Raw genomic sequence first — 56,082 nt, forward strand, 5'->3', positions numbered from 1 at the left:
AGGCTTGGCCTTGGCCTTCATGATGTTGGGCAGCGACGCATAGCGCGGTTCGTTCAAGCGCAGGTCGGTGGTGATGATCGCCGGGGTGTTCAGCTTCACCGTTTCCAGTCCGCCATCGACTTCGCGGGTCACGTTGACGCTGCCATCGACAACCTCGACCTTCGACGCGAACGTACCCTGCGGCAGGTTCAGCAGCGCAGCCAGCATCTGGCCGGTCTGGTTGCTATCGTCGTCGATCGCCTGCTTGCCCAGGATGATGAGGCCAGCGCCTTCCTCTTCCTGCACCTTGGCGAGCAGCTTGGCCACGCCCAGCGGCTCGACCTCGTCATCCGTCTGGATCAGGATCGCCCGATCCGCGCCCATGGCGAGCGCCGTGCGCAGCGTATCCTGCGCCTTGGCGACGCCGATCGACACCGCCACGACCTCGGTCGCCACGCCCTTTTCCTTCAGGCGGATGGCTTCCTCGACCGCGATCTCGTCGAAAGGGTTCATGCTCATCTTCACGTTCGCCAGATCGACGCCCGTACCGTCCGCCTTAACCCGCGGCTTCACATTATAATCGATAACCCGCTTCACGGGCACAAGGATCTTCATCTCAACATCCTCCTTTATCAACGCCAATACGGGCACGGGCGGACCGTTTCCGGTCCCCCCGCACCCTTTGGCGTATCGTTCAGGCGGGAAAGCGGATCAGGCCGCCTTCCTCACTTCCGCCACGATCTTCTTGGCCGCGTCGCCCAGATCGTCCGCCGGGACGATCGGAAGACCCGAATTGGCCAAAATGTCCTTGCCCTGCTGGACGTTGGTGCCTTCCAGACGGACGACCAGCGGAACCGACAGGTTCACTTCCTTGGCGGCAGCGACGATGCCGTTGGCAATGATGTCGCACTTCATGATGCCGCCGAAGATGTTGACCAGGATGCCCTTCACCGCCGGATCCTTCAGGATGATCTTGAAGGCCGCCGTCACCTTTTCGGTGGTGGCGCCGCCACCTACGTCCAGGAAGTTGGCGGGGAATTCGCCGTTCAGCTTGATGATGTCCATGGTCGCCATGGCCAGGCCAGCGCCGTTGACCATGCAACCGATGTTGCCGTCCAGCTTGATGTAGGCCAGGTCGTACTTCGATGCTTCGACTTCGGCCGCATCTTCTTCGGTCAGGTCGCGCAGTTCGGCGATGTCCTTGTGACGGAACATGGCGTTACCGTCAAAACCGACCTTGGCGTCCAGAACCAGCAGGTTGCCCTGCTCGGTCAGCGCCAACGGGTTGACTTCGATCTGCTCGGCATCGGTGTCGAGGAACGCGGCATAGAGCGACGAAGCAACCTTCGACGCCTGCTTGGCGAGGTCACCGGTCAGGCCAAGGGCGTTGGCGATGGCACGGCCATGGTGCGGCTGGAAGCCAGCAGCCGGATCGACCGAGAAGCTGTGGATCTTTTCCGGGGTCGAATGGGCGACCTCTTCAATGTCCATGCCGCCTTCGGTCGACACAACGAAAGCGATGCGGCTGGTGGCGCGATCGACCAACAGCGCCAGGTAGAATTCCTTGGCGATGTCGGCACCGTCGGTGATGTACAGACGGTTGACCTGCTTGCCGGCGTCGCCGGTCTGGATGGTGACCAGCGTGTTGCCCAGCATGTCGGCCGAATGGGCCTTCACTTCGTCCAGATTGAAGGCAAGGCGCACGCCGCCCTTGGCTTCGGGGGCCAGCTCCTTGAACTTGCCCTTGCCGCGGCCACCAGCGTGGATCTGCGACTTCACGACATAAAGCGGCCCAGGCAGCTTCTTGGCAGCTTCGACGGCTTCTTCGACCGTGAAGGCGGCATAGCCTGCGGCGATCGGCGCGCCATACTTCGCCAGCAGTTCCTTGGCCTGATATTCGTGAATGTTCATGGGGCGTGCCCTTTCGCTGAAATCTGATGGTCAGCGGCTAAGCACAGGCAAAAGCACGGCGCCAGAAAATTTCGCAAAACCACTTTGCAAAATTGTAAAGTCTGCAAAGCCGATCGGTCCGCTTCAATACTCCATCGGCGGATCGGATCAAAAAGCGCAGGCCAGGGCGGACCGACTGGTAACGGCAAAAATCTCGGGATCTTCTAAGGCCCGGACTTTATGAAGCACATCCTCGACGCTCATCTTGCCACTGTGAGATTTGCGGAGCGAGGCAAGCGACTGGAGCTTCCGCAACTGCGTCAGGCTCAGACGATCCGCCATCCTTTCCGCCATGCAACCGGCCATGCGCGGCGACAGCCCGGCCTCCTCAAGCCCCGCGCGAAGCCGCGATTCGGGCGACAGAGAGGTGCAGGCGGCAAGGGCGAAAAGGGCGGCAGCCAATATGGCGCGGAAAGGAAAGGGTCGCATCGCGCTTTCCATGGCCTTTTCCGGCTGAACAAGGGATAAATGACGCGATTTCGCAAAGGACAATAGCATCATGGATCGGATTTTTGCGGCCCTGTCGCACCGCGTCGCCAATTGGGCGGGTCAGCCCAGCGCCTTCGCCCTGGCTCTTGTCACCGTCATCCTGTGGCTGGTGACCGGGCCGCTCTTCCATTATTCCGACACATGGCAACTGGTCATCAATACCGGCACCACCATCGTCACGTTCCTGATGGTGTTCCTGATCCAGAATGCGCAAAATCGCGACGGCTCGGCCATTCAGGCAAAGCTGGACGAACTGATCCGCGCCGTCGATACCGCCCGCAACGATTTCATCGGCATCGAACATCTGACCGAAGCGGAACTGCAACGGATCAAGAGCGCCCTGGAACGCGAATGTGGCGATGACGAAACCCATCGCCTGGCGATCGACAGGTTGATCCAGCGCCGCTGACGCACCCGATCACAGGCCTATCGTCAATGCGCTCGAATAATCAGTTGCTCATTTTCCCGACGATGCGCGTCGATCCGGTCGGTATAGCTTTGGGCCAGATTTTCATAAGCATTGCGCCCCTTCTGGGACCGCGAGCTTTGCGCCCGCATCAACGACATCTGCTGGCGGTGCAGCAGATAATTTACATCCATCTCCATGGTCGCCCTCCTCCCGTACATGACAGTGTAGAGATTGGTCGATCGGCCGAAAGCGCTCACGACTCGCAACATCAGCGGACTTAGAATAGCACTGTCCCTACCTGTTGACGAACCCGCTTATCGCGTCGTGGAGGCGGCCGGACGTGCGATCCAGCGCAATATTACATAACCCGACAGGGCCGACATCAGCGACCCGAGCAATATTCCGCCCTTCGCTTCCTCCACCAACAGGGCATTGTCGGGGAAGGCAAGCGCGCCGATGAACAGGCTCATCGTAAAGCCGATGCCGCACAGCATAGCCATGCCATAGACCTGCCCCCAACTCGCGCCGGCCGGACGCTCGGCGACGCCCAACCGCACCGCAGCCCAGACCGCCCCGAAAATGCCGGCCTGCTTGCCCAGGAACAGCCCCAGCGCCACGCCCAGCGATAAAGGCGCGAACAGCGCCGCCAGCGCATCGCTGCCAAGGTTCAGCCCAGCATTGGCAAAACCGAACAGCGGCACGATCAGATAGGCGCTCCAGGGATGGATGGCATGCTCCAGTCTATGCAGCGGACTGTCCACCGCATCGGGTGCGCCCGGCGAGCGGCGCAACGGCACGGTCATCGCCGCCAGCACGCCCGCAACGGTCGCATGCACACCGGACAGCAAGACGAGGAACCACAACAGCAAGAATCCCAGAAGATAGGGCCACAACATCTTCACCCCCGCCCGGTTGCAGGCGACCATCAGGGCCAAAACGCCCGCCGCTCCGGCCAGCGCCGCCAGATCGAGGCCATGGCTGTAGAACAAGGCGATGATCGCGACCGCGCCCATGTCATCCACGATGGCGACGGCGGTCAGGAACAGTTTGAGCGACGCCGGCGCCCGACTGCCCAGCAGCGCCAGAACGCCGATCGCAAAGGCAATGTCGGTCGCGGCGGGAATGGCCCAGCCATTGCCCAGCGCCGGGCGCCCCGCCGTGACCAGCATATAGACGAGTGCCGGCACAGCCATACCTGCCGCAGCCGCCACTATGGGCAGTCGCCGCTTGCTCCAACTGGACAGGCCTCCATCCAGAAACTCGCGTTTGATCTCCAACCCCACCAGCAGGAAGAAGATCGCCATCAACCCGTCATTGATCCACAAATGCAGAGTCATCGGCCCGATGCGCGGCGACAGGATCGGCCCCAACGGCGCATGCAGCACGGCGTGATAGAGATGCCCCGCTACCCCCGGCAGATTGGCCAGCAGGATCGCCGCCGCAGCCGCCATCATCAACAACATCGCACCGCCCATCTCGCCGGTTAGGAAAGTCCGCGGTGCAGATGGGGCTGGTCGGCTCATATTATCTCCGTTCACCATGCTCATTTAAAGGATGCGCCGTCACCAATTCTTACAATGAATGATAATTATTCGAAAAATACGTAAAACACTTGAAACATAGTGACGCAAATGCCATCCTCTTTCGCATCGGGGTATGGGGGTCAAGTCTTTGGGGGACATGTTGACCGCAGGCCTGATGGGCCTGCATCGCGAAATATTGCTCTTCGCCATCGTCGGCCTGGCTATTGGCGGACTGAACGATTTGCTGGTCGACCTCCTCTTCCTGCTGCGTCGCGGCTGGCGCGACATGACCGTCTACAGGCGCCACCCGCGCATGACCACCGCTACCCTGCCGCCTTCTCCATCGCCCGGCCGTATCGCCATCTTCATCCCGGCCTGGCGCGAAGCCGACGTCATCGGCGCCATGCTGCGGCACGCCCTTGCCTGCTGGCCGAATGACGACTTTCAAATTTTCCTGGGCGTCTACCCCAACGATCCGGATACGCTGGACGTCATATTCCCTGTCGCAACCGACGAACCGCGCATCCTGGTCGCCATCAATCCCCGTCCCGGTCCCACGACCAAAGCCGATTGCCTCAACGTCCTGTGGCGCGCGATGCTGGATGCGGAGGCCCGCAGCGGTCAATTGTTCAAGGCCGTCCTGCTGCACGATGCAGAAGACGTCGTCCATCCCGATGAAATTCGGCTGTTCGATTTCATGATCGACCGTTTCGACCTGGTCCAGTTGCCGGTTCTGCCGTTGCCAGGCCGCGGCAACTGGTTCGCCCGCGCCATCAGCAATCATTATGGCGACGAATTTGCGGAGAACCATGGAAAGGCCCTGACGGTGCGGGAGGCGCTGGGTGCATCCATGCCGTCCGCTGGCGTCGCCTGTGCGTTTGAACGACATATGCTCGGACAGTTGGTCAGGCCAGATTATGGCGGACCGTTCGATCCGTCCTCCCTGACCGAGGATTATGAAGCCGGTTTGCAGATCGCGCACCGGGGCGGCCGCGGCGTGTTCGTCCGCATGCGCGACCGGAACGGCACGCTCGTGGCCACCTGCGAATATTTCCCCAACAGGATAGATGCCGCCGTCAAGCAGAAGGCCCGTTGGATGGTGGGCATTTCATTGGCAGGGTGGGATCGGATGGGCTGGCATGGCGGCCCGGCGGAATGGTGGATGCGCATCCGCGACCGCCGAGCGACATTGGCGGCGCTGGTTTTGTTCGCCGCCTACATCACCTTCTTCCTCACATCCCTGATCGCCCTCGTCGCCTTCCTGACACCTTTGCGCCTGCTGCCATTCTCGCCGATCGTCACCTCTCTGATCTGGTTCAACAGCGCCCTTCTGGTCTGGCGTATCACGATGCGTGCGCTGTTCGTCGGACGCGCCTATGGCTGGCGTCACGGCCTGACATCCATCCCCCGCACCTTGCTGGCCAATTTCATCACCATAATGGCAGCGCAGCGCGCGCTTATCCTCTACGCCGGATCCTTGCTCGGCAAACCGCTCGTCTGGGACAAGACCCAGCACAGCTTCCCCGATCTGAAGACCGAGCCATGACCCGCAGCGCAAGCGGTCGCCCCTTGCGCTTCTTCGCCATGATGCTGGCAGTGTGGATCGCCATCCGCCTGCTCGGCCCGGACATCACGGTCCCACCACCCCTGCCCGGCCCTCATCATCCGTCTTCCTCGCTCGTGCTGACACCGATCACTCTCCTGGATGCCAGCGCCATGACCGCCATGCGCCCGATCCGCACGATCACCATGGCCGTGCGCGATCCTGACAGGCTGCCGCCAACGCACTTTGTGAAAGCCACCGCCATCCCCAGATCCGGCCACAACGATGGCATGCCGATCCAATTGATGGATTTCGTGGCCTCCGCGACGGACTTCACCCATGCGCCTCAGGATCATGCCCGCAATGACGGCGGCATCCACGCCCCAACGCCCAGCCCGCCGCCTTTGCCGGCCCGCCCACCCCATACCGACCGATGGCGCGCCGGCGCATGGCTGTTGTGGCGGCCCGACAGCGGCACCGCGAATGGCGCTTTTCCGGCAAGCCAACTGGGCGGATCGCAGGCCGGGGTGCGACTGGACTATGACATTTCTCCTCATGCCGCGAGCAGGGTCACGGCCTATGGCCGGCTGACCCGCGCGCTCCAGCGCCCGGCCGCGCCCGAAGCCGCATTGGGTCTGTCCATGCAGCCCGCCCGCACCATCCCCATCACCCTGGCGGCGGAGCGCCGCGTTGCCCTGGGCACTGGTGGCCGCGACGCCAATGCCGTGATGGCGGTGGGCGGCTTCGGCCCGAAGACGATCGCCCCCGCGATCCTGGGGGAGGCCTATGTTCAGACAGGCATCGTCGGCTTTCGACGACGGGATGCCTTCATCGACGGCAAATTTTCTCTGACGACACCGCTCGACGCCGTCCCCATCCGCCTTGGCGCGGCCTTGTCCGGCGGCGCGCAGCCCGGCGCCAGCCGCCTCGACATCGGCCCGGAAATGCAGATCCGCCTCCCGCTGCCGCAGGCCAACGCAAGGCTATCGGTCGAATGGCGGCAACGGATCGCCGGCGATGCACGACCGGGATCGGGCCTTGCCATCACCCTGGCTGCGGATTTTTGATTCAAACATCCTATCGCGACTTTATATCGTCGTCGGTTGGCGGTAACCCCGACCGGCATGGATCTTTACCTGCCTATAGCCAATCTGTCGGTCAACGCGCTTGTCATCATCGGTCTTGGCGGCGTGGTCGGCCTGCTGTCCGGCATGTTCGGCGTGGGCGGCGGCTTTCTCACGACGCCGCTGCTGATCTTCTACGGCATCCCCCCGACCGTCGCCGCCGCCTCCGCCGCGTCGCAGGTCACCGGCGCGAGCGTCTCGGGCGTGTTCACCCACATGTCGCGCGGCACGGTGGATTTCCGCATGGGCGGCGTTCTGATCGCCGGCGGCGTGATGGGTGCCGGCATGGGCGTCTTCATCTTCCGCCTGCTGCAATATCTGGGTCAGATCGATACCGTCATCGGCATCCTCTATGTGCTGATGCTGGGCGGCATCGGCGGCCTGATGGCCAAGGAATCGATTCAGGCCCTCATCGCGATCAAGACCGGAAAGCGCCCCTCGGCACGCAAGCGGCGGCACCATCCGCTGGTCGCAGCCCTGCCGATGCGCTGGCGCTTCTACCGTTCGGGCCTCTATATCTCGCCGCTCGCGCCGCTGCTGCTGGGCATGGCCACCGGCATCCTGACTATGTTGCTGGGCGTGGGCGGCGGCTTCATCCTGGTGCCGGCGATGCTGTATCTGCTGGGGATGGCGACCCAGGCAGTGGTCGGCACGTCCCTGTTCCAGATATTGTTCGTCACCATGGCAACGACGATGATGCACGCCATGACGACCAAGGCGGTCGATCTGGTACTCGCCCTGCTGCTGCTGATCGGCAGCGTCGTCGGCGCGCAGGTCGGCACCCGTATCTCCATGTCGATCCGCCCGGAATATCTGCGCATCCTGCTCGCCGCGATCGTGCTGCTGGTTGCGGCGCGCATGGCGCTCGGCCTTGGTTGGCGGCCGGACGAAATCTACACGATCGAGGTCGGCTGATGCGTCGCCTCGCCGCCCTGATCGCCCTGCCCGCAGCCCTGTTGCTGATCGGCGCGGACGAACCGCAACTGGTGCCCGATGTGTCGCAGCGCGACGTGGAAATCCAGTACAGCTTCACGGGCGCGGACCTGCTGCTATTCGGCGCGATCGTCTATCCCGACGGCCGCCGCCCCGAAAAGCCGGCTGATATCGTCGTGGTGCTGAAGGGGCCGGAACAGTCGATCACCATGCGCGAGAAGCAGAAGGTCGCGGGCATCTGGGTCAATGCCGATGAAGCCCAATTCCGCTCCGCGCCCAGCTTCTACGCCATGGCCTCATCCCGCCCGATCGACCGGATCGTCGATGAACGCACCGCCGCCATCTACGAACTGGGCGTCGACAAGCTTCAACTTTCGCCCTCGTCGTTGAACGAAAGTGGCGAACTGTCCCGCTTCCAGGCGGGGCTGGTCGATCTGCGCGCCCGGTCCGGCCTGTTCGTGGAACGGCCCGGAACGGTAGAGATTACCGACGGCGTCCTCTACCGCGCCCGACTGCCCCTGTCGGCGCGCGTTATCGTGGGCGATTACACCGCCGAAACCTTCCTGGTGCAGGACGGCCGCGTCGTCGCCGCCGCTGTCCGCGACATCACCGTGCGCAAGTCCGGCTTCGAACAGTTCATAGCCAGCGCCGCGGAACATTGGTCCTTCGTCTATGGTCTGGTGGCGATCGCCATGGCGGTCGGCATGGGCTGGGCCGCCGGCGCCATCGCCCGCCGCATCTGACATCTCATTCTTTGGATCAGTCCAATTGCGGCAAGCGCAACATGCCCATTAGCCTGAGAGCCAGCGGATTTGAGGGAACGACCATATATGAACGCCAGCACGGGCACAAGTGACGGCGCCTTTCCAGATCTGACGCAGCGCAGCCATCCCCTGCGCGCTTCGCTCTCGCGCGAGATGCACATTCGCAAGATGCCCCGCATGGACACGCCGGCTCGCGCCGTTCAGTTCATGATGATCGTCGATGAACGGCAGGCCCGCGACAGCATCGCCGCATTGCGCGACCTTTTGCCAACGGACGCCCCCTCCCCCGATGGCGACGATCGCTTCTTCGCCTGCCGTGTCGGCGCACTCGGCTTTTCCTGGGAACGGCATAGCGAATTCATCACCTACAGTTTCATCGCCGATGGCTATGGCGATCCGTTCGACCTGTCCCCCTTCGCCTCGATATTCCACTGGATCGACCATCTTCCCGGCCGGATCATCCGATCGACCCAGATCGCGCTGACCCAGCAGGAACCCACCAAGGCGACGGTCGCGGCCTATTTCATGCCGGACGACCTGACCATTTCCGATGTGGCGCAGGGCCGCGCCCGCGTCTGGGCCGACTTTCGCCTGCATGACAATGGCTTTGGCCGGCTGCTCGTCCATGACCGCGGACTGGAGGGTGCGGAAGCCTCCTTGTTGGTCCAGCGGCTTCAGGAACTGGGCAATTATCGCAAGATCGCCCTGCTGGGCCTGCCCGAAGCGCAGCAGGCGACGTCCATATTGGCCAGGCTGGAACAGCAACTGACCGACGTGACGAGCCGGGTTGCGGAACCGCAGGCCGACGCGGACGCCGTGCTGGAAACCCTGTCCTCGCTCAGCGCCGAACTGGCCCAGATCGTCGCCCGCACGCGCTATCGCATGAGCGCCACCCACGCCTATGCCGAACTCTGCTTCGACCGCATCCGCCGACTGGAGGTGGCGCAGGTCCGAGGCTATCGCTCGCTCGACGATTTTACCGAACGCCGCCTTCTGCCCGCCATGCGCACCTGCGACGCGTTCGGCCGGCGGCTGGAGGATTTGTCGCAACGCATCGCCTGGACCAGCGCCATGCTTCGCACGCGGGTCGACACGGCGCTGGCCCGCCGCAATCGCGACCTGCTGGCATCGATGGACCGCCGGACCGGCTTGCAACTTCGCCTGCAACATACGGTGGAGGGCCTGTCGGTCGTCGCGATCAGCTATTATGCGCTGGGCCTATGGCATCATATCAAGGAAGCGATCGAGCATCAGGGTGCACATCTGCCCGGCTGGATCGACCTGGCCCTGATCCCCGCCATCATCGCCGCCGTGTTTCTGGGCCTGCGCCAGATCAAAAAGGTCAAGCGCCTGCCGCCCTTGCGAAACGGCGAGACGCCCGACCATTGAGATCTATTCGGCGAACAGCTGCACCGGCCCGATCAGGCCGGAATGACGCAACGGCGCATCGGCCTTGTAGGTCGGCGCGGCGGTGAAGGTGATCTTCTCCGCACCGGGCTGCTGATCGCCGATCAGGCGATTGACCCACAGGTTGGCGACCTTGATCTCCAGTTCGTTGTTACCCGCCTTCACCAGCTTGCCGATGTCGAGCCGATAGGGTGCGAACCATGTGGTGCCGGCGGACTGCCCGTTGACCCGCACCTCTGCCAAGTCGCCAATCTTGCCCAGATCGATCCACAGCGGCGCGCCAGCCTTGATTCCCTTGGGCAGGGCAAATCGGCTGCTGTAGGTCGCCGTGCCGGAGAAATAGCGCACGCCCTTGTCGGCATTGCTCTCCAGCGGCGTGAGCCTCGGCATCGCAATCTTCGCCGGCGCACCACGTCCCGACTGGAAGCTGACGGTCCAGGGACTGCTGAGCGTAGCGACCTGCCGCGTCGGCTTGGCCGCAATCGTGGCCGATGCGACCTTGGCCGGATTGCGGAACAGGATGAAGAAAGCATCCTCCGCGCCGACATCGATCGGGATCACCGTTTCACCGCCTTCGGTGCGATAGGATATGGGAGTCGCAGTCCCATCGATCGCGCGCCAGAGTTCGGGCTGCTTGCCAACCACGCGGAAGCGCCCCTCGATCCGACCCGCCTTGTCGGTGCGGTTGTTGACGAAATAGAGGTCTCCATCATCCAGCTTGCGGTGGATGAAGCGATAGTCCGCATCCGTCGCACCGCTGGAAATCCGGAAATCCGGGCTTATGCCAGAACTGTTTAGTGCGGCTTCGGCGTCCTGACTGGCGATGACTTGCCCCTTGCCGACAGCGGCTCCACGCCAGAGACGATCGGCCAGCGCCCTGAAGGCTGCGGCGTCATCCTGAAGGCCTGGCGCCCGTTCCGGCGCATTGCCGATGACGGTCGCGCCCGCCTCTACCAAAGCGGCGATGCGCTGCAGCGTTGCCAGCGTCATCACCCGGCTGGACCCGCCAAGGTACAAGGCGCGATAGCGGGCCTTGCCGGCCACCAGTTCGCCCTTGTCCACGCTCATGCGGTTAGCGAGGATATCGGCATTGACGAAGTCATAGGCATAGCGGGTCGGCAAATCGGCCGGCACGCCATGCTCGAATAGCGACGTGATCGGCGCATCCTCGCCATAGAAATAGGCGAGGTCAGCATGATCGCGGCCTTGCTGGAGCAGATAGCCGGTACGCGACATATAATCGACCCATGGCTTGGCCATGTCCGCCCAGCTTTCATGCCGGTTGAAATATTGGCCGAAGATCATGAGGCTGAGGCCCGGCAGCTTGTCGTCCACCGGCTGATGCACCGACGTGTGGACGATCGGCCGGTTGACCCCCGACACGAATTCCAGGTCGATGACGCGCTTCAGGTCCGACGGCGCAAAGGCCCAGGGCGCGAAGGCCGATGTCATGCTTTCCGCCGAAACGACATTCTGCCCATAGATATGGGCGACCGAGGCCGCACCCTTCATGTCGCCGATCAGCGTCGGACGCGGCGCAGCGCCCCGGTTGAAAGTCCACATCGCCGCCATCGGCACATCGGCATGGGACCGCATGGTCAGATCGTCGCCCAGCACCGGGCGCCCATTTTCCAGCGCTTCTCCATACACGGTCAGCCCATTTTCATGCGCGACCTTCGCCACCGTGCCATAATGGGCGTCGGCCAACAGATCGGCCAGCGTCTGGCGATAATCATGCAGGAAGGCATCGCTGCGCGCGAGCGACCCCACCACCGCGCCGGTCAGCGCGGGCAGGAAAGGCACCGGGTCATAGCCACGCCGCGCCTTGAACTCTTCGACCATGCGCGGGGTCCAGTTGGACGCGCCGACCTCGATACTGTCGGTCAGCAGGGCGCGGATACCCTTCTTCCCGATCCAGTCGGCGCCCACCGTGTCACGATACATGCCCAGATAGGTTTCGAGATAGCGGCGGACGGCGGCGGCGTCATACTTGTCGACTTCCAGGCCGGTCGCTTCGGGGGTAGCGGGATGGTTGGTCTTGCCGGTCAGCGAATAGCCCAGGCGCACGATACGCCAGTCGCCACCCCTGGGCGCGGTCCAGTCCAGCATACCGTCGGGCCGCAAACGGTCCGTCAGGTCGACGATTGTCGCTGGATCGATCGCAGGCACATCGGGAGCGCCCCCATCGCTCAGCGCATTATAGTCCGGGACAATCCCGAAGCCGGCCTTCACCTCATATTGGTCGATCTTCGCGTCGGCCGACAGGCGCAGGTTGCCGATGCCCAAATTCGGGCTATCGGGACGCGCAAATACGTCCATCATCACCGCGCCGGGCGCGCCATCGCCCAATCCGGGCGACTTGGGCGCATCATTGGGCGAAAGCACAAGCCGGAAACGCCGCGCCGTGACAGGCGCGAAACCGATCGTGGCGGATACTTCGGTCAGGGTGAAGCGACCGACCGGCCGCCAGCCCTGCGCCGTTTCCGCCTCCAATGTGGGGCGATAGGCCGGATCGCCGAAAGGTGGGCGGGCATGGGGTACGAACAGGCTGGCCGAACGAATGGTGACAGTCTTGCCATAGTCCAGGATCAGAGCGCCGGGACGGGCGGCGTCGCCCTTCATCACTTGGGCCACGGTTTCCAGATCGTCGTCCAGCAAGGGCGTGGCGCCGATCGCGCTGCCATCGGCTTGCGTCACTTTGGGTAGCGGCAGCAGCGTCGTGACGACCGGATAGGCCAGCACGCGGGCATCGGCATAATGACTGGGCAGCGATCCGCTCTCGGCTCCGCCAGACAGCGGATCGCTGAACTTCGCGCTCTGGAACGGCCCCGTGACGGCGGGCGGTGCGGGCAAGGCGCCCTTCAGCCGCTGGCCGCCACGCAGGTCGGTTTCGCTCCAGACCAGCTTCTTCATCGCATCCTGCGGCTTGACCCAGGGGCCGCCCGTCTCGCTCCAGCCCGGCGATGCGGCGATGGCGAATTCCAGCCCCTTTGCGTCAGCGGTCTGGACGGCGTGACGGAAGGCATCCTTCCAGCCGTCGGTCATATAGGGCAGTCGTTCCTTGACGATCTGCGGCGTCATCAGGCTGGCGTCGAAATTCTGTACCCCGCCAATGCCCATGCGGGCCATCCAGTCGAGATCCTTGTCGATCCCTTCCTTGGTCACATTGCCGTTCATCCAGTGCCACCAGACGCGGGGCCGCGCCGACTGGGGCGGATTGCGGAAGCCATCGGCCAGTTCGTCCGCCAGCACAGGCGTTGCAAGGACGGTGCAAGCCAGCAGAGCGGCAAGGCGAAGGGTACGGGACGTCATCGGGGCAATCCTCTTTTATCAGGCGGTGCGGACAGCCGGCACAAATCGCCGCAGCGCCAGCGTGGCGACCAGCGCGCCGAGCACGCCGCCATAAGCAATTTTAATCGCTAGGGCGGCGCCCCAGCCGATGGCCGACAATCCAGCCGCACCGATCGACAAAGCCAGCAATCCGCCCAAACCGCCGCCGGCCAAGGCGAACAGTGCAGCGCGGATCAGGATCGGCCGCAACGCCGGTCCATTCCCCAGCCGTTTTCGGGCGATCAGCGCAGGCACCAGCGCGCTCATCAGCGCGACCGCGATGCTTTGCGGCACGAAATCGATCGCCAGATTGTCCGGCGCCATCCAGCCGAGCGGACGCGACACGGTTCCGAATACGCCCAGGAAGAAAGCCAGGCTCAGCAAGCCATTGATGACGACGCTGATGCCTGCCTCCCGGCGGATCGACACGGTCGGCGTCGTCACTGTCCGGCCTTCGCGTTCAGCAGGCCGCGCATCTCCATCCAGGACAGGAATTGGGGCAGCAGACCCATGGTCGTGGTGCCGGGCTTGCCCATACCGAAACCATGATCGCCACGCTCATAGGCGTGAAGCTCCACCGGCACATGCGCGCGTCGCCAGCTTTCGAGCAGGGCGTAGGACGGATTGGGAAACAGGCTGTCGTCATTGGCGATGGCCGCGAACATGGGCGGCGCATCGGTCGGCACATCGCGCGCCAGCATCGGACCATAGACATAAGCGATGAAGGACGGGCGATCGCTCCCCTTCCCTTCCAGCGTCGCGTTCAGCGTGGTCATCGCACCGGCAGAAAAACCGATCATGCCGACCCGCTTGGGATCGACGCCCCATTTGCTCGCATCCCCTCGTACCATTTTCAAAGCCGCCAGCGCATCGAGCGTAGCGCGCGGTTCGGTGATACCTGGCGCGGCGGTCGGGTCGCGCAGCGAGTCCGCCATGCGCTTGCCCATATAGGCGGACGCCTCAGCGGTATCCGCCGGGGTCTGGTTCAACCGATATTTCAGGACGAAGGCGGCAATGCCATGATCGGCCAGCCAGCGCGCCACGCTCCAGCCCTCATGCTCCATCGACAACAGCATGAAGGCGCCGCCCGGCGCCACGATGACCGCTGCGCCGGTCGCCTTGGCGGGATCGGGCAGAACCGGGGTGATGGTCGGCACGGTAACGTTGCGAACGGCCAGATCCTCGCCGAAGCGCACCCAATTCTCGGTCGATCCCTTGGGTGCCTTCATCTGCGGATAGAGCGCGATAGCATTCGGTTCGGCCGGCGCCTGCGCGGGGACCGGGACAGGCATTTGCGCAATCGCCGGCGCAGCCATCAGCAGCGCGGCGATAAGAGCGAAACGCGTCATGGCATCCCTCCCTTACAGCGCGTTGCGGCGAGCGATGGCGCCATAGACGCCGGCGCTGGGCTTGGGCGTCCGGGCAAACGTCACCGGATCGACGCTATGCAGCCCGAATTTGGGCTTATAGCCAAAAATCCATTCGAAATTGTCGAGCAACGACCAGTGACAATAGCCCTGCACCGCAATCCCATCATCCATTGCAGCCTTGAGGCCCCCTAGCGCTTCGGGAATGAATTTGGCGCGGATCGCATCGTCCTCCGTCCCGACGCCATGTTCGGACACCAGGATCGGCACGCCGGTCGCTTCATGGGCGTAGCGGACCGCGCCAGCCAGTGACCCCGCCCAGACTTCGGTGCCCGACCAGTTGACGGTCGATCCCTTGGGTGCTGGCAACCGGCCCTTGTCGCCCCACAGTGCGCGTTCGTAATTCTGCACGCCGATGAAATCGTCGCCCTTCGCGACGTTCAGCCATTCGCCATATAGTTCGCCGCGCATGCGGTCGCGCACCGACGCCTTGCCCACCGCCTGATCGTCCATCATGGCCAGCGAAATGCCGACCGGCAGGTCAGGCCGTACCGCCTTGATCGCCGCCTTGCCCGCCTGATGCGCGGCCAGCAGCCCCTTCTGCAACGCCGGCAGGTCTTCGACATCGGCGACATTGGCACTGACGAATTTAGGCACACCCAGCCGCTTGGCAGCGGTTTCCAGAGTCAGCTTTTGAATGGCCCACACCTGCGGCGGCAACATGGGCTTGAGCAGCAACAGGATATTGGGTTCGTTGAAGGTGATGACGCTGTGGATGCCCTGCCCCAGGGCGCGGGTCGCCTTGTCGCAATAGCGCGCGAACAGCGATGCGCTTTCCGGATTGGTCCAGCCGCCCTGCGCACTGAACCAGCGCGGCGCGGTGAAATGGCTATAGGTCACGACCGGCGCCAGACCGCGCGCGCGGCAGCCTTCGATCACCGCCTTATAATGGTTGAGCATCGCCTGGCTGAACAGGCCTTTCTCTGGCTCGATCCGCGCCCATTCGATGCCAAAGCGATAGCAGTTGAGGCCCATCGCTTTGGCAAGGTCGAGATCGGTTTCCCACAGCGCGAAGCTGTTGCAGGCGTCGCCCGATGGCTGGCTGAATACGGTAGGCTGCTGGTTTTCCAGAAACCACAGATCGCTGGCGATATTATTGCCCTCGATCTGGTGCGGCGCGGTGGCCGTGCCCCACAGAAAATCCTTGGGGAAAGCCGGGTCGGCACTTTTGCGCGCGGCAAAGGCGGGGGCGGCCATGGCGGCTGCGCCGGTGGCCAGAAGGGTTCTGCGGTCCAGCATGATATCCGTCTCTCCGATTATATGATTGTCAGGCAGTGGTTTCGCGCACGAAGGCGCAGATTTCGTCGGACAGCCGCCGGTCGGCGGTGCCCAGATGCATGGCCATGCTGTAATGATTATGGCCGGACTGAATGATGGCGCGCGGCATCGCGCCATGACGGTCGAGCCGATCCTGCATCAGCCCCAGAAATTCGGCCTGAAAGCGCGGCGGGTCGAACTCGGCACAGGCAAGCAGCAGCGGCAAACTGGTCGACGCGACGGCCTCCAGCGGCATGCGATCAGCATACAGCGCCGGGTCGCCATAATAGAGCATGTCCCGCTGATCGAGCGACGTATAGCCGTAAAGCCCCGAAAGCAGGATGGCGGCGCGAATGTCGCGATCCCCCGCCAGCTTCAGATAGCCCGCGACATGCACGGCGCCCGCCGACGTACCCATCAGCACGATGCGATCGGGATCGCCGCCATGCTGCGCAGCATGGCCTTTGAGCCAGGCGACGACCGACGCGACATCCTCCGCCCCGGCTGGCCAGACATGATCGGGCGCGAGCCGATAGTTGATGACGACGCCCAGAAAACCCGCCTGCGCGGCCATGCGCCCGACATTGGCATTGGGCCAGGCATCCGCCCCACCCTTGTCGCCTTTCAGGAAACCGCCGCCATGCACGAAGATGATGATCGGCGCCGAGTCGCTACCCAGGGGCCTGTAGATATCGAGGCGATGCCGTTCGTGCGGCCCATAGGAGACATCCGCCACGGACACCGGCACCTGCGCGAGCAGCGCCATCTGCTCATCGTCGAACAACACCCGGCACTGGTCGAGAACATCCGGGCCAAGGTCGGTACCCAGCGCCGCGATGGCCTGTCTGATCTGGTTCATCCGTCCTCTTTCCCATGCCACACGCCAAACAGGCATGGCGAAGCCTATCGCCCCGCCATGCCTCTGTCAGATCAGAACTTCGCGTCGAAGCTGATGCCCACCTGACGGAAGGACTGCGGGCCATAGATGGCACCGATATTCTGCTCGCGCTGATCGGTCGTATAGGGGAAATCGCTCTGCATCAGCGACGGTTCATGCACGTTGAACAGGTTGCGACCAAACACCGCGACGCTGTAGCGATTATCATCGGTGCGAAGGCCAATCCGGCCACCCACCAACCAGTGCGAGCGGAAGGTCGTCAGGCTGTTCGAATTGGCTTCATAGCGCACCCGCGACTTCCACACCGTATCGGCGGCCACAAAGCCATTGAGGCGACCGGTCACCGGCGCTTCATATTCGCCCGACAGCGTAAACTTATATTTGGGGGCATAGGCCAGCTGCGAGCCGCCGATATTGGTGCCATCCGTGCCGATGAAATTGGTCGGGTAGGTCGCCTTGGCGTAGATGAAGCCGGTATTGAGCGACAGACCTTCGAAAACCTTGCCGAAGAAGTTGATTTCCGCGCCGCGCGATTTTACGCCATTGATGTTGGTTTGAACGCAGGAAATAACGGCGGTGCTGTCCACGGTGCACTGCTGCGCCTGGAAATTCTTGATCTTCTGATAGAAGACGCTGAGATCCGCGACCCAGCCACCGAACAAGGTTGTCTTGAGGCCCGCTTCATAAGCCATCGGGATTTCGGGCAACACGACGAAAGGCTTGGCCGGGGCCGACGGGATGGCGATCTGGCCACCCTTGAACCCGCGCGATGCGGTGGCGTAGATCATCATGTCGCGAGCCAGATCATATTGCGCGCCCAGCCGCCAGGAGAATTTCTGGACGTCCAATATGGTGCGGCTGAACGGATCGGCGGGCGTGAAATAATCATAACGATCCATCGACAGTCGATCGGTCGTGTACCGGCCACCGGCAATCAGGCGCAGGCTGGGCGACAGATGGAAGGTGCCCTGACCAAAGACGGCAAGCGATTCATCCTGAATGTCGAGATCGGCGCCGGGGTTGCGCACGATCGGGATGGTGAGGCCGGGGAACGGCACTACCGACACCGACAGGCTTTCCGGATCTCGTGTCTGCTTCTGGTTCGAATAGAAGACGCCGGCAGTATATTCCAGGAACTGGTCGGCAGGCGAACTGACCCGCAATTCCTGCGTGAACAGGCTCAGCTTGCGGTTCACCGCACCGTTGCCGACCTGCAATTCCAGCGGATCGCCACGAAATACGTTGGTCGCCGCGCCAAAGCCCGTCTCGCTCGACTTGCGGTAGGCAGTGACGGACGTCAGCGTGAACGGATCGGCCTCATAATCGAGCTGGAGCGAGCCGCCATAATTTTCCGTGCGGCCGACATAGGAAGAGCCGGAGCAATATTTCTGATTGCCCTCACCCGGCGTCACACCGCAGCTTGCGAGCCGGGCCGTGATGCCGACGCTGTCCCGCAGCAGACCGCCCAATGCCGTGCCCGGACCGCTGGTCTGAACGAAGGTGAAGAAGTCGCCACCATTTTCGGCGCGGCTCTTGGTATAGTCGCCGATCAGGTTGACGGTCAGCCGCTCGGTCGGCTCCCAGAGCAGACGCCCACGCACGCCATAACGATCATTATCGTTGTAATCGCCGGTCAGCGCATTCTTGTTCACGCCCTGGCGCAAATTTGTGACGCCCGATACGCGGACGGCTGCATTGGATGCCAGCGGGATGTTCACGACGCCCTGAATGACCTGATTGCCGAACTTCGACCCGGCGGTGCCGGCATTGGACAATTCGGTGCGCACCCGCGCGGAAAATCCGCTGGGGTCGGGCGCGTTGGTCGTGATGTTGATCACGCCGGCCGACGTCGTCAGGCCGAACAAGGTGCCCTGCGGACCTTTCAGCACTTCAATCCGACTGACGTCGAACAGGTCGGAAATATTGGCATTGCCCTGGCTGACCTGATCGACGACCACGCCGACCGATGCGACGGCGCCGGCCGAGAAGGTCTGGGTACCGATACCGCGAATGGCGCCGCCACCGCCGGTATTCTGGCCCGGCGCCTGCTGGATTTCCAGCGAGGGCGCGACGCGGCTGAGGTCGTTGACCGTGTTGACCTGCTGCCGCTCCAGCTGTGCCTGATTGGCGACGGTGATGGAGATGGGCACCTCCGTCACCTTTTCAGCCTTGCGCTGGGCGGTGACGATGATGTCCGAATTGGCGTCCGCCGCGTCTGCTGCCTGCTGCGGCGTGGCGTCCTGCGCAAAGGCGGGCACGGCCAGGGCGATGACGCTCGCACCAGCGAGCGCCGTGATGGTCAGGTTGAACTTACGCATGATGTCCCTCTCCCTTTCTTATGATTGGGTGATTGTTGATTATTGTTCGTCGATGATGCGGTTGGTGAGCGTGCCGATGGTGCCGATGCTGATTTCGACCTTGTCGCCGGCCTTCATGTACAGCGGCGGGGTGCGCTTATCGCCGACGCCGCCGGGCGTGCCGGTGGCGATGACATCGCCGGGACTGAGCGGGGTGAAGGCCGACACATATTCGATCACGGTCGGGATATCCCAAATCATGTCGCCGACCGGCTGGTCCTGAAGCAGTTCACCGTTGAGGCGCGTCTGGACGCGCAGGGCGTTCAGGTCTTCAATCTCGTCCGCCGTCACCAGCGCCGGGCCGAAGCCGCCGGTGCCGGGAAAGGTCTTGCCCGGCGTGAACTGGATATTGTGCCGCTGCCAGTCGCGCGCGCTGCCGTCGTTGAAGGCGGCATAGCCTGCGACATAGTTCCAGGCATCGGCCGCCGCGACCTTGTGCGCGGGTTTGCCGATGACGATCGCCAGCTCGCCTTCATAGTCGAAGCGTTCGGTCACGTTCGGCTTCACCATAGGCTGGCCGTCGGCGACCAGGCTATCAGCATAGCGCACGAAGATCGCCGGATGGGCTTTCTGTTCGCGACCGGTTTCCTTGACATGCTCGGCGTAATTCAGGCCGACGCACAGGATCTTGGCTGGGTCGGGAATGACCGGCAGCAGCACGATGTCGGCCGCGACAAAGGTCACCCCATCGGTCAGCGCCGAAAGGCTACCCTCGGCCAGTGCCGCCTTCAGGCTGGGCGTCGCGTCGGTCGCCAGTTCAACGATCGTCTCACCATCCAGGCGGCCGAAACTGGCAGTGCCGTCGGGGCGGCGGAAGCTGACATAACGCATTAGTGATTTTCCTCTGTCAGGACGTCCAGCGGCTGGACCTGCCAGTCGCGGCGATGGCGAAACTTCTCCTCGGCGGCGCGCAGGCCGTCGAAATCCTTGTCAGACATGCCCCATTGGTCGATCCGCTTGGCGGGCCAGGTCCAATCTTCCGGCGCGCCGGCCTGATAATCGTCAGGCACCTTGTTCACGGCGGTCGAAAATTCGATCACGGGGCCAAAGGGGGCGATGAAATAGGCAAAGACATTGGCGCCCGGCCCATGGCGTCCCGGTCCCCAGGCCGGCGCCATGTCCTGATCGCGCAGGCGGCCGATGCCGCGCATCACCGCGTCCAGATCCTCCATCTCGAAGGCGATATGGTTGAGGCTGGCGAACCCGGCGCGGGCGAAGGCGGTCGAATGGTGGGAGTCGTTGCAGCGCACGAACACCATGCCCTTGGTCCGGTCCGACACGCGGAAGCCCAGCGCATCTTCGACCAGATGGCCGGTCGCTTCGGCGTCCGCGCTGTTGAACACGACATGGGTGAGCTTGACCGGCAGGTCGGCGCCCTCGATCGGTGCGACTTCGGCCGCGTCGACCAGAAAGCGGAGCAGTTCACCCTCCGCCAGTTCTACGATGATGCCATGGCCGCCGCCCAGGTCGCTGGAGGAGACGGGCGCGGCAGGCAGGCCTGCTTCGGTGACGCTGCGCTTCAGCTGCTCCAGCCGGTCGGCGGTGCAGACGAAGGTGGTCGAGCGGACATAGGGCTGCGCCGACTCTTCCAGCGCGACCAGATAGGGATAGCTGCCCGATCCGCGCAGATAATGGATATCGCCGACGACATCCGCCGGGGCCATGCCCCATATGTCGGTCAGGAAGGCCGCCGCCTCCGCCGCACCGGGCAGCGCCAGTTCGATACTGCGCAACTTCATTTCACGTCTCCCTGGGAAAGGCCGGCGGCAAGAATGCCCGCGATGGCGCAGGCCTCGTCGCAGTCGCCGGTGTCGCCACTGATCCCGACGGCGCCGATCACCGCACCTTCCACATCACGGATCAGGACGCCGCCGGGGGACAGAGCGAGCCGACCGCCGGTGGCGGCGACGACGCTCTGAAAGAAGACAGGGTTGGAAGCGGCACGCGCGGCCATTATCCGCGTATCCGCCCCCATCCCCAGCGCACCTGCGGCCTTTGCCTTCGCGATGTCGAAACGGAACAGGCTGGCGCCATCCTCGCGCATAGTGGCGACGGGATGCGCGCCGGCATCCAGCACCACCACGGCCAGCGGCTGCGCGCCATCGGCGCGGCCCTTGGCCAAGGCAGCGTCGATGATGGTCCGCGCCTGATGCAGGGTTAGGCTCATGCGGCGATCTCCTGATGGGCGGCGCCGGCGATCAGCGCGTTGCGCCGGGCGATCAGATCGCTCGCCTTGCCGGTGCCGAAAACATAATGGTCGGGCCGGACCAGCACGGACTCGGCGTTGCGGGCCGCCAGCCAGGCGGCGATCGCGCCGCCGTCGTCCAGTTGCGTCAGTTCGATGACGGTCACATCGCCATCCTCGATCGCGGTGCGGGTGAAGAGGCGCCAGCCGCACCCCGTTACATCATCGAGCAGCCGGTCGCCGACACGCGGCTGGATGAAGCGTTCGCCCGCGCCCGCCGTGCCGGCTGCGACAATGCCGGTGGCGATGGCGGGGATCAGGTCGGCGGCGGTACCCTGCTGCGCGCTTTTGGCGGCTTCGCGCATTTTCGCGTCCCGCTCGGCGGCCGCTGCCGGATCGAGCATGCAGATATAGCGGCCCGCGCCCACGGCAGCCGAAATGACGGCGCGGACATGGGGGTCGCGCTCGGGCTGATAGGTATCGAGCAGCGCGTCGGGCGCCCGCCCCTTCAGCACAAGGTCGAGCTTCCAAGCCAGATTGGCGACGTCGCGCAGACCGTGGCACATGCCCTGCCCGAAAAAGGGCGGCGTCTGGTGCGCGGCATCGCCGGCCAGAAACACGCCGCCCTGCCGCCACCGCTCGGCGATCAAACCATGAAAGCGATAGGTGGCCGCGCGCACCACCTTGTGCGGCACCCCGGAAAGATAGGGTTCGACCAAAGCGGCGACTGCCGCCGGTTCCATCATCGCCTGGTCGTCTTCGCCCGGCAGCAACATGAATTCCCAGCGGCGATGATTGCCGCGACCCGGCACGATCGTCGCCGGCCGCTTGGGGTCGCACATCATCACCGACAGCTTCTGCAGGTCGGCGGCTTCGGGCACGCCCCACAGGTCGGGGAAGCGGACCGGGCCATCGACCTCGGCATCGACCACCAGCCAGGGTTCCTCGAAATCCAGATCATCCAGCCTGATGTCCAACGCCTTGCGCACGGCGCTGCGCGCACCGTCGCAGGCGATGACAAAGCGGGCCTGTTCGCTGCGACCGCCAGACAGGCGGAGCGTCACGCCGTCCGCATTCTGCTCCAACCCTTCGAATGCGACACCGAGTTGGACAGTTATATTGGGGTGTTCATTCAGCGCGTCGCGGAGGTGATCCTCCAGTTCGGGCTGGTAGAAGAAATAGTCGTTCGACCAGCTGAATGGCCGCGCCCGGCCGACCGTACCCATGTAGCGGATGACGCCATGGTCCGCGCCGACATGCAGATGCCCTTCGGTATCGCGCATGTCGCCTGCGACCCGATCAATGACCCCGGCCGACTGGAACAGGCGCATCATTTCATGGTCCAGATGCACCGCGCGGGGCAGCGGATAGGCGCGCGCCTCCTGCTCGATCACCAGGACCGAGGCACCGGATTTGCCAAGTAAATTGGCCGCAAAGGCCCCCACCGGCCCGCAGCCGATGATCGCAACGTCGAACATGAAAGCGTCTTTCCGGTCAGGCGGTCACGGGCTGTACAGCGAGCGCTTTGTGCAGCTTCCCACCGAGCATTATCATATTGATTTTATTGGCATCCTGCATGACGCGAACGTCCTTTGTCGGATCGCCGTCGATCAGCAGCAGGTCGGCCAGATAGCCCGGCTTCACCTGTCCAACTTGCTGTCCCATAAGCTGTCCGCCGAGCATGGTGGCGGCGCTCAGGGCTTCGGCCGGGGTAAAGCCGTAATAGGTGACGAAATGCTCCAGGTCGCGGGCGTTGCGGCCATGGGGGTTGAAGGGGAAACCATAGTCGCCACCCGGCAGGACGCGCACGCCCCGCGCCTTCAATTTGGGCACCAGCGCCTTTTCCAGCTCCAGACGCTCGGCCGCGCTCGCCTTCATCGACGCCATATTGATATGCGGCGGGGGCGACGCTTCCAGCGCGGCGACGGAAACGCCGGGGCCGGGCGCGTAAAAGATCGCATCCTTCTTCGCCACCATCGCGTCGATCGCGGCATCGTCGGCAAAGGAGCAATGATAGAGGATGCGCGCGCCCGCTTCGAGCGCCAGAGTGATGGCGCGCGGCGAATAGGCATGGGTCGCGATCCACAGACCCGCATCCTTCGCCGCCTCGCCAGCCGCCAGCATCTCCTCGTCCGTATAGAGGATATCACCCGACGAACCGGGCTTGAGCGCATCTTCGCCGGAAATGACCAGCTTGAGCGACTTGACCCCTTCCGCCGCGCAATAGGCGACGAAGTCGCGCATCGCTTGCGGACCGCGACCGTTGAACACGTCGCCCGTCTCGACGCCCTCTTCCCCTTCCGGGCTGCGCTCCAGCGTCGAGGGGACGAGGCGCGGGCCGGGCGTTTCGCCGGCTTCGATCGCGCGGGCCAGTTCGGGTTCGATCTGGTCGCCCAATGCGCCCGCCGAATAGAGGCTGGTATAGCCATGGTCGAGCAGCACGCGGGCATTGCGCCATGCGGCGACCTTCAGCTCTTCGGGCGGCAGGATGAACTGGTGATAGATTTTCTCGACTGAGCTGCCCCAGGTGAGATGGGTATGCGCATCGACCATGCCGGGCATCAGTGTGCCGCCCTGGCCATCGATCACGGTGTCAGCCGTTGCATCGGTGTCGGCAGGCAGGATGGCGGCGATGCTGTCGCCTTCGATCAGGACGGCACCGGGGACAGGATCGCTACCCGTTCCATCGAATATCCGGACATTGCGGATAAGCTGTCGCACCTGAAGTCTCTCCCGTTGTCGTTGTGGAGACGTTATGGACCGCGACGACCAGAAAGAAAAATAATGATTTTTCGATGCGTCATAGTTTGGAGCTATGGATCAACGTGTCGAGCAGTTCGCCCCCCAGACGCGACAGACGGCCACCCGCCAGCTTGCGCACGCCGATGCTGCGGGCGAAATGCGCTTCTTCGATCGTGATCGCCCGCAGCACGCCGATCGACAATTCCGCCCAGGCGACCTGCATCGGCAATATGGTGACGCGCTGGCTGCCGCGCACCATCGCCTTTGTGGTGAGCAGGGAGTCGCAGCGGATGATATCCTGCGGAACGGGAATATCGGCGGCCATGAACAGCGCATCGACCTGACGACGGAAGGCGCCGCGCGCTTCGGGCAGTACCCAGCGCATATGCGCCGTGTCGCGCAAGGAGAGACGCGCAGGCATATGGTCGTTCTGCTTGCCCACGATCAGGGCGAAAGGATCGCGCGAGAAGGTCTGCTCCTCTATGCCTTCAGGCGGCTGTTCGATGCCGGTGGTGACGAAGGCCAGCTCGATCTCGCCCCGATGCAGCATGGCGGCGAGGTCATGGTCGGGCCGTTCCACCACATGCAGCGCGAAACGGCCGATCCGCGCCTCCATGCGGCGCACCGCATCGGGCAGCAGGCTGACCAGCGCACCGGGCGTGCCGCCTATGCGCAACGGCCCGGCGACACCGGCGCTGGCCAGCGTCACCTCCGTCTGCACATCGGCCATCAGGCTGTCGATCGCCTCCGCCCGCCGCAGCAACGCTTCGCCTTCGGGCGTCAACTGGATGCCGCTGCGCGAGCGTTCGAACAGCGACACGCCGCCCAGCGACTGTTCCAGCTGCGCGATCGCATTGGATACGGATGGCTGGGAGATGTTGAGCGCGCGCGCGCCGCCGCTGATGCTGTTGGCGCGGCACACCGCCAGGAAGGTGCGGATGGCGCGCGGGTCGATCATTGGACGTCTGCTCCTTGTTGCGCTGATGGCATTGCGCCGACGGCTCTAACCGCGCTCTGCCGCAAGGAGAAGCGCCAACCCGCGCTAATCGTCAGCGGCGCGCAACCGGTAGCCGATGCCCAGTTCGTTGCCGATGATCCGCGGCTGCTGCGGATCATCTTCCAGCTTGTGCCGCAAGGTGCGGATCAACACGCGCAGATATTCGACATGATGGACATGTTCGCGCGGCCAGACATGGTTCATGATCTGGCTATGGGTGATGACCCGGCCGGGAAAGCGCGCAAGCTGCGCCAGCACGGCGAATTCCTTGGGCGTCAGATGGACCTCCGCCCCGCCCTTGCGCACGATATTGGCGATGAGGTCGATTTCGACATCCCCCGCCCGAACAGCCACCGCGCCGCCATGGCGGGTCATGCGGTTGCGCAGCGCCACCCGCACCCGCGCCAGCAGTTCGTCCGTATCGAAGGGCTTGGTCAGATAATCGTCCGCGCCAAGATCGAGCGCCGCGACCTTCTCGTCCGTCGCGTCGCGCGCCGATATGATGATGAGCGTGGTGTCGCCCTGCTGCTTGAACAGCGGCACAAGCTCCAGCCCGTCCCGATCGGGCAGACCCAGATCGAGCAGGCTGACGTCCGGCTTTGCGATGCGCAACTGCTCCAATGCCTCGCGCGCATTGCCGGCCTCCACCGTCACATAGCCGGCACGGGTCAGCGCCGCCTGGATCAGCCGGCGGATCGGCGGTTCGTCGTCGATGATGAGGACGGTGTGGCGGATCGTCATGGCAGGCTCTCGTCAGGCAGGTCGATAATGATGCGCGTGTCGGGGATATGCAAAGTGAAGCAGGCGCCGCGCGGGTCCGCTTCATTGTCGGCGCTGACGGTGAGGCCCATCGCCTCGGCAAAGCCCTTGACTATGGCAAGGCCAAGGCCGGTGCCGTGCTTGGCCCGGTCAGACCCTTCCAACCGGGTGAAGGTGTCGAACAAGCGGCCCATGTCGCCGGGCGGCAGGCCGGGGCCTTCGTCCACCACCGACAGGGTTATGCCGTCATGGGTGCGCGCGCCCCGGATCGTGACCGGCGTGTCCGGCGCGCCATAGCGGCCGGCATTGTCGAGCAGGTTGATGAGGATATGGTGCAGCAGCACCGGATCCAGCCTGACCAGCGGAATGTCGGGCGGGATCGCGACCTGCACGCCGCGGCCGGCCAGCGATTGGCGGACATCGTCCACCGCGCTGGCGACGGCATCGAACAGGTCGATCGCCTCCACCTTCATGGGTAGCGCCCCGGCCTCGATCCGGGCCATGTCGAGCAGATTGGCGACGAAGCGGTTGAGCCGCTGCGCCTCCCCATCCACCGTGTCGAGCAGCGCCGAAGGCTGATGCTGCTTCAGTTCATGAATGGCCGATATGATGGTGGTGAGCGGCGTGCGCAGATCATGGCTGACCGACGAGAGCAAGGCGGAGCGCAGCCGGTCGCGTTCATAGACCTGCCGCGCGCCTTGCATCTCCTCCTCCAGCGCCATGCGGTCGAGTGCGATGGACGCCTGATCGAGCAGGCTGGTCAGCAGTGCCGCCTGATCGGAGCGCAGGGGTTCGCCCGCATCGTCGCGCGCCAGCCCCAGCACCCCCAGCACGCCGCGCTGGGTGCCGAGCGGATGAAACAGCCAGTCGGAGGCCGTCAACGTCGAGGATCCGCGTCCCGCCGGCTGGCCATTGTCCATCGCCCATTGGGCGGCGGCGCGCTCGATCTGCTCCAGCCGGTCTTCGGGCGGATAGGCGGCGCGCAGGTCCGGTCCGTCGCGCGAGGGGAGAAGGAGGACCGTGCGCAGGTCGAGCAGTCGGGCGATCTCCGCACAGATCGCCTGCATCAACTCATTCCCGCTGGCAGCCGATGTGAGGCTGCGGGAAAAGCCTGCCAGCGCCGCATTGGCGCGCGCGCTCGATTGGGCGAGGTCCGCCTGTCCCCGCACCCGCGCGGCAAACTGGCTGGTCACGATCGCCACGCCCAGCAATACGAGGATGGAGATGATATTTTCCGGATTGCTGACCGTCAGTGTCCCGGTCGGCGGCAGGAAGAAGAAATTATAGGCGAGGCTGGACGCGATGCCCGCAAACAGCCCGGCGCGAAGGCCATAGGTTGCGGCAGCAAACATGACCGGCACCAGATAGAGCAGCGCGATATTGCCAAGGTCGATGACCGCCAGCAGCAGGCGGCCGAGCGCCGTCATCGCCACGATCAGGCCGGCCGACCAGAGATAGTCCGCCGGCCTGCCCCAAGGCATGCGCAGCGGTTTTCGAGGCGGCGCCACCTGATCCTCGTCGGCGGGCAGGACATGGACCGCCACCTGCCCCATATCGCGCACCAGCCGATCGACCACCGATCCATGGCGCAGTTCGAACAGCCGCGATCGCGCCGATTTGCCGATGACGATCTGAGTAGCGCGGGCGTCGATCGCGTAGGCGCGAAGGCCATCCAGCACGCTCTGCGCCGGCACGCTGGCGGTGGCCGCGCCCAGACGCGAGGCCAGCGCCAGCGTATCCGCCACCGCCTTGCGCTCCACATCGGTAAAGCCCTGCACGCGGCGCGTTTCGATATGCACGGCGGTCCAGGGGGCCTTCAGCGCATCGGCCAGGCGCTTGGCCGCCCGCACCAGCCCCGGTCCGCTCGGCTGTTCGCTGACCGCGACGACCACCCGTTCGCCCACGGCAAAACTGCCTGCCAGCGCATGACTGCGCGCATAGTCGAGCATCTGCGCGTCGATCGCCTGCGCCGCCCGGCGCAATGCCAGTTCGCGCAGCGCCGTCAGGTTCGATTTTGAAAAGAAATGGTTGAGCGCCCGGCTTGCTTCGGCCGGGATATAGACTTTCCCCTCCTTCAGGCGCTCGATCAGTTCGTCGGGCGGAATGTCGACGACCTCGATCTCCGCACCGTCCAGCATGGCGTCCGGCACCGTTTCGCGCACGCGCACGCGGGTGAAGGACGCAACGACGTCGTTCAGGCTTTCGATATGCTGGATGTTGATCGTGGAATAGACGTCGATCCCGGCGTCCAGCAGTTCCTCCACATCCTGATAGCGTTTGGGATGGCGGCTGCCCGGCGCATTATGATGCGCCAGTTCGTCCACCAACACCAGTTGCGGGCGCCGTTCCAATATGGCGTCCAGATCCATTTCGCCCAGACTGTGGCCGGCATGGTCGACCATGCGGCGCGGCATGACCGCATGGCCGGCGATCAGCGCTTCCGTTTCACGGCGGCCATGGGTTTCCACGACGCCGATGACCACATCCGTGCCGGATTTCAGCCGCCGCATCCCGTCGGTCAGCATCTCGTACGTCTTGCCGACGCCCGGCGCCGCGCCCAGGAACAGTTTGAGCTGCCCCCGCTCCTCCCGCGCCGCCTGGCGCAGGAAAGACTCGGGGGACGGGCGGGCGTCAGCGTTCATGGCCGTTCATTAGCGCCAATCCCGTCCAGCCGTCGATTGAGTTCGAGGACATTGACGCGAGGTTCGCCCAGAAAGCCGAGCAGCGGGCGTTCGATGGATTGCGTGATCAGTCCGCGCAGCCGAGCGGGGGGCATGCGGCGCGCACGGGCGACTCGATCGAGTTGATAAAAAGCCGCCTCGGGCGAGATATGGGGGTCGAGGCCCGAGGCGGAGGTTGTCGCCAGATCGGACGGAACGAAAAGATCTGACGTATTGCGATGCAGAGTGGCGACGTCCGCCCTCACCCGGTCGGTCAGGGCTTGGCTGGTCGGGCCGAGATTGGAGCCGGACGAGGCCAGCGCGTCATAGCCCTTCCCCGCTGCCGAGGGACGCGGGTGGAAATAACGCGGCTCGCTGAAATTCTGGCCGATCAGAGACGATCCGATGACCCGACCGTCCTGACGTAGCAGGCTGCCATTGGCCTGTGCCGGGAACAGCATCTGGCCGATGCCGGTCATGGCGAGCGGATAGCCGAGGCCTAACAAGGCGCCGAACAGCAGCGCCATGACGATGGCGGGACGAAGCGAGGAGAGAATATCTTTGCCCATGGGGAAATCCTTCAAGCGAGGCCAAGGCCGCTGACGGCCAGGTCGATGATTTTGATACCGATGAAGGGCGAGACGAGGCCGCCCAGCCCGTAAATAGCGAGGTTGCGCGCCAGCAGCGGCCCCGCGCCGATCGGGCGATAGGTCACGCCCCGCAGCGCCAGCGGCACCAGCAGCGGAATGATGAGCGCGTTGAAGATGATCGCGGAAAGGATCGCGCTTTCCGGGGTAGAAAGGCCCATGACGTTCAACACGCCGAGGCCCGGATAGAGCGCCACGAACATGGCCGGGATGATCGCGAAATATTTGGCGATGTCGTTGGCGACGGAGAAGGTCGTCAGCGCTCCGCGGGTCATGAGCAATTGCTTGCCCAGCCCGACGATCTCGATCAGCTTGGTCGGGTCGCTGTCCAGGTCGACCATATTGCCTGCTTCGCGCGCGGCCTGCGTGCCGGTGTTCATCGCCACGCCGACATCGGCCTGCGCCAGCGCCGGGGCGTCGTTCGTGCCGTCACCGCACATCGCCACCAGACGCCCGCCTTCCTGCTCCTTGCGGATCAGGGCCAGCTTGTCCTCCGGTGTGGCCTGCGCCAGGAAATCATCGACCCCGGCCTCCGCCGCGATGCTGGCGGCGGTCAGCGGATTGTCGCCAGTGATCATCACGGTGCGGATGCCCATGGCGCGCAGTTCGCCGAACCGCTCCCTGATGCCGGCCTTGACGATATCCTTGAGGAAGATGGCGCCCAGCAGCTTGCCGTCTTTCGCAACGGCGAGCGGCGTGCCACCGGCGCGAGCGATCTCGTCCGTGATGCGGCGCAAGTCCTGCGTGACCGGATCGCCCTCCAGAGCGGGATTGGCGCGCAGGATGGAATCCACCGCCCCCTTCTGAATGACCATGTCACCGATACGGACGCCCGAAATGCGGGTCTGCGCCGTGAAGGGAATGACCTCCGCGTCCGACGGCAGGCTGTCCGGCAATTGCGTGAACTGTTCGCGGGCGAGCAGCAGGATGGAGCGGCCCTCGGGCGTTTCGTCGGTCAGGCTGGCGAGCAGCGCCGCCTCTGCCAAAGCCGCCGGCATGGTGCCGCCGACCGGGCGAAACTCAGTCGCCTGCCGATCGCCGATGGTGATGGTGCCGGTCTTGTCCAGCAGCAACGTGTCGATATCGCCCGCTGCCTCGACTGCGCGGCCCGATTTGGCGAGCACGTTGAAGCGGACCAGCCGGTCCATTCCGGCAATGCCGATCGCCGACAGCAGCGCCGCGATCGTGGTCGGGATCAGGGTGATGAGCAAGGCCGCCAGGATCGCCACCGGAATGCCGCCGCCGGCATAGCTGGCAAAGCCCGGAATGGTCGCGACCGCGATCAGGAAGATGATGGTGAGGCCGACGAGCAGCAGCGTCAGCGCGATTTCATTGGGCGTCTTCTGCCGCTCCGCCCCCTCCACCAGCGCGATCATCCGGTCGATGAATCCTTGTCCCGGATTGACCGTCACCCGCACCTGGATCTCATCGGAAATGACACGGGTACCGGCCGTGACTGCCGAGCGGTCGCCGCCGGCTTCGCGGATGACCGGTGCGCTTTCACCGGTGATGGCGGCTTCGTTGACCGATGCGACACCAGCCACCACTTCGCCATCGGCCGGGATCAGGTCGCCGGTCTGCACCAGCACCATGTCGCCCAGCTTGAGCGCGCTGGCCGCGACCGTCTCATGATCGGGGCCGCTGCCTTTCAGCCGTTTGGCGGTCAGTTCCGCCTTGGCCGCGCGGAGCGAAGCGGCCTGCGCCTTGCCGCGTCCTTCCGCCAGCGCCTCGGCAAAGGTGCCGAACAGCACCGTCAGCCAGAGCCAGACGACCAGTTGCAGCTTGAAGCCGACCGCCAGCGCATCATGCCCCACCAGCAGCAACAGGGTGAGCAGAAGCGCGACCGTCGCGGTGGTGAACATCACCGGATTGCGGATGAGCGCGGCGGGATGCAGCTTGCGCACGGCGTCGGCGCAGGCGGGCAGGATCAGGTCGAGCGTGAAGAGGGATTTTTGTTCGGACCGGGCCATGGGGTGATCCTTAAAAAAGCTGGCCGCGCACCATTGCGAGATGATCCGCAATGGGGCCGAGCGCGAGGCTGGGGAGGAAGGTGAGGCCGCCCACGACCAGCACGATGCCGATCAGCAGGCCGGTCCAGAGCGGACCGGTGGTGGGAAAGGAGCCGGCCGTTTCGGGCGTATGGCGCTTGGCCGCCAGACCGCCGGCGATCGCCAGCATCGGCACGATGATGAAGAAGCGGCCGATCCACATCGCCACGCCCAGCATGCCGTTATAGAAGGGCGTGTTGGCGCTCAGCCCGGCAAAGGCCGACCCATTGTTCGCCACCGCGCTGGTGAAGGCGTAGAGTATTTCTGAAAAGCCATGCGGCCCTTTGTTGAGCGGTCCGGCTAGGCCAGCCGGCAGCACGCTGGCGACGGCGGTGAAGCCCAGGATGATGAGCGGCAATATGGCGATGGCCAAGACGGCCAGCTTCACTTCGCGCGCCTCTATCTTCTTGCCCACATATTCCGGCGTGCGGCCGACCATCAATCCCGCGACGAACACGGCCAGAATGGCGAACAGCAAAAAGCCATAGATGCCAGCGCCCACGCCGCCGATCACGACTTCGCCCAACTGCATGTTGAACAGCGGGATCATGCCGCCGATCGCGGTGAAACTGTCGTGCATGGCGTTGACCGCCCCGCAGGAGGCCGCCGTTGTGACGACGGAGAAGAGGGCCGAGGCAGCGATGCCGAAGCGTAGTTCCTTCCCCTCCATATTGCCGCCGGCAACGCCCAGGCCATGCAGGATGGGATTGCCGGCCGCTTCCTGCCAATAGGTGATGGTGACGCCGATCAGGAACAGGGTCATCATCGCGGCCAGGATCGCCCAGCCCTGACGGACATTGCCGACCGCCTTGCCGAACGTGTAGGTCAGGCCCGTGCCGATCAGGAAGATCGAGAGCATTTGTACCAGATTGGTGAGCGCGGTCGGATTTTCGAACGGATGGGCGGAATTGGCGTTGAAGAAGCCGCCGCCATTGGTGCCCAGCATCTTGATCGCTTCCTGCGACGCGACCGGGCCAAGCGCGATCGTCTGACGCACGCCTTCCAGCGTGGTGACGTCGATCGATCCGGCCAAGGTCTGCGGCACGCCGCTGGCGATGTAGAATAGCGCCAGCACGACCGACAAAGGCAGCAGCAGATAGAGCGTCACCCGCGTCATGTCGGCCCAGAAATTGCCGATCCCCGTCGCGCTGCGCCGGGCAAAGCCACGAAAAAGGGCGAAGGCGAGCGCGATGCCGGTGGCCGCCGACAGGAAATTATGAATGGTCAGCGCCAGCATTTGGCTGAGGTTCGACATGGTCGATTCGCCGGCATAGCTTTGCCAATTGGTGTTGGCGGCGAAGCTGATCGCGGTGTTGAAGGCGAGCGGCTCGCTGACCGCGCCGAACCCCTGCGGATTGAGCGGCAGCACGCCCTGAAGCCGCAGCAGGCCATAGGTGGCGAGCAGCAGCACCGCATTGAAGATCAGCATATGGACGGCATAGCGCCGCCATCCCTGCTCTTGCGTCGGGTCGATGCCCGAAAGGCGATAGAAGCCGCGCTCCACTGGTCCGAGCAGCGCATGAAGCGGCGTGCGGCGCCCTTCATACAGGGCGAAGAGCCACAGGCCGACGGGCTTGGCCAGCATCAGCACCATGGCGACGAAGAGGAGGATGAGGGTCCATCCCTGGATGGTCATGACGACGCCTCCTTTAGAAGCGGTCGGGCCGTGCGAGCACGGCGACCAGATAGGAAAGCAGCCCGAGCGCGGTGATCGCGGCGAGCCAGAGATCGAGTGTCATGGCGTGCACCCCTCACTGATTGTCGCACAGCGCGGCATAGCCGAGGCTGGCGGCCAGCAAGGCCAGGATGGCGCCGATCCAGAGGATGTCCTGCATAGAAAGCTCCCGCAGCGCCCGTCGCGAAATGACGGCGGGCCTGTCTGCGGTTGCGCAACTAGGGCGGAGCGAGAGCGGAATGCGAGACGGGGATCGGGCCGGCCGCATAGTATTTGCATATGATTGCGCTGCCGGCACGCACGATGGGCGCGAAACGCAGCGGCGCAGCAGCCGACCGACAAGCGACGCCACCACCGGGATTGGGCCATATAGGATGCAGGATGTGCGGCATGCCGATGATCAATTCGGCAATATTGGCTGGGGCGGCAGGATTCGAACCTGCGCATGGCGGCATCAAAAGCCGCTGCCTTACCGCTTGGCGACGCCCCAGCAGCGCCGAACATCATGCCGGCGCGGGGACGCCATATAACGTGTCATTCGTGAAAGGAAAGCCTAGTCATGATAGTTTGATGACGCCAATATGCGCGTAGCCCTTTTGCCGGATCACAGCCCTTCATGTCGGTTTCCAACCCCTCCGCCACGCAGATATCGCCTGCCTCGCCGCTCTTCCTGCGCGAGGACGAGATCCGGCGCGGGATCGAGATGCTGTATTTCGGCTATTCCGCCCTCACTCGATCGATCGACGAGGGGCTGGCCGCGCAGGGGCTTGGGCGCGCGCATCACCGGGCGCTCTATTTCATTTCCCGCCAGCCGGACCTGACGGTCAAGGATCTCCTGCGCCTGCTGGCCATCACCAAACAATCGCTGGGGCGCGTGCTGAACGACCTGGTCGAACGGGGCTATATCGAGACGCGCACCGGTGCGAGCGATCGCAGGCAGAAATTGTTGCGGCTCAGCCCGGCGGGCAAGGCGCTGGAAGCGGAACTGTTTCGCGCGCTGCGCGAGAAGATGGCGACCGCCTATGCGCAGGCGGGCCAGGGATCGGTGACGGGATTCTGGCGCGTGCTGGAGGGCCTGATTCCCGAAGCCGACCGGTCGATGGTGTTCGGCCTGCGCGGCGGATAAACGACACGGCTGCGAAACCTTCTGCCGCTTTCTGCGCTTAGACAGGCACTATTCAATGGCAAGAGGAGCCACCATGCGCACATCCCTACTCGCCGCGGTCGCGGTTTTGAGCGTCGCCGGTCTGTCCGCCTGCTCGGAAAAGGCGCAGACCAATCTGGAAAATGCCGGATCGGCGATCGGCAATGACGTGAGCAATGCCGTCGACGATGCAGGCGCCAAGATCGACAACGGGCTGGATCATGCCGGCCATGCGATCGACAATGGTGCCGAACGGATCGGCGCGGCCAGCGACAATGCGGCGGCCGATGCCAAGCGCGAGGCTGGCGAGGCCAAGCATGATGTCGGTACGACGCTGGAAAAGGCCGGGAACGACCTGAAGAAAGAATGACGGCCAATTATCGGCCCAATTATCGGCAAGGTCGAGAAGCGCACTGCGTTGTTTCTCGACTTCGCTCGACACGAACGAAACTTATTGCTTCAAAACACCACATTCCTGACGAAGCGGACCGGTTCGGTTTCGCGGTTGGCGAAGAGATAGGGGCGATCGCTGGTGAAGATCAGGAAGTCGCCCCTCTCCACGCGCTTGGGAGCAGCGCCCTCCCGCTCCACGGTCAGCACGCCGTCCGTCACATAGAGCATTTCATGCCAGTTGGCGGCGTCGGCTTCGGCCGGATAGACCTCCCCTGCCCCCAGCGACCATGTCCATAATTCCGCCTCCCGCGCGGCGGGGACGGTGCCGAGCAAGGTAGCGCGGCTGTCCGGGCTTGGCCCGCGCCAGGCGAGACTGTCGATTCGGCTGTTGTCCGGCATTTCGGGTGGGCGGACGAGGCGGGAGAAGCTGACACCCAGCGCCGCCGCCAGCCGGTCCAGCGTCGAAAGGCTGACATTCGCCTCCCCGCTTTCGATGCCGGAGATCATGCGGCGACTGACATCCGCGGCCGTCGCCAGCCCATCCTGACTGAGGCCGCGCTCGGCGCGAAGCGCGCGAACATTGCCGGCGACATGGGCGAGGACATCGGGGCGGCGTTCCGTCGGCCGATCTTGACTGTGCAATATATTACTCATAGGGCGATGTGCATTATGTTGCACAATGACGCCCCCGACAAGCCCGACTCTCCGCGCCTGATGATCGGCCGCCCCGAACTTGCGCTGATCGGCGTGACCGTCCTTTGGGGCGGGACGTTCCTGATCGTCCATCATGCGATGCAGGAAACGGGGCCTTTCTTCTTCGTCGGACTGCGCTTCGGCACGGCGGCGCTGATCGCTCTGCCGCTGGCGCTGCCGGTGCTGCGCGGGCTGACGGGCAAGGAGTTGCTGGCGGGCCTGATGATCGGGCTGGGCATTTTCGTCGGCTACTCGCTCCAGACCTGGGGATTGCAGACGATCAGCAGCAGCACGTCTGCCTTCATCACTGCCGCCTATGTGCCGTTGGTGCCGATCATGCAGTGGATCATCTTGCGGCGGCGCCCGCGCCTGACCAGCTGGATCGGCGTGGCGCTGGCCTTTATCGGGTTGATGCTGGTGGCAGCGCCCAAGGATGGACTAGCGCTGGGCAAGGGCGAGGCGCTGACCCTGATCAGCACGGTGGCGATCGCGCTGGAGATCAGCTTCATCAGCCTGTGGGCGGGCAAGGTGAATGTCGCGCGGGTGACATTGGTGCAGTTGGCGGTGACGTCGCTGCTGGCCTTTGCCTTTATGGGCGCGGTGGGTGAACAGGTGTCGCCGCTCAGCTGGACCGTGGGGCTGAGCGCCTGCGGGCTGGGCGCGATGACGGCGCTGATCCAGTTCGTGATGAACTGGGCGCAGCGTACCGTGTCGCCGACACGCGCGACGTTGATCTACGCCGGCGAACCGGTGTGGGCCGGAATCATCGGCCGGATCGCGGGTGAGCGGTTGCCGCCCACGGCGCTGATGGGCGGCATATTGATCGTCGCGGCGGTGATCGTTAGCGAAATGCAGTTCGGGCGGAAGAAAAAATCCGAGGAAGTCGACGCTGGGAAAGAACCGGCATCGGCGTAACGCGGATCGGGGCGTGTAGGACAGACATATTTTTGTTTATCATCCGCCCCACCCCGACCCCTCCCCTGAAGGGGAGGAGCTAATCCATTATTCCCGGCTGAACACCGGCGCGCGCTTTTCGAAGAAGGCGGCGAAGGCTTCCTGCGCTTCCGATGAGGACAAAGCCGCGCGAAACAGGCGCGCTTCCTCCTCGATCCGGGCAATGAGCAAGGCGGGATCGCCCTTCATCAGGCGACGGGTGGCGAGCAAGGCCTGGGGCGGCTTGGCCATCAATGCCGCCGCTTTCGCACGCGCATGGGCGAGCAGGCCGTCCGCCGGGACGATCGCTGTGATCATGCCGGCCCGATCTGCGCCCTCCGCATCCAGCGGTTCGCCCAGCAATAGCATCGCCGCCGCCTTAGCATGACCCAATATGGCGGGCGCGAGCAGGCTGGAGCCGGCCTCCGGCACGATCCCCAGATTGACGAAGGGCATAACGAAACGCGCGTCGGGCGCGGCATAGACGAGGTCGCAGTGGAAGAGCATGGTCGTGCCCACGCCCACGGCCTGCCCCTGGACGGCAGCGACCAATGGCTTGTCGAAGGCGGCGATGGCGCGGATGAAGTCGAAGGCGGCGGCCCCGCCCTCTGGCCCGGCCATGAAATCCTTCAGATCATTGCCGGCGCAAAAGGCATCCCCCTGCCCTGCGATCAGCACGGCGCCGATGTCCGGGCGCGCGGCGGCATCCGCCAGCGCGGCTGTCATGGCGCGATACATGGGCGCGGTCAGCGCATTTTTCTTGTCGGCGCGGTCGATCATGATTTCCACGACGCCCTGATTTTGCGTGATTGCGATATGCTCGCTCATGGCCAGCCTCTCCTTGCATCCATCCAAGGGGAAATTGTTGGCGCAGGTCGAGCGCCGCGTCTATCCCCCGCCGCAATCCTTCCTTCTGCCGGAAACATGCATGAACCGCCTGCGCCAAGCCCTCGACCCGTTCCTGCTGCTGCTGATCGCCACCGTTGCCCTAGCGTCCATCCTGCCGGCGCGGGGCGAAGGCGCGCGGATCGCGGATTGGGTTGCAGATGCCGGCATCGTGCTGCTTTTTTTCCTGCATGGTGCGAAATTGTCGCGCGAGGCGATCTGGGATGGGGCCAAAGCGTGGAAACTCCATCTGGCGACATTGGCCACGACCTTCGCCGCCTTCCCGCTGCTGGGTTTGCTGATCGGGCGATTCGGGTTCGTGCCGCAGGATATGCGCGCGGGGCTGCTGTTCCTGACGCTGCTACCGTCCACGGTGCAATCGTCGATCGCCTTTACCGCGATCGCGCGGGGCAATGTCGCCGCTGCCGTCGTCAGCGCCTCCTTCTCCAACCTGCTCGGCATTTTCCTGACGCCGGTGCTGGTCGCGTTGCTGATGCAGAGGAGCGGGAGCGGCAGCCTGATTTCGCTGTCGTCGGCAGAGGGGATCGTGCTGCAATTATTGCTGCCCTTCGTCGTCGGGCATTTGCTGCGGCCATGGATCGGGGGATTTGTGGCACGGCATAAGGCGATGATCGGCCGGGTCGATCGCGGGTCGATCCTGCTGGTGGTCTATGCCGCCTTCTCCGCCGCCGTGGTCGAGGGGCTGTGGGCCAAGGTGTCGAGCGAAGAATTGGCGGTGCTGGCGGGGCTGTGCATCGCCATGCTGATCGTAATCCTGCTCTTCACCCTGATCGTGGGGCGGATGCTGGGCCTGTCGCGGGAAGATGCGATCGTGCTGCAATTTTGCGGGTCCAAGAAGAGCCTGGCGTCGGGCGTGCCGATCGCGGGCGTGCTCTTCCCGGCAGCGGCCGTCGGGCCGATCCTGTTGCCCATCATGCTGTTCCATCAGATCCAGCTGATGGCCTGCGCCTGGCTGGCAAGGCGTTATGGCGCGCAGCTGGAGGGTGATCCGGTCGCGGATTGAGACAGGTGAATCGACTTATGCGAAAGACTGTTATACACACGTAAAAATAACGATGCCGGGGGGCGTGGTCTGTGATGCAAGGGGAATATGCCGGGAATGATCCCGACGCAGGATGGAGCCTGCCGGCCTGGACCTATGCCGACGCCGAATTTTTCGGGGTGGAGGTGGAGCGCATCTTTCGCCCGTCCTGGCAGATCATTTGCCATGAGAGCGACATCCCCGCCCCCGGCGATTTCCACACGCTCGACTATATCGGCGAAAGCGGGATCGTGATGCGCGGTGACGATGATGTCGTGCGCGCCTTTACCAATGTCTGCCGTCATCGCGGGGCGCGCATCGTCAATGACGTCAGCGGCTGCGCGAAGAAGCTGGTCTGCCCCTATCATGGCTGGACCTACGAACAGGATGGCCGGCTGTCGGGCGTGCCGATGAAGGCCAGCTATGGCGCGGCATTCGCGGTCGCGGATCATGGGCTGGCGCCTGTCGAAGTGGATAGCTGGCAGGGCTTTCTGTTCGTGCGATTAGTGGATGATGGTGGGCCGTCGGTGGCGCAAATGATGGCGCCCTATGAAGCGGAGGTCGCGCCCTATCGGTTCGCGGACATGCGGGCGCTGGGGCGGGTGACGTTGCGGCCGCGGCCTGTGAACTGGAAGAATATCGGCGACAATTATTCGGACGGGCTGCATATCGCGGTTGCGCATCCGGGACTGAAACGGCTGATGGGCGATGGCTATGGCGTGGAAGCATCCGCCCATGCCGACAAGATGTGGGGGCCGATTATCGATCGCCCTTCGGCCAATCTGTCCGAGCGGGCCTATCAGCATTTTCTCCCGCCTGTGCCGCATTTGCCGGCGGAGCGGCAGCGGCTGTGGACCTATTATAAGCTGTGGCCCAATTTCGCCTTCGACATCTATCCCGATCAGGTGGACTTCATGCAATGGCTGCCGGTGTCGCCGACGCAGACGCTGATCCGGGAGATCAGCTATGCGCTGCCCGATGCCAATATGCCTGAACAATGGTGTCGGGAGATGAAGGCCGCGCGATATCTGAATTGGCGGATCAACCGGCAGGTCAATGCCGAGGATACGGAACTGGTCGGGCGGGTGCAGGCGGGGATGGCGTCGGCCAGCTTCACCGTCGGCCCCTTGAGCGAGCAGGAAGTAGCGCTCCGGCATTTTTGCGGCCGGGTACGGGATGTGATCCCGGAGGCGCGATCGCATCGCGCGCCGGGGATGGGGTGGAGCAGCAGGGCATGAGCAGATCCTACGACGCAGTCATCATCGGCGGCGGGCATAATGGCCTGGTCTGCGCCTTCTACCTGGCGCGGGCGGGCTATAAGGTCCGCATCCTGGAGCGGCGCGATGTCGTCGGCGGGGCGGCGGTGACGGAGGAATTCCATCCCGGCTTCCGCAATTCGACCGCCAGCTACACGGTCAGCCTGCTCAACCCCAAGGTCATCCGCGACATGCAACTGGCGGATCATGGCTATCGCGTGATCGAGCGGCCGATCAGCAATTTCCTGCCCCAACCCGATGGCGGCTATCTGAAGCTGGGCGGCGGGCTGGAGAAGACGCAGGCCGAATTTCGCAAGTATAGCGCGCATGATGCCGACGCGCTGCCGGCTTATTATGATGCGCTGGAGGTGGTGGCCGACGTGCTGCGCGATCTGGTGCTGAAAAGCCCGCCCAATGTCGGCGACGGGCTGAGCATGATCGTCGAGGCGCTGAAACAGGGGCGGCGCGTCGCGGGGCTGGGGCTGGAGCAGCAGCGCGATGTGCTGGACCTGTTCACCAAGTCGGCGCGCACGTTCCTGGACAGCTGGTTCGAGAGCGATGCGGTGAAGGCGGCGTTCGGTTTCGACGCGGTGGTCGGCAACTATGCCAGCCCCGATACGCCGGGCAGCGCCTATGTATTGTTGCACCATGTGTTCGGCGAGGTGAACGGCAAGAAGGGCGCATGGGGTCATAGCGTCGGCGGCATGGGCGCGATCACGCAGATCATGGCGAAGGTCGTCACCGCGATGGGCGTGGAGATCAGCCTGGAGGCGCCGGTCGAGACGGTGCTGGTCGATGGCGGGCGTGCGGTGGGCGTGCGGCTTGAGAGCGGCGAGGAGGTGATGGGCGGCGCGGTGATCGCCAATGTCGGGCCGAAATTGCTCTATGAGCGGATGATGGCCCCGGCCGACCTGCCCGCCGATTTTGTGAAGCGGGTCAAGGCTTTCAGGGCCGGGTCGGGCACGTTCCGCATGAATGTGGCGCTGTCCGCCCTGCCCGACTTCACCTGCCTGCCGGGCGTGGGCGAACATCATCAGTCGGGCATCATCATCGCACCGACTTTGGACTATATGGACCGGGCATTCATGGACGCGAAGCGCGATGGTTGGTCGAAGGCACCGATCGTGGAGATGCTGATCCCATCGACCATAGACGACACGCTGGCGCCGGAGGGGTGCCATGTCGCCAGCCTCTTCTGCCAGCAGTTCGCGCCGGAATTGCCGGACGGGCGGTCGTGGGACGACGAGCGTGAGGCGGCCGCGGACCATATCATCGCGACGGTGGACGCGCATGCGCCGGGCTTTGCGAAGAGCGTGATCGCGCGGCAGATTCATTCGCCGCTCGACCTGGAGCGCAAGTTTGGGCTGGTCGGTGGCGACATCATGCACGGCAATCTGACGCTGGACCAGATGTGGGCGGCGCGGCCGATGCTGGGCCATGGCGCCTATCGCGGGCCGGTGAAGGGCCTCTATATGTGCGGCGCGGGGACGCATCCGGGTGGCGGCGTGACCGGGGCGCCGGGGCATAATGCGGCGCGGGAGGTGTTGCGGGACGGGACGCTGATCGGGAAATGGCGCGGGCGGGGATAAGTGCGCCAACGACGCCTTGCCCTCCCCTCCAGCCTCCCCTAAAGACCCGGCTCATGCCCGATATCTTCATACCTGACGCCACACCCGAGCTGACCGGCCGGGCGTTGTTTCCGCACAGGCATCTTCTGTCCATCGCGGACCTGAAGCCCTGGGAAATCCGTTTCCTGCTGGATGAGGCGGAACATTGGGCGCAGGCGAACAAGGGGCAGGCGCGCAAGCATGACGGGCGGCTGGCCGGCATGACCCAGATCAACGCCTTTTTCGAGAATAGCACGCGCACTTTGCTGTCGTTCGAGATTGCGGGGAAGCGGCTGGGTGCGGACGTGGTCAATATGGCCGCCGCGACGTCGAGCGTGAAGAAGGGCGAGACGCTGATCGACACGGCGATGACGCTGAACGCCATGGCCGCCGACGTGATCGTGATCCGCCATGCCAGTTCGGGCGCCGTGCGGCTGATCGCGGACAAGGTGGATTGTCCGGTGCTGAACGCAGGCGATGGCTGGCATCAGCATCCGACGCAAGCCTTGCTCGACGCGCTGACCATCCGTCGGCGCAAGGGCAGTTTTGCCGGGCTGGTCGTCGCGATCTGCGGCGACGTGCTGCATAGCCGGGTGGCGCGATCGAACATGCTGTGTCTGGCCGCGCTGGGTGCGCAGGTGCGCGCGGTGGCCCCGCCGACCTTGCTGCCTCCCGAAGTGGAAATGCTGGGGGCGACGCCCTTTACGCGGATGGACGAGGGGCTGGATGGCGCGGATGTCGTCATGATGCTGCGGCTCCAGAATGAGCGGATGGATGGGGCCTTCATCCCCTCCCCGCGTGAATATCATGCGCTGTACGGGCTGACGCCGGAGCGGCTGGCGCTGGCCAAGCCCGATGCGCTGGTGATGCACCCCGGCCCGATGAACCGGGGCGTGGAGATCAGCAGTTCGGTGGCCGACCATCCCGAGCGCTCCGCCATTACCGAGCAGGTGGCGATGGGCGTAGCGGTGCGCATGGCGTGCCTGGACGTGCTGACGCGCAGCGCGCGCGGCGTGGAGGGATGGGCATGACCATCCCGACCAACAAGGAAAGCGGGTTGGGCATGAGCAAGATCGCCATCATCAACGGCAGGCTGGCCGATCCCACGGGCGACGCGCCCCTTCCCGGCACCGTGCTGATCGAGGGCGACCGGATCGTCGCGGCAGGCGATGTCGCGGTGCCGGACGATGCGCAAAGCGTCGATGCCGGCGGGCTGGTCGTGGCGCCGGGCCTGATCGATCTGGGCGTGTTCGCAACCGATAAGCCCGCCTTTCATTTCGGCGGCATCACACGCGCGGCACTGATGCCCGACCAGCGCGCGCCGCTGGACGAGGTGGGGCTGATCCGCCAGGCGACGCGGGCGGGCAAGCCCGATTTCTGGGTCCACCCGATCGCGGCGGCGACGCGCGGCCTGCTGGGCCAGGAAATGGCCGAAATGGGCCTGATGCAGATGGCGGGCGCGAAGGCGGTCGGCACCGGGCGCCAGTGGATCGCCGATTCGGGCGTGATGCTGCGCGTATTGTCCTATGCCAGCGGGTTGGGCCTGACGGTCATCGCCCATGCCGAAGATAGCGGGCTGACGGCCAAGGCGGTGGCGACCAGCGGCGAGACGGCGACGCGGCTGGGCCTGCCGCACGCGCCGGCCTGCGCCGAGGCATTGGCGATCGCGCGCGATATCATGCTGGTGCGCGAGACGGGCGCGGCGATCCATTTCCGACTGGTGACGACGAAGGCGGGCTTCGATCTGATCCGCGCCGCCAAGGCAGAGGGGCTGAAGGTTACGTGCGGCATCAGTCCGGCCTATCTGTTCCTGAACGATCAGGCGGCGACCGATTTCCGGACCTTTGCGCGGCTGTCGCCGCCGTTGCGGGACGAGCGCGACCGGCAGGCCAGTCTGGCGGCGGTGGCGGATGGGACGGTGGACGTCATCACATCCAGCCATGATCCGCGTGGACCGGAAGACAAACGCCTGCCCTTCGCAGACGCGTCGCCGGGCATGGCGGGGGCGGAGACGCTGCTGGCGCTGTCGCTCAATCTGGTGCGGGACGGGCATGTTTCGATGGGCCGGCTGATGACGCTGCTGAGCGCCAATCCGGCGCGGATATTGGGCGTGGACGCGGGCAGCTTCGCGGCGGGCAGCGCGGCGGACCTGATCTTCGTCGATCCCGATGCGCCGTGGATCGTGGACCGGGCGAAGATGGCGGCGTCGGCCGACAACACGCCGTTCGATCGCGTGCCAGTGCAGGGGCGCGCGCGGCGGGTGATGAAGGGCGGGATGTTCCTTTAGCCGAACGGCATTTGTCATCTTTGCGGCAACCGATCCTTTACCCTGATCGGCTTATCCGATCGGCATGACAGTGGGAAATTTTGCCATAAAGGCGGCTTTGGCAGCGGTGGCGATCGGCGGCATAGGCGGGGTCGCATCGCACCAGTTCGCCAGCGAGCCGGCGGCAACCACGCAGGCCGCGCCGAGCGAGCCATGGCGGCCGACCCGCAACACGATCGGCATTGATCGCTCCATGTCCGCCGCTGATCTGGACCGCCAGCAACCGAGCGGTGGCGGCGCGATATCCGCCCCGCGCGTGCGATCGGCAGCGGCGGTGGGGTCGTCCGGATCAAGCTGGTCTTATCGTGGCTGCCGTGAAGCGAGAGCTGCTGGTGCAACGCCGCTCCATCGTGGCCAGCCGGGCTATGGCGTGCATATGGATGGCGACGGGGACGGCATCGCCTGTGAGGATTATCGCGGGCGCTGATGCGAGGGTGCCGGCCAGAGAAGGTCTGGCGGCGGCGATCGAGATCATGACGACGCGACAGGGCGAAGTTCACAGTGTTGCGCGGCTTTTCGCGCCCGAAGCGCTCGCAACGCGCTCGCGAGGCGTCACCGGCGCGGCATTCGGGTCACGACTGCGCGCCACGAGGGTCACATGGTCGCGCCGCTTGCGCGCCAGCATCGCGCCTTTGCGTGCTGACCGATCGGCGATGCAGTTGGAGGACGAGACTTTCATCCCGCAGGATAGACCAGAGAAAATCCTACATTGGAAGCCTGGTAGGAGTGGCTGAAGCGTCGTCCTTCTCCCTTGGAGGGAGAAGCATATGGAGCCTTACCGCGTAGCGGTTAGGCGGAGTTGGATGAGGGGGACTGGCGCAAGGCCGGTCTATTCTCGTGAGGCTGCCTCCCCCCTCACCCAGCTGCGCCTAGGCAGCAAGCTGCCAAGTCTGCGCAGCCCTCTCCCCCACGGGAGAGGGATAAAGGGACGGCTACTCTGGGCCAATTCTAGCCCTTTCAGACTTCGTTCGCTGAGCTGAATGCGAAACTTAGCTAGGTCGAACGGGGCTCGCCAACATCATAGATGCGCAAATTGCGATCGCCGATACCGAGGCTTGGCCAGGCAGCACGCCATTCAGCGAGATGAGCGGCGGCAAAGTGACGATCTAATGCGTTCTGATCGATCCACAGCTCCTTTACGTGAATGAGGCCAGGTTCAAGCACGTCTTCAGCATAACCATATTCAACACAGCCGTCCTCGGCGCGACTAGCATCAGACATCCGTTTCATGATCGGACGAGCAGCCTCCATATTATGTGCAGGCAGGCGAACGGTTCCTACGATTAATAGCATGATGCGAGCGTATAACGGCATCGGTATGATGAAAAGCCTGTCCGTTTTGACTCAGGCCTTGTCGAACCCCGACACTCCCCTTGCCGCCCCCAACATCGCCGTTCCATCGCCCGTCCGTCTTCATGAGGGAACCACCCTCCCCCCTTACGCGCTTGCTTTGGTGAACAGCAGGGGAATGTGATGACCGCTACCGTCGCGAGCCAAGTGCATGTCGATGCGCCGTGGAAGATACCGGCGCGGGGATGGTGGGAGATATTGAAGCGCGTCCATGGCGCGCTGTCGGCCAATCATGTCGGGCTGCTGGCGGCGGGCGTGGCTTATTATGCGTTTTTGTCGATCGCGCCTTTGCTGGCGGCCGTGGTGCTGACCTATGGGCTGTTCGGCGATCCGTCGATGGTGCAGCGGCATATGCAGGCGATCATTTCCGTCGTGCCGGCCGACGCCGCATCGCTGATCAACGACCAGTTGCTGGGCGTGGTGAGTACGCGGAAACCCGCGATCGGGTTCGGGCTGCTGCTGGCGCTGGCCATCGCGGTCTATGGCGCGACCCGCGCGGCGTCCGCGATCATGGAAGCGCTCAACATCGTCTATGGCCAGAAGGAAGGCCGCAACATCCTGAAATTCTATCGCACGTCGATGGGCATCACCTTTTCGGCGGTGCTGGTGGTGGTCGCAGGCGTGTTTACCGCCACGATCATCGGCCTGTTGCAGGATTTCCTGACCAATTGGGGGCCGGGCGTGTTGTTCGCGATCAAGGCGGCGACATGGGTGTGCGCGGGCCTGCTGGCGAGCACGATCTTCGGCCTCATCTACCGCTTCGGGCCGAACCGGCGCCATGCGCAGTGGCAGTGGCTGACGGTGGGATCCGTGGCGGCGACCCTGTTCTGGCTGGCCGCGACGCTGGGCGTGTCCTTCTATGTCTCCACATTCGGCAATTATAACAAGACCTACGGCTCTCTGGGCGCGGTGGTGGTGCTGCAACTGTGGCTGTTCGTGTCCGCCTATATCGTGTTGCTGGGCGCGCAGATCAACGCGGAGGCCGAGCGGCAGACCAGCGCCGACACGCAAGTTGCAGAGCCAATGCAAAAAGCCGCATAATGGCGCTTGCCCTCCCCGCACGGCCACGCTAAAGCGCCCTCCTTCGCTGGTCCCGGCCAGTGCAGGAGTGTAGCTCAGTTGGTAGAGCGTCGGTCTCCAAAACCGAATGCCGTGGGTTCGAGTCCCTCCACTCCTGCCAAGCGAACTGGCCGCGAGCCCTTGAAAAGCAAGGGCTCGCGGCTAAGTGTGCTTAGCGATTTCGAGGTGGGCGGTACGTCCACCGTTAAGAAATCGCGGCCTTACAGGCCGGCGAAGTTGGTCGCGGAGCGTGCGGCCGCACCCCCGGACGCTGAAACATGGCGGGATCGGGAGGGCGGACTGTTGCTTCGCGATTTGGTGTTGGTTTCAAGACGTGCAAAGGCAGACGATGGCGAAGGTATCCCCCGGCGAATTCGTCAACCAGGTACAGACCGAAGCGAAGAAGATCGTATGGCCGACCGGTCGCGAAACGGTGATGACCGGCGTGATGGTCGTCATCATGACGACGCTGCTGGGCCTGTTCTTCTTTGGCATCGACACTTTCTTCGGCGCGATCGTCCAGTGGTTGCTGGGCGTGGCAGCGGGTCGCTAAGCTTCAAGCTTCGATTTGCGGGCGTCGGGACATTGAGCATAATGCTCTGAACAGGAGTTTAGACGGTAACATGGCGCGCTGGTACATCATCCACGCCTATTCGGGCTTCGAGAACAAGGTCAAGGAATCGATCCTGTCCGAAGCCGAGCGCATGGGCCTGTCGCAACTGGTCGAGCAGGTCGAAGTGCCTGTCGAAACCATCACCGAGGTCAAGCGCGGCAAGAAGGTCCAGGTCGAGCGCAAGTTCATGCCCGGCTACGTCCTCGCCAAGCTGGCGATGAACGACGACATCTATCACCTGGTGAAGAACACGCCCAAGGTGACGGGCTTCCTGGGTTCGATGGGCAAGCCGCAGGCGATCAGCGAGGCGGACGCCGCCCGCTATTTCGGCGCCCAGAAGGAAGCCGAAGCCGCCCCCAAGCACAAGGTCAGCGTCGATTACGAAATCGGCGACAGCGTCAAGGTGCTGGACGGCCCGTTCGCCAGCTTCAACGGCGTGGTCGAGGAACTGGATTTCGAAAAGAACCGCGTCAAGGTGTCGGTGTCGATCTTCGGTCGCGCGACCCCGGTGGAACTGGATTTCGAACAGGTCGAACTGTCGAAATAAGCACTGGCCGCAAGGCTGGTTTTCAAAAAGGGTCGCCTTTTCTTCGGATCGGCGGCCCTTTTTGGCGTCTGGATGAGCATCCAGATAAGGCTGTTCCCCGGCGCAGGGAGTGACGGCTTATCGCGAAGGATTGAGGGCCGCGCTGGGATTTTTCGGGAACGGGACAGACCCCCTTTCCTTTCGAAACGAACATCGCTATAGGCCCGCGCTTCCATATCGCCCGTCAGGGTGGATGGAGCCAAATGCGGGAGGTTGTCTTCGTGACAACCGTTCGACCGCTAAACTTGAACCGGCAGATGTGTTCGCACATCCGCCAGCTAAAGAGTGAGTGACAATGGCCAAGAAGATTACGGGCTATATCAAACTCCAGGTGCCCGCTGGAGACGCAAAGCCCGCCCCGCCGATCGGCCCTGCACTGGGTCAGCGCGGCGTGAACATCATGGAATTCTGCAAGGCGTTCAACGCGCAGACGGCCAGCATGGACAAGGGCACCCCGCTGCCCACGATCATCACCGTCTATGCCGACCGCAGCTTCACCTTCACCACGAAGCAGCCGCCTGCCACCTTCCTGATCAAGAAGGCGATCAACCTGAAGTCGGGTTCCAAGGAACCGGGCAAGGTCGTAGCCGGCAAGATCACCCGCACCCAGCTCGCCGAAATCGCGCAGGCCAAGATGGTCGATCTCAACGCGAACGACATCGACGCTGCAACGAAGATCATCGAAGGCTCCGCTCGCGCGATGGGCCTCGACGTGGTGGAGGGCTGAAATAATGGCGAAGATCACCAAGAAGGCCAAGGTTCTGGCCGCTGCGGTCGACCGCGAAAAGCTGCACGGCGTTGACGAAGCGCTGGGCCTGATCAAGACCCACGCGACCGCCAAGTTCGACGAATCCGTCGAAATCGCGATCAACTTGGGCGTCGATCCGCGTCATGCCGACCAGATGGTCCGTGGCGTCGTCACCCTGCCCGCCGGCACCGGCAAGGACGTTCGCGTCGCCGTGTTCGCCCGCAACGACAAGGCTCAGCAGGCGCTCGACGCCGGCGCCGACATCGTGGGCGCCGAAGACCTGCTCGAATCGATCCAGGCCGGCAACATCGACTTCCAGCGCGTCATCGCCACCCCCGACATGATGGGTCTGGTGGGTCGCCTGGGTAAGGTTCTGGGTCCCAAGGGCCTGATGCCGAACCCCAAGCTGGGCACCGTGACGCCGAACGTCGCCGAAGCCGTGAAGGCCGCCAAGGGTGGTCAGATCGAATTCCGCGTCGAAAAGGCCGGCATCATCCACGCTGGTCTGGGCAAGTCGAGCTTCTCGGCCGAAGACCTGCGCAAGAATTTCGACGCCTTCGTCGACGCGATCGTCAAGGCGAAGCCGTCGGGTTCGAAGGGCAAATATGTTCGCAAGATCGCCCTGTCGTCCTCGATGGGCCCGGGCGTGAAGGTCGATGTGGCGGAAGTCGCTTCGGTCTGAGTTTTGCGCTATAGACTATGAGACAAGCCTCCTTCCTCGGAATGTGGAAGGAGGCTTTCTTGTTTGAGGGGATACGGCCTAGCGCCTGTCCCCTTTGCCATTCCGAGAGAGAGAATGGCGGTTGGGCAACCAACCTGAACGGGTGCGAATTGACCTGACGCACCGGCTGATCGCGAACCGGCGACAGCGAGAAAGGTTATGTTGATTCCGTCGGATGAAGGCGGGTCGCTTTTAACCGACGAGAAAACAAAAACATGACATTTGAAACACTCCACCCCCTCCTTGCCCAGGCGCTGACGACCAAGGGCTATGAGGCGCTGACCCCCGTCCAGTCCGAAGTGACGCAGGAAGAAGCGCATGGCCGCGACCTGATCGTGTCCGCGCAGACCGGTTCGGGCAAGACCGTCGCCTTCGGCCTGGCCATGGCCGGCGAATTGCTGGGCGACGCCGATCGCCTGCCCCCGCCCGCATGGCCGCTGGCGCTGGTGATCGCGCCGACGCGCGAACTGGCGTTGCAGGTCAGCCGCGAGCTGGAATGGCTGTATGCCGGCGCCCGTGCCCGTATCGCCACCTGCGTCGGCGGCATGGACGCCGCGAAGGAGCGCCGCGCATTGTCGCAGGGCGCGCATATCGTGGTCGGCACGCCGGGCCGTCTGCGCGACCATCTGGAACGCGGCGCGCTCGACCTGTCGGCGCTCAAGACCGCTGTGCTGGATGAAGCGGACGAAATGCTCGACATGGGCTTCCGCGAGGATCTGGAAGGCATTCTCGACGCGACCGGCGAAGGCCGTCGTACGCTGCTGTTTTCGGCGACCATGCCCAAGCCGATCGTCGCGCTGGCCCGCCGCTACCAGAAGGACGCGCTGCAAATCGCGACCATCTCGGCCGAGCGCGGTCATGGCGACATCAGCTATCAGGCGATGACCGTCGCGCCTGCCGATATCGAAAATGCGGTGGTGAACCTGCTGCGTTTCCATGAAGCGGAAACGGCGATCCTGTTCTGCGCCACGCGCGACAATGTGCGCCATCTGCACGCCAGCCTGACCGAACGTGGCTTTGCCGCCGTGGCGCTGTCGGGCGAGCATAGCCAGAATGAGCGCAACCATGCGTTGCAGGCGCTGCGCGACAAGCGCGCCCGTGTCTGCGTGGCGACCGACGTGGCCGCACGCGGCATCGATCTGCCCACGCTGACGCTGGTGGTCCATGTGGAGCTGCCCCGCGACGCGGAAACCATGCAGCATCGCTCGGGTCGTACCGGCCGTGCGGGCAAGAAGGGCACCGCCGTGCTGATCGTGCCCTATCCGCGCCGCCGCCGCGTCGAATCCATGCTGAAGGGGGCAAAGATCCCGGTCGAATGGACGACGGCGCCAAGCAAGGAGCAGATCGCCGCGCAGGATGCCGAGCGGCTGCGTGCGCGCCTGCTGGAGCCGATGGAGCTGGAAGAGTCCGACTGGGCGCTGGGTGGCGAACTGCTGGAAGCCAAGAGCGCCAAGGAAATCGCCGCGATGCTGGTGCGCAGCGCCCGTGCGGCCATGCCGGCGCCCGAAGAGCTGCTGGACGCCAGCGAGGCGCCTGCGCGCCGTGACGGGCCGCGTCCTGGCTTTGAGGACACGCAGTGGTTCCGCATGGACATCGGCCGTCGCCAGAATGCCGATCCGCGCTGGATCCTGCCGCTGATCTGCCGCCGTGGCCATGTGTCGCGTGGCGATATCGGCGCGATCCGCATCACGACCAACGAGACGATGTTCGAAATTCCGCGCGCCATCGCGTCGAAATTCATCGCATCGGTCAAGCGCACCGGCGAAGCGGGTGACGAGGGTGCGGACGTCACGTTCGAGCCGACCGAAGGCGCACCGCGCGAGGAAGCCCGCGAGAACCGCAAGCAGCTGCGCCCGTCCAACGATTCGCGTCCCAACCGCAGCGGCCCGCCGCGTGGCGGACCGGGCGGCGGTCGTCCGCACAGCCCGCGCCCGTTCAAGGGTGCCGGCGCCGGTGGCCCGCGCAAGGGGCCGCCCCGCTCGCGCGGTTGATAGCCCTGCTTTGACGAATTGAAAAAGGCCCCGTCCGGTATCACCGAACGGGGCCTTTTCTTTTATCGCACGCCGCAGAGGGTGAGCATGCGGCCGGCCAGTTCGCGTTCGCCCATGACGACATGGGGGACGCCCAGCCGTTCCAGATGCTCGACCTCCGCATCGCTATGGGCGCGGGCGATGACCTGAACCTTGTCATTGAGGTTGCGGGCATGTTCGTGGATGGCGCCGCCTTCATAGCCTTCGGGCACCGCGATCAGCAGGTGACGCGCCTCGCAAATGCCGGCGGCGAGCAGATGCTTGTCCTCCAGCGCGTTGCCCTTCACCACCGACAGGCCGTTTTCCTCGGCCTCCTCCGCGCGTTCCGGGTCGCCTTCCACGACCACGAAATGCACGTCATGTTCATGCAGGCGCAGGGCGATCAGCTTGCCCACGCGGCCATAGCCGATCAGGATGACATGGCCGATGCGTGGGCGTGCCGGCGCCTTGGCGGCTTCCACCTCCTCATCATCATCCTTCTTGTGGTCGCGCACGATGAGCGAAAAGAGGATGGGGTTGAGGAAGATGGAGACGAGCGCGCCGGCAAGGATGAGGTCGCGCGCGTCGGCGGGCAGGACGCCAAGGCCCGTGCCCAGCGAAGCCAGGATGAAGGAAAATTCGCCGATCTGCGCCAGGCTGGCGGCGATGGTGAGCGCCGTCACATTGGCATGGCCGAAGGCGCGGACGATGCCCCAGGCGGCGATCGACTTGCCGATGACGATGATGAGGACCGTCGCCAGCAGCGGCAGCGGATGCTCCAGCACGATCGAGGGGTTGAAGAGCATCCCCACCGACACGAAGAACAGCACGGCGAAGGCATCGCGCAGCGGAAGCGTTTCCTCCGTCGCGCGGCGGCTGAGCGGCGTTTCGCCCAGGATCATGCCGGCGAAGAAGGCGCCCAGCGCGAAGGACACGTCGAAGGCGAGGGCTGCGCCGAAAGCGACACCCAGCGCGATGGCGAGGACGGCGAGACGGAACAGCTCGCGCGATCCGGTATGGACGACCCAGTGGAGCGCCCAGGGGATGACGCGACGGCCGACGATCAGCATGACCGCGACGAAGCCTGCGACCTTCAGCAGCGTGCCCAGCAGCGGCGCTATGAGCGCCCCTGCCCCACCGCCGTCCGCATTGTTGAGGACGCCGGCCAGCGCGGGGAGCAGGACGAGGGCGAGGACCATCACCAGATCCTCCACGATCAGCCAGCCGATCGCGATTCGGCCGCGCCGGGTTTCGACCAGGTCGGCGCCCTGCAACGCGCGCAGCAGCACCACGGTGCTGGCGACCGAGAGCGCGAGGCCGAAGACGATGCCCCCCATCAGGCCCCAGCCCATATAATAGGACAGGCCCATGCCGAGCAGGGTCGCGACCGCGATCTGCACCAGCGCGCCGGGGACGGCGATATTCTTGACCGACAACAGGTCTTTCAGCGAGAAATGCAGGCCGACCCCGAACATCAGCAGGATGACGCCGATTTCGGCCAGTTCATTGGCCAGGCCCGCGTCAGCGACGAAGCCGGGAGTGAAGGGGCCGACCAATATGCCGGCGACCAGATAGCCGACCAGCGGCGAGAGTTTGAGACGATGGGCGATGGCGCCCATGATGAAGGCGACGACGAGGCCGGCAACGATGGTGCCGATCAGGGGCGTGTGATGGGGCATGAAAGCCTTTCGATCCTGTCGCCGGACGCTGTGCGATCCGTCCGGCGGGAATATTTATACCACATTCGTTCGGTTCGAGCCTGTCGAGAACGCAGGCGCGGAGCTGACTGCTTCTCGACTTCGCTCGAAGCGAACGGATGGAGGGGACGTTTATTCTACGACGGTCATCATCATCGCCGACAGGCCGGCGGCGGCAACGGCCAGACCGGACATGATGGCGGGCATGAACCACCAGGGTGGGCGGCGACGACGGATGCGTCGCGATGCTTTCCTGCGAGCCATGGGAGATGCTCCTTCTTCCGACGAAAGCCCGGCTGCGGAGGCCGGGCGTTAACGCGAATCGTCAGGAAGCGAAGGGCGGCGCACGGGCGCGACGGGTGCGCGCGGGGGTAAGGGATCGAAGAGGTGCACGATACCGTGCGACAGAGCCTGTCGCGCGGGCATGGCGGATCGCGAGCAGGACGATGGCCAGCGCCAGCGCGAGCAGCATGGGCGGCGATGCGCCGTCCCCACCGGGGCGGGGTGTTGCCACCGCCGTCTGGGATGCGGGCTGGGCGCGGGCCTTGAGCACCACGTCCAAAGTAGCGGGGTTGAAGGCGGAGCCGGTGGCGCGGCTGAGCGGTGGCCCCAGCGGCGCCAGAGCAGACAGCAAAGTCACCGCCAACAGCGTCCACAGGGCGGCAAGGATCGGCAGGCGCATCATCGCACCCTTTCCGCTCCACCATGACCCTGTATCCTGCCGCATGCGCGAGACTTGCTCCTATAATAGCGTATCTGTAATGCCGACCTGGCCTGTGTAGCCATGAAGATAGGAACGAAAAAGCGGGAAAACCACCCCGGTTCCAAACTGCCATCGGTTGACAGGCGCGAGTCATTCCACTAACGGGCCACATTCCCGCGCGGGTCGGCAAGGCGTCATGTCTTTGGTGAGTTGCGTAAAGCAGATTTGAACGAGAAGAGACAAGCCATGTTCGCTATCGTGCGCACGGGCGGCAAGCAGTATCGCGTCGCCGCCGGAGACAAGATCGTCGTAGAAAAGCTGGCTGGCGAAGCCGGCGACAAGGTCACGCTGGACGACGTCCTGCTGGCCGGTGAAGGCGGCGACCTGAAGGACGTTGCCAAGCTGACCGTTGCCGCCGAGATCATCGCGCAGGCGAAGGGCGAGAAGGTCATCGTCTTCAAGAAGCGTCGTCGTCACAACTATCGCCGCAAGAACGGTCACCGCCAGAATCACACGATCCTCAAGATCGTGTCGATCGCCTGAGCGCAGACATAAGTTAAGGAGTTTAGGTCATGGCACATAAAAAAGCTGGCGGTTCGTCGCGCAACGGTCGCGATTCTGAGTCGAAGCGCCTTGGCGTGAAGAAGTTCGGCGGTCAGGAAGTGATCGGCGGCAACATTATCATCCGTCAGCGCGGCACGCGCGTCTATCCGGGCCGCAATGTCGGCATCGGCAAGGACCACACGCTGTTCGCGCTGAACGAAGGCCGCGTGGTATTCCACACCGGCAAGCTCGGCCGCAAATATGTGTCGGTCGACGCTGTGGCACTCGCCGCCGAATAACGGACGATCGATGACGGATCGTCCCCCGCAAAAGGGGCGATCCTCCCGGCAGATGTTATCAGACGGCTGCCGGTTTTCGAGGGAAACAAGGGGCGCTCCTTTCATGGGAGCGCCCCTTTTTCCGTTGCGCGATTCCAGCCGGATCGTGACAAAAGAATAAAGCGGCACTTCCTCTTCCGATTTCCCTCAAGCCTCTGGAACTCCACGCCTTCTCGCGCGTCTTGCGGGCGGGGAATCATCCAGACCATGCCGTCGCGAAGTCGTCATCATTGACGGCTAACGGCGCAGCCAAGAGGAGAGACGAGAATGTTTGCCCGTACCCCCCGCCTGCTCCTTCGTCCGGGCTGGATGGAAGATGCCCCCATGCTGGCCCGGACGATCGGTGATCCGTCGGTCCTGCGCAACCTGACCCGTGCGCCCAGCCCCTATGGACTGGACGATGCGGAAGCCTTTCTGGCGCTGCCGCAGCATCCGCAGCTGCCGCGCCTGCTGGCCTTCACCCGCACCCAGGGCGCGCCGCGTCTGGTGGGCGGTTGCGGCATCCATCTGAGCGAGGATGGCGCGCCGGAACTGGGTTACTGGATCGCCCGCCCCTATTGGGGCCTGGGCTTTGCGACCGAAGCCGCGCGCGCCGTGCTGAGCATGGCGCGGGCCAATGGCGTTCGCGATATCCGCGCCTGCCACTTCGCGGACAATCCGGCATCCGGCAATGTCCTGCGCAAGCTGGGCTTCCACTTCACCGGACACAAGGCGCAGCGTTACAGTCTGGCCCGCGATGCCATGGTCGATTGCCTGCTGTTCGAGGAAGGCGAGTCGATGCGACAGGATAACGACCCGGCCATGGACCTGTATCGCGACGCGATGCTGGTGGCGGCGTGAAGTCGATATCGTAAATATCATCGTCATCCCCGCGCAGGCGGGGATCCATCTCACCAGATATCGTCAGACCGAGAGATTGGGAGATGGGTTCCCGCTTTCGCGGGAATGACGATGTTTTACTGTTTCGGCCGATCGAACACCCGCGTCGGCTTTCCGCCATAATCGGTATCGACGAGCGCGTGGAAACCTAGTTTCTCCGCCACATGGATCGATGCCGCATTGTCGGGATCGATGATGCAGCGAAGCGAGGGCGCTTCGAGATGGGCGTCGGCCCAGTCGAGGATCGCCTGCATCGCTTCGGTGGCGATGCCCCTGCCCCAGGCTTGCGGACCCAGCACCCAGCCGGCTTCCGGCACGCCTTCCAGTTCGGCTATGCCGCGTTCGGCGCTGAGCAGACCGGCTTCGCCGAGGAAGGCGCCGCTGTCGCGTTCCTCTATCACCCACATGCCGTGGCCGAGCAGCGACCACATGCCGGCATAGCGTAATATGCGGAACCAGACCGCCTGGCTGTCCTGCGGCATCCCGCCGATATGGCGTACGACATCCGCGTCGGCCCATAATGTGCGGCAGTTGGCATAATCCTCCACCCTGTGCGGGCGGAGGATCAGGCGAATGGTTTCGAGCGTGGGGGCTTGCGTCATGCGCCGATAAGACGCCGTCCCTGGCGCCCGGTCAAGCCGGCGACGGCAGAGCGCCCTGTTGGAGCGCATCGGCATAAGGGCTTTCGGCCAGCGCGATGAGCGCACGGTCGTCCACCGCCCAGGGGTGGAAGCCCGGCAGGAAATAGCCGAACCATGGTCGCGCGACGCGGCGCAGGATGCCGGGCCGGACCAGCGCGTAGTTGAGCAGCCCGCCCCATGCGCGATGGCCGATGATGCCGTCCTGCCGCAGCAGGTCCATCATGCCGCGGGCACGGTGGTGGAGGAAATGCTTCGTCACGACCAGCATCATCGCGCTCTTCACCCACCAGCGTTTGAAGCGGCTCCAGTCGCGGGTGGCATGAACCCAGGTGTCGTGGGCGACGCCCTTATGCTCGATCTCCTCGATCGCGTGCCAGCGCCAGAGCGCGGCAATCTCCGGATCGGCCCCGTCCAGATGGCGTGGGTCGCTCAGCAGTTCATGGGCGAGGATGGCGGTAAAATGCTCCAGCGCCATGGTCGCGGCCAGGCTGGCGATGGGCGGGCGCTGTTTGGCGAGGTCCAGCACCATCGTCACGTCGGCGTCCAGGCGCGATACGTCATAGCCATGATCGGTCACCTGCCGGTTGAAGGCCAGATGTTCGCGGCTATGCACCACTTCCTGTTTGATGAAGGCGGCGATTTCGCCTGCGAGCCTATCCGGCACGCCATCGCGGAAGGTGCGGACGCTGTCGATGAAATAGGCTTCGCCGCGCGGAAAGGTGATCGACAGGGCATTGAAGAAAGCCGTGGCGATCGGGTCGCCATTCAGCCAATGTCGCGCGACCGTGCGATCCCGTCCAAAGCGACGGTCGC

56 protein-coding genes and 2 tRNA genes (1 of these 58 only partly in view) are annotated in these 56,082 nt (G+C 64.2%); 25 read left to right on the plus strand and 33 right to left on the minus strand.

What is annotated here, in order from left to right; all coding sequences use genetic code 11:
* The 3 genes from F4U95_RS10610 to F4U95_RS10620 all read right to left on the minus strand — a co-directional run.
* A partial coding sequence (locus tag F4U95_RS10610; protein WP_150425657.1) for an electron transfer flavoprotein subunit beta/FixA family protein occupies positions 1–594 on the minus strand: 594 nt, incomplete at its 3' end.
* 96 nt (positions 595–690) lie between these two features.
* On the minus strand, positions 691–1,890 hold the full coding sequence (gene sucC / locus F4U95_RS10615) for an ADP-forming succinate--CoA ligase subunit beta (protein WP_120250556.1): 1,200 nt from the start codon (positions 1,888–1,890) through the stop codon (positions 691–693).
* A gap of 147 nt (positions 1,891–2,037) precedes the next feature.
* A complete protein-coding gene (locus F4U95_RS10620) occupies positions 2,038–2,358 on the minus strand; it encodes a hypothetical protein (RefSeq protein ID WP_150425658.1) in 321 nt (106 codons plus the stop codon).
* Between the two features lie 70 nt (positions 2,359–2,428).
* On the opposite strand from F4U95_RS10620, the gene F4U95_RS10625 reads away from it, so the two are divergent.
* Positions 2,429–2,827, plus strand: coding sequence for a low affinity iron permease family protein (locus F4U95_RS10625; RefSeq protein WP_150425659.1), 399 nt, complete (start codon positions 2,429–2,431; stop codon positions 2,825–2,827).
* Between the two features lie 23 nt (positions 2,828–2,850).
* Here F4U95_RS10625 and F4U95_RS24790 read toward each other — a convergent pair whose 3' ends face one another.
* Both F4U95_RS24790 and nhaA read right to left on the minus strand, forming a co-directional pair.
* The gene (locus F4U95_RS24790) at positions 2,851–3,024 is read right to left on the minus strand and encodes a hypothetical protein (RefSeq protein WP_170267488.1); all 174 of its coding nucleotides are present in this window, start codon (positions 3,022–3,024) and stop codon (positions 2,851–2,853) included.
* Positions 3,025–3,141: 117 nt separating this feature from the next.
* Positions 3,142–4,350, minus strand: a complete 1,209-nt coding sequence (nhaA, locus tag F4U95_RS10630) for a Na+/H+ antiporter NhaA (RefSeq protein ID WP_150425660.1) — start codon at positions 4,348–4,350, stop codon at positions 3,142–3,144.
* Between the two features lie 157 nt (positions 4,351–4,507).
* On the opposite strand from nhaA, the gene F4U95_RS10635 reads away from it, so the two are divergent.
* From F4U95_RS10635 to F4U95_RS10655, 5 genes are all read left to right on the plus strand, one after another.
* Positions 4,508–5,896 (plus strand): glycosyl transferase family protein, encoded by a 1,389-nt coding sequence (locus F4U95_RS10635; RefSeq protein ID WP_150425661.1) that lies wholly within the window; start codon positions 4,508–4,510, stop codon positions 5,894–5,896.
* Positions 5,893–6,960 carry a hypothetical protein gene (locus F4U95_RS10640; RefSeq protein ID WP_150425662.1) on the plus strand — a complete coding sequence of 356 codons (1,068 nt, stop codon included), beginning with the start codon at positions 5,893–5,895 and terminating at the stop codon, positions 6,958–6,960. The genes F4U95_RS10635 and F4U95_RS10640 overlap by 4 nt, the downstream gene beginning before the upstream one ends.
* A gap of 57 nt (positions 6,961–7,017) precedes the next feature.
* Positions 7,018–7,932 (plus strand): sulfite exporter TauE/SafE family protein, encoded by a 915-nt coding sequence (locus tag F4U95_RS10645; protein ID WP_150425663.1) that lies wholly within the window; start codon positions 7,018–7,020, stop codon positions 7,930–7,932.
* Complete coding sequence (locus tag F4U95_RS10650; RefSeq protein WP_150425664.1) at positions 7,932–8,693, plus strand: TIGR02186 family protein; 762 nt, start codon at positions 7,932–7,934, stop codon at positions 8,691–8,693. The genes F4U95_RS10645 and F4U95_RS10650 overlap by 1 nt, the downstream gene beginning before the upstream one ends.
* Before the next feature lie 87 nt (positions 8,694–8,780).
* A complete protein-coding gene (locus F4U95_RS10655) occupies positions 8,781–10,103 on the plus strand; it encodes a DUF3422 domain-containing protein (protein WP_150425665.1) in 1,323 nt (440 codons plus the stop codon).
* Positions 10,104–10,106: 3 nt separating this feature from the next.
* Here the strand turns inward: F4U95_RS10655 and F4U95_RS10660 are convergent, their stop codons facing one another.
* From F4U95_RS10660 to F4U95_RS10750, 19 genes are all read right to left on the minus strand, one after another.
* Positions 10,107–13,433 carry a glycosyl hydrolase gene (locus tag F4U95_RS10660; RefSeq protein WP_150425666.1) on the minus strand — a complete coding sequence of 1,109 codons (3,327 nt, stop codon included), beginning with the start codon at positions 13,431–13,433 and terminating at the stop codon, positions 10,107–10,109.
* Positions 13,434–13,451: 18 nt separating this feature from the next.
* Complete coding sequence (locus F4U95_RS10665) at positions 13,452–13,895, minus strand: hypothetical protein (RefSeq protein WP_211363975.1); 444 nt, start codon at positions 13,893–13,895, stop codon at positions 13,452–13,454.
* Entirely contained in the window at positions 13,892–14,800 is a 909-nt protein-coding gene (locus F4U95_RS10670) for an alpha/beta hydrolase (RefSeq protein WP_150425667.1), read from the minus strand. Before F4U95_RS10670 ends, F4U95_RS10665 begins: the two co-directional genes overlap by 4 nt.
* 12 nt (positions 14,801–14,812) lie before the next feature.
* Complete coding sequence (locus F4U95_RS10675) at positions 14,813–16,117, minus strand: family 1 glycosylhydrolase (RefSeq protein WP_150425668.1); 1,305 nt, start codon at positions 16,115–16,117, stop codon at positions 14,813–14,815.
* A gap of 28 nt (positions 16,118–16,145) precedes the next feature.
* On the minus strand, positions 16,146–16,994 hold the full coding sequence (locus tag F4U95_RS10680) for an alpha/beta hydrolase (RefSeq protein ID WP_150425669.1): 849 nt from the start codon (positions 16,992–16,994) through the stop codon (positions 16,146–16,148).
* A gap of 71 nt (positions 16,995–17,065) precedes the next feature.
* Complete coding sequence (locus F4U95_RS10685; RefSeq protein WP_150425670.1) at positions 17,066–19,351, minus strand: TonB-dependent receptor; 2,286 nt, start codon at positions 19,349–19,351, stop codon at positions 17,066–17,068.
* 39 nt (positions 19,352–19,390) lie between these two features.
* A complete protein-coding gene (locus F4U95_RS10690; protein ID WP_150425671.1) occupies positions 19,391–20,221 on the minus strand; it encodes a fumarylacetoacetate hydrolase family protein in 831 nt (276 codons plus the stop codon).
* The gene (locus F4U95_RS10695; protein ID WP_150425672.1) at positions 20,221–21,129 is read right to left on the minus strand and encodes a VOC family protein; all 909 of its coding nucleotides are present in this window, start codon (positions 21,127–21,129) and stop codon (positions 20,221–20,223) included. The genes F4U95_RS10690 and F4U95_RS10695 overlap by 1 nt, the downstream gene beginning before the upstream one ends.
* Complete coding sequence (locus tag F4U95_RS10700) at positions 21,126–21,557, minus strand: GlcG/HbpS family heme-binding protein (RefSeq protein WP_150425673.1); 432 nt, start codon at positions 21,555–21,557, stop codon at positions 21,126–21,128. The genes F4U95_RS10695 and F4U95_RS10700 overlap by 4 nt, the downstream gene beginning before the upstream one ends.
* Positions 21,554–23,053 carry a bifunctional 3-(3-hydroxy-phenyl)propionate/3-hydroxycinnamic acid hydroxylase gene (locus tag F4U95_RS10705; protein ID WP_150425674.1) on the minus strand — a complete coding sequence of 500 codons (1,500 nt, stop codon included), beginning with the start codon at positions 23,051–23,053 and terminating at the stop codon, positions 21,554–21,556. The genes F4U95_RS10700 and F4U95_RS10705 overlap by 4 nt, the downstream gene beginning before the upstream one ends.
* 16 nt (positions 23,054–23,069) lie before the next feature.
* On the minus strand, positions 23,070–24,296 hold the full coding sequence (locus F4U95_RS10710; RefSeq protein WP_150425675.1) for an amidohydrolase family protein: 1,227 nt from the start codon (positions 24,294–24,296) through the stop codon (positions 23,070–23,072).
* Positions 24,297–24,375: 79 nt separating this feature from the next.
* Complete coding sequence (locus F4U95_RS10715; protein ID WP_120250571.1) at positions 24,376–25,275, minus strand: LysR family transcriptional regulator; 900 nt, start codon at positions 25,273–25,275, stop codon at positions 24,376–24,378.
* Positions 25,276–25,359: 84 nt separating this feature from the next.
* Complete coding sequence (locus tag F4U95_RS10720; RefSeq protein WP_150425676.1) at positions 25,360–26,055, minus strand: response regulator; 696 nt, start codon at positions 26,053–26,055, stop codon at positions 25,360–25,362.
* Positions 26,052–28,715: a sensor histidine kinase gene (locus F4U95_RS10725; protein WP_150425677.1), complete on the minus strand. Its 2,664-nt coding sequence runs from the start codon at positions 28,713–28,715 to the stop codon at positions 26,052–26,054. Before F4U95_RS10725 ends, F4U95_RS10720 begins: the two co-directional genes overlap by 4 nt.
* Positions 28,712–29,302 carry a potassium-transporting ATPase subunit KdpC gene (kdpC, locus tag F4U95_RS10730; protein ID WP_150425678.1) on the minus strand — a complete coding sequence of 197 codons (591 nt, stop codon included), beginning with the start codon at positions 29,300–29,302 and terminating at the stop codon, positions 28,712–28,714. The genes F4U95_RS10725 and kdpC overlap by 4 nt, the downstream gene beginning before the upstream one ends.
* Positions 29,303–29,313: 11 nt before the next feature.
* Entirely contained in the window at positions 29,314–31,350 is a 2,037-nt protein-coding gene (kdpB, locus tag F4U95_RS10735; RefSeq protein WP_150425679.1) for a potassium-transporting ATPase subunit KdpB, read from the minus strand.
* Between the two features lie 10 nt (positions 31,351–31,360).
* A complete protein-coding gene (kdpA, locus tag F4U95_RS10740) occupies positions 31,361–33,064 on the minus strand; it encodes a potassium-transporting ATPase subunit KdpA (protein WP_150425680.1) in 1,704 nt (567 codons plus the stop codon).
* 13 nt (positions 33,065–33,077) lie between these two features.
* Entirely contained in the window at positions 33,078–33,167 is a 90-nt protein-coding gene (locus F4U95_RS10745) for a potassium-transporting ATPase subunit F (RefSeq protein WP_150425681.1), read from the minus strand.
* A gap of 351 nt (positions 33,168–33,518) precedes the next feature.
* A tRNA-Gln gene (locus tag F4U95_RS10750) sits at positions 33,519–33,593 on the minus strand.
* A gap of 126 nt (positions 33,594–33,719) precedes the next feature.
* On the opposite strand from F4U95_RS10750, the gene F4U95_RS10755 reads away from it, so the two are divergent.
* Positions 33,720–34,229 (plus strand): MarR family winged helix-turn-helix transcriptional regulator, encoded by a 510-nt coding sequence (locus F4U95_RS10755; protein ID WP_150425682.1) that lies wholly within the window; start codon positions 33,720–33,722, stop codon positions 34,227–34,229.
* A 73-nt stretch (positions 34,230–34,302) separates the two neighbouring features.
* Positions 34,303–34,617: a hypothetical protein gene (locus F4U95_RS10760; protein ID WP_120250585.1), complete on the plus strand. Its 315-nt coding sequence runs from the start codon at positions 34,303–34,305 to the stop codon at positions 34,615–34,617.
* Between the two features lie 89 nt (positions 34,618–34,706).
* Here the strand turns inward: F4U95_RS10760 and F4U95_RS10765 are convergent, their stop codons facing one another.
* Positions 34,707–35,294 carry a helix-turn-helix domain-containing protein gene (locus F4U95_RS10765; RefSeq protein ID WP_150425683.1) on the minus strand — a complete coding sequence of 196 codons (588 nt, stop codon included), beginning with the start codon at positions 35,292–35,294 and terminating at the stop codon, positions 34,707–34,709.
* Between the two features lie 15 nt (positions 35,295–35,309).
* On the opposite strand from F4U95_RS10765, the gene F4U95_RS10770 reads away from it, so the two are divergent.
* Complete coding sequence (locus tag F4U95_RS10770) at positions 35,310–36,248, plus strand: DMT family transporter (protein WP_150425684.1); 939 nt, start codon at positions 35,310–35,312, stop codon at positions 36,246–36,248.
* 87 nt (positions 36,249–36,335) lie between these two features.
* Here the strand turns inward: F4U95_RS10770 and F4U95_RS10775 are convergent, their stop codons facing one another.
* Positions 36,336–37,094, minus strand: coding sequence for an enoyl-CoA hydratase-related protein (locus F4U95_RS10775; protein WP_150425685.1), 759 nt, complete (start codon positions 37,092–37,094; stop codon positions 36,336–36,338).
* Positions 37,095–37,194: 100 nt separating this feature from the next.
* Between F4U95_RS10775 and F4U95_RS10780 the strand changes: the two genes are divergently transcribed.
* The 6 genes from F4U95_RS10780 to F4U95_RS25120 all read left to right on the plus strand — a co-directional run bounded on the left by F4U95_RS10780 (position 37,195) and on the right by F4U95_RS25120 (position 43,809).
* A complete protein-coding gene (locus tag F4U95_RS10780) occupies positions 37,195–38,175 on the plus strand; it encodes a bile acid:sodium symporter family protein (RefSeq protein WP_150425686.1) in 981 nt (326 codons plus the stop codon).
* 74 nt (positions 38,176–38,249) lie between these two features.
* The gene (locus F4U95_RS10785) at positions 38,250–39,431 is read left to right on the plus strand and encodes an aromatic ring-hydroxylating oxygenase subunit alpha (RefSeq protein ID WP_150425806.1); all 1,182 of its coding nucleotides are present in this window, start codon (positions 38,250–38,252) and stop codon (positions 39,429–39,431) included.
* Positions 39,428–41,038 carry a phytoene desaturase family protein gene (locus F4U95_RS10790; RefSeq protein ID WP_150425687.1) on the plus strand — a complete coding sequence of 537 codons (1,611 nt, stop codon included), beginning with the start codon at positions 39,428–39,430 and terminating at the stop codon, positions 41,036–41,038. Before F4U95_RS10785 ends, F4U95_RS10790 begins: the two co-directional genes overlap by 4 nt.
* 53 nt (positions 41,039–41,091) lie before the next feature.
* On the plus strand, positions 41,092–42,087 hold the full coding sequence (locus tag F4U95_RS10795) for an aspartate carbamoyltransferase catalytic subunit (RefSeq protein WP_120250591.1): 996 nt from the start codon (positions 41,092–41,094) through the stop codon (positions 42,085–42,087).
* Between the two features lie 32 nt (positions 42,088–42,119).
* Positions 42,120–43,343 (plus strand): dihydroorotase, encoded by a 1,224-nt coding sequence (locus F4U95_RS10800; protein WP_150425807.1) that lies wholly within the window; start codon positions 42,120–42,122, stop codon positions 43,341–43,343.
* A 64-nt stretch (positions 43,344–43,407) separates the two neighbouring features.
* Positions 43,408–43,809 (plus strand): excalibur calcium-binding domain-containing protein, encoded by a 402-nt coding sequence (locus F4U95_RS25120; RefSeq protein ID WP_246171563.1) that lies wholly within the window; start codon positions 43,408–43,410, stop codon positions 43,807–43,809.
* Between the two features lie 69 nt (positions 43,810–43,878).
* Here the strand turns inward: F4U95_RS25120 and F4U95_RS24910 are convergent, their stop codons facing one another.
* Positions 43,879–44,061, minus strand: a complete 183-nt coding sequence (locus F4U95_RS24910) for a hypothetical protein (RefSeq protein ID WP_150443124.1) — start codon at positions 44,059–44,061, stop codon at positions 43,879–43,881.
* Between the two features lie 314 nt (positions 44,062–44,375).
* The gene (locus tag F4U95_RS10810) at positions 44,376–44,696 is read right to left on the minus strand and encodes a putative quinol monooxygenase (RefSeq protein ID WP_343032330.1); all 321 of its coding nucleotides are present in this window, start codon (positions 44,694–44,696) and stop codon (positions 44,376–44,378) included.
* Between the two features lie 159 nt (positions 44,697–44,855).
* On the opposite strand from F4U95_RS10810, the gene F4U95_RS10815 reads away from it, so the two are divergent.
* The 7 genes from F4U95_RS10815 to F4U95_RS10845 all read left to right on the plus strand — a co-directional run bounded on the left by F4U95_RS10815 (position 44,856) and on the right by F4U95_RS10845 (position 50,450).
* A complete protein-coding gene (locus F4U95_RS10815) occupies positions 44,856–45,773 on the plus strand; it encodes a YihY/virulence factor BrkB family protein (RefSeq protein ID WP_120250593.1) in 918 nt (305 codons plus the stop codon).
* Between the two features lie 63 nt (positions 45,774–45,836).
* A tRNA-Trp gene (locus tag F4U95_RS10820) sits at positions 45,837–45,912 on the plus strand.
* 228 nt (positions 45,913–46,140) lie between these two features.
* Positions 46,141–46,344 carry a preprotein translocase subunit SecE gene (gene secE / locus F4U95_RS10825; RefSeq protein ID WP_056687668.1) on the plus strand — a complete coding sequence of 68 codons (204 nt, stop codon included), beginning with the start codon at positions 46,141–46,143 and terminating at the stop codon, positions 46,342–46,344.
* Between the two features lie 70 nt (positions 46,345–46,414).
* Positions 46,415–46,951: a transcription termination/antitermination protein NusG gene (gene nusG, locus F4U95_RS10830; RefSeq protein ID WP_056687666.1), complete on the plus strand. Its 537-nt coding sequence runs from the start codon at positions 46,415–46,417 to the stop codon at positions 46,949–46,951.
* Between the two features lie 334 nt (positions 46,952–47,285).
* The gene (gene rplK / locus F4U95_RS10835; protein WP_120250594.1) at positions 47,286–47,717 is read left to right on the plus strand and encodes a 50S ribosomal protein L11; all 432 of its coding nucleotides are present in this window, start codon (positions 47,286–47,288) and stop codon (positions 47,715–47,717) included.
* 4 nt (positions 47,718–47,721) lie between these two features.
* Positions 47,722–48,420 carry a 50S ribosomal protein L1 gene (rplA, locus tag F4U95_RS10840; protein WP_120250595.1) on the plus strand — a complete coding sequence of 233 codons (699 nt, stop codon included), beginning with the start codon at positions 47,722–47,724 and terminating at the stop codon, positions 48,418–48,420.
* A gap of 254 nt (positions 48,421–48,674) precedes the next feature.
* Positions 48,675–50,450, plus strand: coding sequence for a DEAD/DEAH box helicase (locus F4U95_RS10845; RefSeq protein WP_120250596.1), 1,776 nt, complete (start codon positions 48,675–48,677; stop codon positions 50,448–50,450).
* A 62-nt stretch (positions 50,451–50,512) separates the two neighbouring features.
* On the opposite strand, the gene ybaL is transcribed toward F4U95_RS10845, so the two are convergent.
* From ybaL to F4U95_RS10855, 3 genes are all read right to left on the minus strand, one after another.
* Positions 50,513–52,147: a YbaL family putative K(+) efflux transporter gene (gene ybaL, locus F4U95_RS10850; protein ID WP_120250597.1), complete on the minus strand. Its 1,635-nt coding sequence runs from the start codon at positions 52,145–52,147 to the stop codon at positions 50,513–50,515.
* A gap of 150 nt (positions 52,148–52,297) precedes the next feature.
* On the minus strand, positions 52,298–52,429 hold the full coding sequence (locus F4U95_RS25365; RefSeq protein ID WP_269462501.1) for a hypothetical protein: 132 nt from the start codon (positions 52,427–52,429) through the stop codon (positions 52,298–52,300).
* Between the two features lie 61 nt (positions 52,430–52,490).
* Positions 52,491–52,892, minus strand: a complete 402-nt coding sequence (locus F4U95_RS10855; protein ID WP_246171565.1) for a hypothetical protein — start codon at positions 52,890–52,892, stop codon at positions 52,491–52,493.
* Positions 52,893–53,114: 222 nt separating this feature from the next.
* On the opposite strand from F4U95_RS10855, the gene rplU reads away from it, so the two are divergent.
* The 3 genes from rplU (at position 53,115) to F4U95_RS10870 (ending at position 54,589) form a co-directional block, all read left to right on the plus strand.
* The gene (rplU, locus tag F4U95_RS10860; RefSeq protein WP_150425689.1) at positions 53,115–53,411 is read left to right on the plus strand and encodes a 50S ribosomal protein L21; all 297 of its coding nucleotides are present in this window, start codon (positions 53,115–53,117) and stop codon (positions 53,409–53,411) included.
* Between the two features lie 29 nt (positions 53,412–53,440).
* Entirely contained in the window at positions 53,441–53,710 is a 270-nt protein-coding gene (rpmA, locus tag F4U95_RS10865) for a 50S ribosomal protein L27 (RefSeq protein WP_120250600.1), read from the plus strand.
* A gap of 306 nt (positions 53,711–54,016) precedes the next feature.
* On the plus strand, positions 54,017–54,589 hold the full coding sequence (locus F4U95_RS10870; RefSeq protein WP_120250601.1) for a GNAT family N-acetyltransferase: 573 nt from the start codon (positions 54,017–54,019) through the stop codon (positions 54,587–54,589).
* 116 nt (positions 54,590–54,705) lie between these two features.
* Here F4U95_RS10870 and F4U95_RS10875 read toward each other — a convergent pair whose 3' ends face one another.
* Entirely contained in the window at positions 54,706–55,230 is a 525-nt protein-coding gene (locus F4U95_RS10875) for a GNAT family N-acetyltransferase (RefSeq protein WP_150425690.1), read from the minus strand.
* 31 nt (positions 55,231–55,261) lie between these two features.
* A protein-coding gene (locus F4U95_RS10880; RefSeq protein ID WP_150425691.1) for a metal-dependent hydrolase crosses the window boundary here: on the minus strand, positions 55,262–56,082 show its 3' portion. Its footprint extends 31 nt past the window's final position; only the last 821 of its 852 coding nucleotides appear in the window; its start codon lies beyond the right edge, outside the window; the stop codon is at positions 55,262–55,264.

Source organism: Sphingobium limneticum, from assembly GCF_008710165.1.
Taxonomy (GTDB): Bacteria; Pseudomonadota; Alphaproteobacteria; order Sphingomonadales; family Sphingomonadaceae; genus Sphingobium; species Sphingobium limneticum.

Coding starts and splice junctions, on each gene's coding strand:
- F4U95_RS10620 (WP_150425658.1), bottom strand. CDS start 2,358: ATGCGACCCTTTCCTTTCCGCGCCATATTGGCTGCCGCCCTTTTCGCC.
- F4U95_RS10715 (WP_120250571.1), bottom strand. CDS start 25,275: ATGATCGACCCGCGCGCCATCCGCACCTTCCTGGCGGTGTGCCGCGCC.
- secE (WP_056687668.1), top strand. CDS start 46,141: ATGGCGAAGGTATCCCCCGGCGAATTCGTCAACCAGGTACAGACCGAA.
- F4U95_RS10680 (WP_150425669.1), bottom strand. CDS start 16,994: ATGAACCAGATCAGACAGGCCATCGCGGCGCTGGGTACCGACCTTGGC.
- F4U95_RS10640 (WP_150425662.1), top strand. CDS start 5,893: ATGACCCGCAGCGCAAGCGGTCGCCCCTTGCGCTTCTTCGCCATGATG.
- rplK (WP_120250594.1), top strand. CDS start 47,286: ATGGCCAAGAAGATTACGGGCTATATCAAACTCCAGGTGCCCGCTGGA.
- F4U95_RS10810 (WP_343032330.1), bottom strand. CDS start 44,696: ATGCCGTTATACGCTCGCATCATGCTATTAATCGTAGGAACCGTTCGC.
- F4U95_RS10645 (WP_150425663.1), top strand. CDS start 7,018: ATGGATCTTTACCTGCCTATAGCCAATCTGTCGGTCAACGCGCTTGTC.
- F4U95_RS10635 (WP_150425661.1), top strand. CDS start 4,508: ATGTTGACCGCAGGCCTGATGGGCCTGCATCGCGAAATATTGCTCTTC.
- ybaL (WP_120250597.1), bottom strand. CDS start 52,147: ATGCCCCATCACACGCCCCTGATCGGCACCATCGTTGCCGGCCTCGTC.
- kdpC (WP_150425678.1), bottom strand. CDS start 29,302: ATGGGCAAAGATATTCTCTCCTCGCTTCGTCCCGCCATCGTCATGGCG.
- F4U95_RS10650 (WP_150425664.1), top strand. CDS start 7,932: ATGCGTCGCCTCGCCGCCCTGATCGCCCTGCCCGCAGCCCTGTTGCTG.
- F4U95_RS10745 (WP_150425681.1), bottom strand. CDS start 33,167: ATGACACTCGATCTCTGGCTCGCCGCGATCACCGCGCTCGGGCTGCTT.
- F4U95_RS10705 (WP_150425674.1), bottom strand. CDS start 23,053: ATGTTCGACGTTGCGATCATCGGCTGCGGGCCGGTGGGGGCCTTTGCG.
- F4U95_RS10855 (WP_246171565.1), bottom strand. CDS start 52,892: ATGCGGCAGGATACAGGGTCATGGTGGAGCGGAAAGGGTGCGATGATG.
- F4U95_RS10815 (WP_120250593.1), top strand. CDS start 44,856: ATGACCGCTACCGTCGCGAGCCAAGTGCATGTCGATGCGCCGTGGAAG.
- F4U95_RS10625 (WP_150425659.1), top strand. CDS start 2,429: ATGGATCGGATTTTTGCGGCCCTGTCGCACCGCGTCGCCAATTGGGCG.
- rpmA (WP_120250600.1), top strand. CDS start 53,441: ATGGCACATAAAAAAGCTGGCGGTTCGTCGCGCAACGGTCGCGATTCT.
- F4U95_RS25365 (WP_269462501.1), bottom strand. CDS start 52,429: ATGGCTCGCAGGAAAGCATCGCGACGCATCCGTCGTCGCCGCCCACCC.
- F4U95_RS10765 (WP_150425683.1), bottom strand. CDS start 35,294: ATGAGTAATATATTGCACAGTCAAGATCGGCCGACGGAACGCCGCCCC.
- F4U95_RS10700 (WP_150425673.1), bottom strand. CDS start 21,557: ATGAGCCTAACCCTGCATCAGGCGCGGACCATCATCGACGCTGCCTTG.
- kdpB (WP_150425679.1), bottom strand. CDS start 31,350: ATGGCCCGGTCCGAACAAAAATCCCTCTTCACGCTCGACCTGATCCTG.
- F4U95_RS10875 (WP_150425690.1), bottom strand. CDS start 55,230: ATGACGCAAGCCCCCACGCTCGAAACCATTCGCCTGATCCTCCGCCCG.
- F4U95_RS24790 (WP_170267488.1), bottom strand. CDS start 3,024: ATGGAGATGGATGTAAATTATCTGCTGCACCGCCAGCAGATGTCGTTG.
- F4U95_RS10655 (WP_150425665.1), top strand. CDS start 8,781: ATGAACGCCAGCACGGGCACAAGTGACGGCGCCTTTCCAGATCTGACG.
- F4U95_RS10695 (WP_150425672.1), bottom strand. CDS start 21,129: ATGAAGTTGCGCAGTATCGAACTGGCGCTGCCCGGTGCGGCGGAGGCG.
- F4U95_RS10785 (WP_150425806.1), top strand. CDS start 38,250: ATGCAAGGGGAATATGCCGGGAATGATCCCGACGCAGGATGGAGCCTG.
- nhaA (WP_150425660.1), bottom strand. CDS start 4,350: ATGAGCCGACCAGCCCCATCTGCACCGCGGACTTTCCTAACCGGCGAG.
- F4U95_RS10685 (WP_150425670.1), bottom strand. CDS start 19,351: ATGCGTAAGTTCAACCTGACCATCACGGCGCTCGCTGGTGCGAGCGTC.
- F4U95_RS10670 (WP_150425667.1), bottom strand. CDS start 14,800: ATGACGCGTTTCGCTCTTATCGCCGCGCTGCTGATGGCTGCGCCGGCG.
- F4U95_RS10770 (WP_150425684.1), top strand. CDS start 35,310: ATGTTGCACAATGACGCCCCCGACAAGCCCGACTCTCCGCGCCTGATG.
- F4U95_RS24910 (WP_150443124.1), bottom strand. CDS start 44,061: ATGAAAGTCTCGTCCTCCAACTGCATCGCCGATCGGTCAGCACGCAAA.
- rplU (WP_150425689.1), top strand. CDS start 53,115: ATGTTCGCTATCGTGCGCACGGGCGGCAAGCAGTATCGCGTCGCCGCC.
- nusG (WP_056687666.1), top strand. CDS start 46,415: ATGGCGCGCTGGTACATCATCCACGCCTATTCGGGCTTCGAGAACAAG.
- F4U95_RS25120 (WP_246171563.1), top strand. CDS start 43,408: ATGACAGTGGGAAATTTTGCCATAAAGGCGGCTTTGGCAGCGGTGGCG.
- F4U95_RS10845 (WP_120250596.1), top strand. CDS start 48,675: ATGACATTTGAAACACTCCACCCCCTCCTTGCCCAGGCGCTGACGACC.
- F4U95_RS10690 (WP_150425671.1), bottom strand. CDS start 20,221: ATGCGTTATGTCAGCTTCCGCCGCCCCGACGGCACTGCCAGTTTCGGC.
- F4U95_RS10870 (WP_120250601.1), top strand. CDS start 54,017: ATGTTTGCCCGTACCCCCCGCCTGCTCCTTCGTCCGGGCTGGATGGAA.
- F4U95_RS10775 (WP_150425685.1), bottom strand. CDS start 37,094: ATGAGCGAGCATATCGCAATCACGCAAAATCAGGGCGTCGTGGAAATC.
- F4U95_RS10790 (WP_150425687.1), top strand. CDS start 39,428: ATGAGCAGATCCTACGACGCAGTCATCATCGGCGGCGGGCATAATGGC.
- kdpA (WP_150425680.1), bottom strand. CDS start 33,064: ATGACCATCCAGGGATGGACCCTCATCCTCCTCTTCGTCGCCATGGTG.
- F4U95_RS10795 (WP_120250591.1), top strand. CDS start 41,092: ATGCCCGATATCTTCATACCTGACGCCACACCCGAGCTGACCGGCCGG.
- F4U95_RS10800 (WP_150425807.1), top strand. CDS start 42,120: ATGAGCAAGATCGCCATCATCAACGGCAGGCTGGCCGATCCCACGGGC.
- F4U95_RS10725 (WP_150425677.1), bottom strand. CDS start 28,715: ATGAACGCTGACGCCCGCCCGTCCCCCGAGTCTTTCCTGCGCCAGGCG.
- sucC (WP_120250556.1), bottom strand. CDS start 1,890: ATGAACATTCACGAATATCAGGCCAAGGAACTGCTGGCGAAGTATGGC.
- F4U95_RS10675 (WP_150425668.1), bottom strand. CDS start 16,117: ATGCTGGACCGCAGAACCCTTCTGGCCACCGGCGCAGCCGCCATGGCC.
- F4U95_RS10720 (WP_150425676.1), bottom strand. CDS start 26,055: ATGACGATCCGCCACACCGTCCTCATCATCGACGACGAACCGCCGATC.
- rplA (WP_120250595.1), top strand. CDS start 47,722: ATGGCGAAGATCACCAAGAAGGCCAAGGTTCTGGCCGCTGCGGTCGAC.
- F4U95_RS10755 (WP_150425682.1), top strand. CDS start 33,720: ATGTCGGTTTCCAACCCCTCCGCCACGCAGATATCGCCTGCCTCGCCG.
- F4U95_RS10760 (WP_120250585.1), top strand. CDS start 34,303: ATGCGCACATCCCTACTCGCCGCGGTCGCGGTTTTGAGCGTCGCCGGT.
- F4U95_RS10660 (WP_150425666.1), bottom strand. CDS start 13,433: ATGACGTCCCGTACCCTTCGCCTTGCCGCTCTGCTGGCTTGCACCGTC.
- F4U95_RS10780 (WP_150425686.1), top strand. CDS start 37,195: ATGAACCGCCTGCGCCAAGCCCTCGACCCGTTCCTGCTGCTGCTGATC.